Here is a 55,130-nt window from a genome sequence, read left to right as displayed (position 1 = left end):
CGGGCACGGCGCCCGGGCCGGGACGGCGCAGGCCGCCCTCGCCGCCGGGGCCTCGCATGTCGTGGTGGGCCGGTCGGTGACGCGGGCCGCCGACCCGGTGGCCGCGCTGCGGCGGGTACGGGACGGCCGGTAGCCGCCCCGGCACTCACTCCCCCGCGACCCGGAGCAGCAGCTTGCCAGTGGTGGTGCGGGCGGTCATCAGCCGGTGCGCCTCGGCGGCCCGGTCGAGGGGGAACTCGGCACTGACCGGCACCTCGACCTTGCCGCTCGCGGCGAGCCGGAAGGAGTCGGCGGCGAGGGTGCGCAGCGCCCCGGGGTCGTCCTTGGCGAGGGTGAGGACGGAGAAGCCCGCGACGGAGAGTCCGCGCGGGTTGAGCTCGGACTGGCCGATCTGCCAGGGCGCGGCTCCGCCGGCGTTGCCGAAGGCGACGAGGCGGCCGAAACGGGCAAGGGAGTCCAGGCTGCGGCGGAAGGTGTCGCCGCCGACGGGGTCGAGGGCGAGGTCGACTCCCCGGCCGCCCGTGGCGCGGCGCACGCCCTCGGTGAACCCGTCGCCGACGAACACCTCGTCGTAGCCGTACTTGAGGGCTTCCTCCGCCTTCTCGGGGCGGGACACGACGCCGTAGACGGCGCTCGCTCCGGCGAGCCGGGCGACCTGGCCTGCGACGGTTCCGACGCCGCCCGCCGCGCTCTGGACGAGTACGGTCTCCCCGGCGCGCAGCCGGCCGACCTCGTGCAGGAGCCCCTGTACTGTCGGCAGGACGGTCGGCAGGGTGGCGGCGGTGCGCAGGGAGATGCCCTCGGGGAGCGCGAAGACGGTCGCGGCGGGGGCCACGGCGACCTCGGCGTAGCCGCTGTGCGAGGTGAGGGCGGTGACCTCCTGGCCCGGGCGCAGGCCCTGGACCCCGGGACCGACGGCCCGGATCCGGCCGGAGATCTCCAGGCCGGGGCGGAAGGGCAGGGCCGGGACCCGGTATCCGTCGGCCCGGGCCAGGACATCGGCGAAGTTGACTCCGGCGTAGGCGACGTCGACGCTCACCTCGCCCCGGCCGGGCTGCGGTACGGGGACCTCGGCGATGTGGAGGACCTCGGGTCCGCCGAATTCCCGGAACTCGATTGCGCGCACGACTGTTACCCCCGGCTAGACTGTTCAACGAAAAGCGAACACTTCGGTGGCGCGACTGTACGGTCCTCATCGAACAATGCGCAAGGGGCGCAGGCCGCAGGGCCGCACCGGGATCCAGGGAGGAACCGCAATGGGACACCGGGCCGAACCCGAGCACACCCACCCCGACGACGTGCCCGTCCAGGCCGCGCTCGCCGCGCTCGCCGACCCGGTGCGGCTTCGCCTCGTACGGGAACTCGCAGGCGCGGCCGACTGGGAGCGCAGCTGCGGGACGTTCGACGTGCCGGTGGGCAAGGCCGCCCTCAGCCACCACTTCGCCGTGCTGCGCGCATCGGGGCTGCTCGAACAGCGCGACCAGGGCCGGGGGCGCGTCAACCGGCTGCGTCGCACGGAGTTCGACGCGCGCTTCCCCGGGCTGCTGACCCTGGTCCTGCGCGAGGGCGACGCCGGAGCCTGACGGGCCCTCACTCCTGTGGGTGACGAGATTATCCACAGGCTGGGGATCGTCCACAGGTGCGAGCGGGATTTCGCGGGGCGGCGGATCGTGAGGGGTGTCCGGGCACTGGCCCGGGCACCGGAACCCGACCCGATGGTGGTGGCCGCCATGTCCAAGCCCATGTCCACGTCGATGTCCGTGTCCACGTCCATCACCTCGTGCGCCTCTCTCCCCTCCGCCCCTTCCACATGTCCCCCCGCGCGCCCGGTACCGGCCTTCCCCCCGCTGCGCGTCGGCCGGGGCGGGGACCGGCTGCGCCGTGCCGTTCGGCGTCGGCGGCGGGCCGCGTCGGCCGGGCTGGCGGTGCTGGCGGCCGCGCTGGCGGTGGTGGGCGGGACGGAGGCTCAGGCTTCCCGGGGAGCCGCCGCACCGCCGGAGGTGAAACCGCCGCCTGCGGCCGTGCGGTGGGTGTCGGCGCCGGTGCGCATCGCGGACGCGGCGACGGTGCGGCTGCTGCGGCCCGGAAACCGGGTGGACGTGGTCGCGGCGGAGCGCGCCGGCCCGCCGCGCGTGGTGGCCGCGGGGGCCCGGGTGGTCGAAGTGCCCGATCCGGGGAAGGGTGTCGGGGACGGCGGGGCGCTGGTGGTCCTGTCGGTGCCCCGGGACACCGCGCGGGATCTCGTGGGGGCGGGCGCTGTGGCACGGCTGGCGGTGACGTTGTGCTGAATCGGACCGGGGCACAGTCAAGTCACCACAAGTCGGCGCCCGGTTGGACACGCCGCGACCGGACTGCCGTAGCTTTCGGAACCGTTGGCTCCATGTCTGGCGGATTCGAAGAGAGGCACAGTGGTGAGCGAGAAGAAGAAGGAGAGCGTGCTGGCGGGCTTCAAGGCCTTCCTGATGCGCGGAAACGTGGTCGACCTGGCGGTGGCGGTCGTCATCGGTGCCGCGTTCACGAACATCGTGAACTCGGTGGTGAAGGGGATCATCAGCCCGCTCGTGGGCGCCGTCGGCACGAAGAGCCTGGACGGCTACACGTCCTGCCTGAAGGGCCCGTGCGGCGTCGACGCGAAGGGGGAGGCCATCGGCGTCAACATCCTCTGGGGGTCGGTGCTGAATGCCGCACTGACCTTCCTGATCACGGCCGCGGTCGTCTACTTCCTGATGGTGCTTCCGATGTCCAAGTACCTCGCCAGGATGGAGCAGCGCCGCCGGGCCAAGGAGGGCGTCCAGGAGACCATGGAGATCACCGAGCTGGTGGTCCTCAAGGAGATCCGGGACGAGCTGGTCGCCCAGCGTGCCCAGAACGGTCAGGGCGGTCAGGGTGGTGCGGGCGGGTACGGCGGCCAAGGCGGTTACGGCGGCCAGGGCGGCTACCCCGGGCGACCGGGTTCGGGGTACTAGCAGGTCAGAGGTGGTGCGGCGGCTTCTCGTCGAGGAAGCGGGCCAAGTCGGCGGCGCTCCCGCCGGCGGGCGGCCGCTCGCCCCACCCGCGGTCGGTGTCGTCCGAGGACTGCTGGTCCAGCGGGTCGTCGAAGACGAGGCGGGGCTTGGGCCTCGCCGCGGGAGCGGCCTCGGGCAGGGACCCGGACTGCGAGGGCTGCGAAGGCTGCGGGCCGGAGGCGGGGGTGGTGCTCATGCCTCCAGGGTACGGCCGCTCCCGGCCCGGACTGCGGCCGGCGGTGCGAGCGCAGCGGGGACCGGGTGGGCGTGGGTGTGGACACGGTCACCGGTCCTTCGGGTCGAGGGACCACAGTCCCAGCACGACGAGGAAGGACATGATCAGGAATCCCGCCCCCCACCAGGCCGTGCCGGTGTCGCCCTGCATCCACTCGTTGACGGTCACCGTGAGCGCCCAGAGCTGTCCGACCACGACGGTGAGGGCCAGGGCCAGACGGGCACCCAGCTTCGAGGACCGCTCCGGCTCCTGTTCGGTGCCGGCGCCGGGACCGGGGCCCGTGTGCCGGATCCGCGGGTCTCCGTAGCCGCTGGTGGGGCGGATCTGCGGATACCGCTCCCGCACCGGCCGGTTCAGGCGCGGCCGGTCGCCGCCCGGTCCGCGGTCCGGGAGCGGAGGCGGCTGCGCGTCGCTCATGTGCGCCTGCTCTCGGTGGCGCGGTCCGCACCGGGGCAGCCGAGTCTGCCGGCCGTCTCGGGGAGGGACGTGCCGATCTGCCGGCACAGCGCTTCCCTCGTCGGCTCTCCCGGCCTGGCGGTCGCGACGGCCCAGACACTGCCGTCGGTGTCCTCGGTCAGGATGACCCTGGGGAGCGGGCGCGGCGGCGGGCCCGCGGTCACCTCACCGGTGCGCGCGTCGAAGACGCCCTCGTGGCAGGGGCAGTACAGCTCCCCGTCGGCGCCCCGGTCCTCGCGCCACAGCACGGCGCAGGCCAGGTGGGTGCAGACGGCGGAGTAGCCGACGAGGGAGCGGTCCGGCAGCCGCACCGCCAGGGCCCGGTCCTCGTCCCCGGGGAAGCGGAAGGCCACGGACTCGCCGGGCGCCAGCCGGTCGGCGACCTTCTTGGGCTCGGGCAGCGTGTCGCTGTCGCCGTGCCGGTGCAGGATGCCGGAGGCGACGCCCACACCGCCGACGGCGAGGCCTCCGGAGACGGTGGCCACGATCCGGAGGTAGTCGCGGCGCGTGGTGAGGGAGTCGGCGCTGATCCGGTCACGCAGATACCGGGCGGCCTCGTCGGGTGCGGAGTCCGGATCCGGCCCGGGAGCCGCAGCGGGCGGTTCGGTGAGGCTCACCGGACATCAACTCCGTTGATCTCGACGACGGGGAGGCCGCCGGGGACGGGCCACTGGACCTTGTCGGCCGGCACGACCATCGCCACGCCGGTGCTGACCACCACGTCGCCGAAGGCGAAGGAGTCGGCGACCTCGACACCGGGCCGCTCGGCCCGGAGCTCTTCGAGCGTTCCGTAGAAGAGGGCGCCGGTCGGACAGACGGTGGCGCACATCGGGGCCAGGCCGTGGGCGGTGCGGTCGTAGCAGAGGTTGCACTTCATCTGGAGCTTCGCCTGGAGGTCGATCTTCGGGACTCCGAAGGGGCAGGCGTTGACGCAGTTGGCGCAGCCGATGCAGCGGGTGGTGTCGGCCTGCTGCACCACGCCGTCGGCGGTCACCAGGATCGCGTCGGCGGGGCAGACCTCGGCGCAGGGCGCGAGCGGGTCCTCACAGTGCATGCAGACGGTCGGAAGGGAGGCGACGGACGTCCCGGGCTCGGTGTAGTCCAGGTGGATCATCGATTTGCCGCGGTGCGAGTCGCATTCGCGGCAGGCGGAGACACAGGCCTGGCAGCCGATGCAGCGCCCCGGGTCGATGAAGATGGTTCGGCCCATCATGGCTCCGGTCAGCTCCTCTCCGCCGTGCCACGGCCCTGGGGGGACGTGGGCGGCAGGCGGTCGGTGCGGGAGACCTGGGTCTGCGGGTAGGCCACACGGCCCGGGGGCATGGGCGGCGCGGGCACCTCGTCGACCCGTTCGGCGGCCTCGATCCGGGCGGCGCAGACCTTGTACTCCGGGATCTTCGAGCGGGGGTCGAGGGCGTCGAGGGTGAGGGCGTTCGCGGCCGTCGGTACGGGCCAGTGGTACGGGACGAAGACGGTGTCGGGGCGGATGGCCTCGGTGACCAGGGCCGGGAAGACCTCGCTGCCGCGGCGGGTCACCACCCGGACCGGATCGCCGTTCCTGAAGCCGTGCACGGGGTGGACCTCCACCCAGGGGCGCGGGGTCTGCTCGACGAGGCCGCCGAGGCGGCGGGTCTGGTTGCCGGAGAGGTAGTGCGCGACGGTGCGGCCGGTGGTGAGGGAGAGGGGGAACTCGTCGGTGTAGGCCTCCGTGGGCGGATGCCACTCCACGACCTGCAGGTGGATCTTTCCGTCGGGGTGGTAGGTCCGGCCGTCCTCGAACAGCCGGGGTGTGCCCGGGTGCTCGGTGGAGGGGCAGGGCCAGGCGATGCCGCCGGTCTGCTCCAGCCGGTCGTAGGTGATGCCGTAGTAGTCGTTGACCGTGCCGGCGGAGGCGACCCGCAGCTCCTCGAACACCTCGCGGGAGCCGGGGAACTCGAAGTGCCGGCCGGCGCCGAGGCGCCGGGCGAGCTCGCAGATGACCCAGGTGTCGGTGCGCACTCCGGCCGGGGGCTCCTGGGCCTTGTTGTGCTTGACCACGCGCGCCTCGGCGTTGGCCATCACGCCCTCGTCCTCGGCCCAGGTGGTGACGGGGAAGACCACGTGGGCATTGGCCGCGGTCTCGGAGAGGAAGAAGTCGAACTGGGCGTGGAACTCGGCGGTGTCGTAGCCGTCCTTGACCACCGCGTAGTGGGGGAGGGAGACGAAGGGGTTGTTGCAGATGCCGATGAGGCCGCGGATCTCCCGCCGCTGCATCTGCCAGACCATCTCCATCATGGAGGTTCCGGCGGCGGGGAGTTCGGATTCCTCGATGCCCCAGATCCGGCAGATCTGCGCCCGGTGCTCGGGATTGGTGATGGAGCGGCCGCCGGGGAGGAGGTCGGACTTCTGGCCGTGTTCGCGGCCGCCCTGGCCGTTGCCCTGGCCGGTGATGGTGCCGTAGCCGGCGCCGGGCTTGCCGATGTTGCCGGTGGCGACGCACAGGTTGATGACGGAAAGGCAGTTCTCGACGCCCTGGGAATGGTGTTCGATGCCGCGGGCGTGCCAGGCCATGGCCTTGTCCGCGCCGGCGAAGGCCCGGGCGACCTGGACGATCTGCTCGGCGGGGACTCCGCAGATCCCGGCCGAGCGGGCAGGCGGGTACTCCCGGACGGCCGCTTCGACCTCCTTCCAGCCCGTGGTGTGGGCGGCGAGGTAGGCCTCGTCGGCCAGGCCCTCGGCGACGACCACGTGCAGGACGGCGTTGAAGAAGGCGGAGTCGGTGCCGGGCCGCAGCGCTACGTGGATGTCGGCGGTGCGGGCGACGGCCGTCTCGCGCGGGTCGACCACGATCAGCACGGCGCCCCGGTCCCGTGCGCCCCACAGGTACTGGGTCATCACGGGGAAGCACTCCCCCACGTTCGACCCGGCGATGAGCAGGCAGTCGGTGAGGAGGATGTCGGAGAAGGGGTTGCCGGCCCGGTCGATGCCGAAGGCGAGCTTGTTGGCCCCGGCGGCGCTGACCATGCACAGGCGGCCGTTGTAGTCGACGTGCCTGGTCTTCAGGGCGACCCGGGCGAACTTGCCGACCAGGTAGGTCTTCTCGGAGAACAGGCTGGCGCCGCCGAGCAGCCCGAAGGCGTCGTTGCCGTACTGCCCCTGGATGCGGCGGATCTCGGAGACGGTGAAGTCCAGGGCCTCGTCCCAGGAGCACTCCCGCAGCTCCTCGTCCCGGGAGCGGCGCATCAGCGGCGCGGTGAGCCGGTCGGGATGGTTGACCTGCTGGTAGGCGTTGATGCCCTTGGGGCACAGCCTCATCCGGTTGATGTCGTGGTTGCGGGGCTCCACGCCGAAGACCTTGCCGCCGCGGTCCACCCGCAGGTACATGCCGCACTGCACCCCGCAGAAGCAGCAGTGGGTGGGGACGAGGGTCTCGCCCTCCTGGTCGGCGTGCCACCGGTCGGCCGGGATGCCGCCCGCGTCGCGGAAGTTGCGGGTGCCGGGCGGGGCGATGGACGGGTCGAGGGGCAGCGGGTCCGGCTTGGCGGGGTCCGTCGCGGTCACTTGAAGCCCTTCTTGACGTGCGCGAGGTAGGCGTTGCCGCGCAGCATCCGCTTGCAGCGCGGGCAGTACTCGACGAAGGCGTTGAAGTCGAGGTCGAGGTCCTGCATCGTGCCGCGCAGGTTCTCCACGTACGGGGCGGTGTCGACGGGTTCGCCGCAGCGCCTGCACGCGAAGACCTGCTCGTCCTGGCGGGCCGTGTACTTGAACAGCTGCATGCCGACGGCGGCGGGCCGCTGGACGATGTGGAAGAACTTCCCGAACGGGATGTAGACGAGGGTGAACACGACCGCCACCATGTGCGCGAGCGCCAGGAACCCGTAGCCGCCGCCGTGCAGGAAGACCGACGAGAAGCTCAGCAGCAGCCCCGTCACCGAGATCACGATGAGGCAGATCAGCGGCAGCAGGTCGTAGGCGAAGCGCTGGCCGGTGATGGCCCCGCGGTCCTTCATCCGCCGCCACAGGAAGTACGAGGCCCCGGGGATGACGAGCAGGGCGGCGATGTCCAGGCCGTGGAACATCAGCCGGCCCAGGGGACCGAGCGCGTCGAAACCGAGGACCTCGAAGCCCCAGATCCGCATCTCGTAGCCGGGGCCCGAGCCGGTGGCCGAGGTGAAGGTGAACCAGCCCCAGGTCAGCGGGAAGGTGATGGCGGCGGCCAGCAGGCAGCCCCAGAAGACGAGCTGGTGGGCCGCCCAGCGGGAGCGCGAGCGGGCGCCCAGGAACTTCTGCAGGCCGAGATAAGTGGCGATCATCCGGGGGACGGCGGTGGGGGCCTTGCGGAAGTTGGCGGCGGAGAAGAAGCTGGCGAACCCCTTCTTGAACAGTCTCCGGGCCCCGGGCGCGGAGACCCAGACCGTGTACCGGTAGGCCACGCCGAAGGCGAGGAAGACGGTGGCCACGGCGTACGGCAGCAGCGCGGAGTCGAAGTCCCTCAGGAGCCGGCTTCCGAGCACGATCGCGGCGACCAGCAGGAGCGAGACGGCCGTGCCGGCCAGAGTGGCCCGTGCGGTGACGGACCGCCCGGCCGGCAGGAGGGTCCCCGCCGTGGGCGGCCGGGCCGGACGCGCAGGCACGGGCGGGGGCGGCGGCTCTGCGGCGAGGACTTCCGGGGGCTCGGACACAGCACCACGCTAGGCGGTCTGCACCCATCAGGCCCGTTATGACCTGACTGCGGGTAGGCCGTGCGGGTGAGGGCTCGGACGGCCGCCGGCCCCGCCGCCCCGAAGTTCCCTGCCGCGTGGCCCGCCGGCCGCGCGCCTCGTCCGCCGGCCGGCGTACGGCTGCTGTCCTGGGCGGTATGACGTACGTATCGATGACCTCCCGCAGCCGGGAAGAGGGCCACCGGGCCTCGACCCCGCTGGAGCTGTTCTTCGACCTCTGCTTCGTCGTCGCGGTGGCGCAGGCCGGCAGGCAGCTGGTCCACGCGCTCGCCGAGGGCCGTGTCGCCGCCGGCATCTCCGGATACCTCTTCGTGTTCTTCGGCGTGTGGTGGGCCTGGATGAACTTCACCTGGTTCGCCTCCGCCTACGACGTCGACGACGTGCCCTACCGGATCGCGACGCTGGTGCAGATCTCGGGCGTGCTCATCTACTCGGCCGGGATCCCGCGCGCGTTCAACGACAACGACTGGACCATCGCCGTCACCGGTTACGTGGTGATGCGGCTCGCGCTCACCGTGCAGTGGCTGCGCGCCGCCGCCGGCGTGCAAGGGCCGGCCCGGCGCTGCGCGCTCACGTACGCGGCGGGGCTGGTGATCTGCCAGGCGGGCTGGGTGGCGCTGCTCGCGGCCCCCGAGCACTCCCGCAGATGGCTGTTCCTCGTGCTGGTGATCGCGGAGCTGCTGGTTCCGCTCATCGCCGAGCGCAGCTACCAGACCCAGTGGCATCCGCACCACATCGCCGAGCGGTACGGACTGTTCACCATCATCGTGCTCGGCGAGAGCGTCGCCGCCAGCACGGTCGCGGTCCAGTCGGCGATCGACGAGCACGAGGCGCTGGGCGAGCTGCTGCCGATCGCGGCCGGCGGGCTGCTGCTGGTCTTCGCGGCCTGGTGGATCTACTTCGCCGTCCCCGTGCACGACCGGCTCACGAGCAATCGCGAGGCCATTCCGTGGGGGTACGGGCACTTCGTGATCTTCGCGTCGGCCGCGGCCATCGGGGCCGGCATCGAAGTGGCGATCGAACACGCGGTCGGCCAGGCCCACATCCCGGTGCTCTCCGCCAACCTCGCGGTGACCGTGCCGGCGGCGCTGTTCCTGGCCTTCGTCTGGCTGCTGCACTCCCGCCACTTCAAGCACGGTACGGCCCAGCAACTGGTGCTTCCGCTCTCGGCGGCGGCGATCCTCGCGTGCGCATGGACCGGCGCGCAGGCGGTGCTGTGGGCCGGGCTTGTCGCCGCGGCGACCGTCGCGGTGGGCGTGACCTTGGCCGACCGGGAGCGTTCTGGTGCGTGAGGACGGCGGGCGGCGACGGCCGCGGCGGCCACGGCGAGCGCGCCGGCGACAGGAAGAAGAAACGATGAAGTTCCCGGTTCAGCGGTACGCAGACACGGGCTCGGCGGTGGCGGAGTACGGGGAACTCGCCGACCCGGCGTTCTGGCAGCAGCCCCCTGCCGCGCGGCTCGCCGCGTTCGCCCGGCTGCGGGCACTGGACTCCCCGGTCTACGTGCCCGAGGGAAAGGGCCGCGGGCACTGGGCCCTGGTCCGGCACGCGGACGTGCAGGAGGCGAGCCGGCTCCCCAAGGTGTTCGCCAGCGCGCCCGGCGTGACCACACCCGAGCCGGCCCGCTGGGTGCGGGCGCTGTTCGGGGACTCGATGGTCAACCTGGACGGCGCGGACCACGCCCAGCTGCGCAAGATCGTGCAGCGGGCCTTCACCCCGCGGCTGCTGGCGGCGGCCGAGGAGGACATCCACGCGGTGGCCGCGCGGATCGTGGACGACGTACTGGCGGACGGGCCCGACGAGTTCGTCTCCGCCGTGGCCTCACGGCTGCCGCTCGAAGTCATCTGCAACATGATGGGCATCCCGGAGCGCTACCGTGCCGAGATCGCCGACCGGGTCAACCACGCCTCGGAGAACATCGGCGTCGAGCGGCGCCTGACCTCGCGGCTGCGGATGCCCGGGCGCGGGCTGCGGGCCCTGGCCCGGATGCAGCGGATGGTCGCGGGCATCGGCCGGGAGCGGCGCAAGAACCCCACCGACGACCTGATCTCGGCGCTGGTCTGCGCGAACGTCAACGGGGCGGCGGGCGAACAGGCACTGGGAGCCCGTCAGCTCGGCGCGTTCTTCTCGCTGCTGATGGTGGCCGGGGTGGAGACCACCCGCAACGCGATCACCCACGGGCTGACCCTGCTGACCGACCACCCCGCACAACGCGACCTGCTTCTCGGCGACTTCGAGACGTACGCGGACGGTGCGGTGGACGAGATGATCCGCCACTCGACGCCGATCATCCAGTTCCGCCGGACGGTGGCCGCCGAACACACCCTGGGCGGGCATCCGTTCCGGCCCGGCGACAAGGTGGTGCTCTACTACGCGTCCGCCAACCGCGACGAGGCGGTCTTCCCCGACCCCGACGCCTTCGACATCACCCGCTCGCCCAACCCGCACCTGGGCTTCGGCGGCGGCGGCCCGCACTTCTGCCTGGGCGCGCACCTGGCCCGGGTCGAGATGAAGGCCCTGTTCCGCGAGCTGCTGACCCGGCCGGTCGGGCTGCGGGCGGTGGGGCTGCCGGACCTGGCGGGGTCGAACTTCGACAACCGGGTCCGCTCGCTGCGCTTCGCCTTCGAGCGGCGTTGAGGCCCAGCGCTCCGCACTCCGCACGGCCCCGGCACGCGGAACCGGCCACCGGGCAGGCTGGGGGCCCGGCGGCCGGAGCGGGGGGAGCCGGCGGATCGGGGCGGCAGCGGCACGCCCCGGTCGCGGCGGCTACTGGATGCGCCGCACCGCGAGCACGCAGTGGGCGCTGCCCGTGAGCACGGCCTCGTCCCCCGCGAACTCCTGGAGGGTCTCCGGGGCGACCGGCATGCCCGGGACGGCCTCCGGCCAGGCGCGGGTGGCGAACAGGAAGTAGGCCTGGCCGCTCTCGTTCGCCGCGGCGACCCACTCCTCGGGGGCCGTGCAGGTCGCGTTCAGACCCGGCAGGGTCAGCGCGAGCTGGTCGCCCGCGAGCACGATCTGCACCGGGAAGGCGGCCGGGTTGCGGGTGCCGTCCATGACCACGTCGCCGATGGGCAGGCCGATCTCCTCCAGCAGCCCGCGGGCGGCCGCCTCGCCGGCCGCCCGCCCCTGCGGTCCGTCGCCGACGCTGTAGGCGAGCAGGTACGGGATGTCGTGGCCCTCGGAGGGGTCGCCGATCCAGGCGAGCACCGAAAGGGTGCCGAGCAGGGACCGGTCGATCTCGGCTTGAGTTGAAGTCATGCGCCGCACCTTAGTGGTCTCCCGCCCGAGCCTTTCACGGCCTTTCACCCGGGCGGGCTACACCGTCCAGAATCCCTCTCCGGAATTCGCCTGCATGTTCGCGTCCTCGTATCGGAGACGCACAATGCGCACCTTTTCCGGGACTTCGAACACCACCCATCCGTCTGCCTGCTTACCGACTGCAAGGGAATCGAAGACGAGTGGTTTGCCGGTGGTCAGTTCACCGCTCGGCACCACCGGGTGGCGCCCGCCCGCGGTGTCGTACGCCCACATGCGCCCGAGGGGCCCGTACGAGTCCCCGCCGATGTTGACGAACGACATCGAGGCGGCCACCCAGCGCTTGCCCGCGGGCGGGACGTAGTCCTCCTCGACGCTGACCGCGGGGTCGACGTACGCGTTCAGCACGGCCTGGAGGTGCCGGCCCACCTGGCGGCCGTGCACCCGTACGGAGTCGCCCACATGGGCATCCTTCGAGGCTGCCCGGACAACCCCCGGGGCCGCGGCCGCCGGACCCCCGACGGCCCCCGGCGCGCCGTCGTCCACCGGGACGGCGGGCGCCGCGGCAGGGGCGAGCGCAGCCCCTTCCGGGGTGCCGGAGCAGGCCGTGGCACCGAACAGCAGGAAGGGCAGGAGAGCGGCGGCGAGGACGGAAGCGGACTGACGCATGCGCGATCCCTTCGGGGACCTTCGGGGACGTATTCCGGTCAGTTTCACGCGCCCGAGCGGGCAATTGCACACACCGACACGAGCGTGCGGCACGAGTTGCCCGCCATCTGCCAGCACAATGCGTTTCGGAGTTTTTGCGCCGACCCACCCCCCACTGGAGGATTCATGCGAGTTTCCACCCGCCGACTGGCCGTGCCGGTGCTTTCCGCACTGGCCGCTGCCGCCGTATTCGCCACGCCGGCCGGCGCCCGTGCCCACGGCAACGAGATTTCCGTACAGAAATTCGGTCACATCTCCGACGACGGCCACGTCACCCTTTCCGGGACCTACGCGTGCGCACCCTCGTCACCCCGCGGGGTGCAGATCCAGGTCACCCTCGCGCAGGACGGGACCCGTCTGGGCTTCGGCGGCGAGGAGGCCGTCTGCGACGGGGCGGAGCACGACTGGTCCCTGACCGGCTCGCTGCGCCAGGCCCCCGGCGTGCACCCGGGCCCGGCCGGGGTCGAGGCCCGGCTCCAGTCGGCGAGCCTGCACTCCGGGATGACGCTGCGCGTGTCCTACCTGGCACAGGCGGAGCGGGACGTCGTGCTGGAGCAGACGAAGCGCTGACCCGGCCCGTGGCCGGTGGCCGCCGCTACCGGCAGGCGGGCGCCACGCCGGTCATCGACATGAACGCGACGGTCCGGCAACCGGGATCCGCATGCGGGCGCCCCGTCGCCCGGTTCACGGCCGCCGGAACCCCGACGGCCAGCAGGAGCGCGAGAAGAGCGGTCGTGGCGCCCTTGCCCGGCCGCTTGTTCAGCCGGTGCACGGCGGGACCGTTTCGCATGGAGTCGTCCGTTCCATGGACCGCATCATCACTCCGCCCCCGACATCCCGCAACTCGGCGTGACCATGCGGTCACCCCATGCTGCGCATGCTGCCCGCGACGTCGAACTCGCACCACACGGCCTTGCCGTCGCCGCGGGACTCCACTCCCCAGTGCGTGGCCAGCGCGTCCACCAGCAGCAGCCCGCGCCCGGTGGTGGCGGCCTCGCCCGGGGTGCGCCGGCGCGGCCAGACGCTGGAGCGGTCCTTCACCCACAGCCGGATCCGCCGCACCGGCTCCGGCAGCACCTCCATGGTCAGCACCGCCCCGCCGTCCGTGTGCAGCAGGGCGTTGACCAGCAGTTCCCCGGCCGCCAGCTCCACGTCGTCGGCGAGCTCGGGCACGCCCCAGTCACGCAGGGCCTGGCGCAGGGCGTAGCGGGCCTCCGAGAGGCCCTCCGGGTCCGCTTGGTGGATGTACTGGTGGATCCGCGGGGCCCGGTGGGTGCCCGGGTCGGGGGCCCGCCGCAGCACCAGCAGGGCCACGTCGTCCCCGGAGCCCCAGCGCTCCCAGAGCCGGTCCGAGAGGTGGTCGGCGAGCGCCCCCGCCTCCTGCGGCCCGCTGCGCACGGCGTGGGCGAGGGCCTCCATGCCCTGGGTGATGGCCGTACCGGGCTCCTCGACCAGACCGTCGGTGCACAGCACCAGCGTCTCCCCGGGGACCAGGTCGAGCCGGGTCTCGGGGAAGTCCTCCTGTTCGAAGACCGAGGCCAGCCCGAGCGGCAGGCCGCCGCGCACGTTGGGCCATCCCGTACGCCCGTCCGTGTGCCGGATCAGCGGCCCGAGATGGCCCGCGCGGACCGCCCGTACTCCGCCGGTCTCCAGGTCCACCTGGGCGTACATGCAGGTCGCGAAGCGTTCGGTGTCCAGCTCGGCCAGGAAGCGCGAGGCCCGGGCCAGGACGGTGGACGGCGGATGGCCCTCCCCCGCGTACGCCCGCAGCGCGATCCGCAGCTGGCCCATGATCGCCGCCGCGTGCGTGTCGTGGCCCTGGACGTCGCCCACCACGATGCCGACCCGGTCACGGGGCAGCGCGATCACGTCGTACCAGTCCCCGCCGACCTCCCGGCCGCTCCACGCGGAGTGGTAGCGCACCGCGATCTCCCCGCCGCTGATCTCCGGGATCCGGCGCGGCAGCATCGAGGCCTGCAGGCCCGTGGCGAACTCCCGCTCCTGGTCGAACAGGAGCGCCCGCTGGAGGGACTGCGCGACGATGCCGGCCAGGCCCAGGCACAGGTTGCGTTCCTCCGGGCTGAACTCGGTGCGCCGCCGGTAGAACAGCACGAGCCCGCCGATGGCCTTGGCCTGCGCGATCAGCGGCAGATAGGCGGCGGCGTCGAACCGGATCCGGCGCAGGTAGTCCGCGAGCAGCGGGAACTCGCCCGCCAGCTCGGTGAGGGAGGTGACGAACCGCGGCTTGCGGCTGAGCACCGCCTGCGACAGCGGCAGAGAGCCGTCCAGCCGGGTGAACCGCCGCTCGCTGAGGATCTCCAGGGACTCCCCGCTCAACGCGATGATCTTGATGGCTTCGTTCTCGACCAGCCCGAGGGCCAGCCCGTCCGCGCCCAGCCGCTCCAGCGCCCCCGCGCCGGTCAGTGTGGCCGTGACGTCGTCGACCGTCACCGCCCGCGACAGGGCTTCCGTCGTCCGCTGCACGATCGTGGCCTGCTGGGCCCGCGCCGACTCCAGCTTCCGCAGCACGGTGGCGTGCGCGAGCTCGGCCGTCGCGTCCCGCACGATCCCGACGATCCGCATCGCCTGCCCGTCGGCATCGCGCAGGATCCGGCCCTGCATGTGCGTCCACTGGTCGACACTGTCGCGCCGCTGCACCGTGAAGTACGACCCGTACGTCTCCCCGCCGCCCTCCAGCGCGGCCTGCATGGCATCCGACAGCCGCGCGTTGTCGTCGGCCGGGATCCGCAGCCCCAGCCCGTCCGGCGTGTCGTCGAACTCCGCACGCTCCAGGTCGAAGACCACGAGCCCGGACTCGTCCAGTGTCAGCGTCCCGGCAGCCAGGTCCCATTCGAAGCTGCCCATGCCGTTCAGCGCGAGCCGCTCCCCGGGCCCGGTCGCAGGGTCCCGGCGGCCCTGCTCGGATCTGTCGCGCTCCGCCGCTGCCAACAGACACACCACCTAACGGCCGGGCCAGCACGGCTGGGAGATCAACCGCTCCCACTCCTCGTCAGGATGCCCCGGGAGGGTGCGCCCGGCCTCCTGCCAGCTCTTGACGAGGGAGAGATAGATCGTCGACTGGTCCGGTGCCGCATACGCGGGAGGCGCGTACGCGGGAGGGGCGTACGCGGGAGGGGCGTACGCGTCAGGCGCGTACGGCGAGGCGGTCCTGGCCGCGGCGGGCTGCTCCTTCCGGCTGGCGGGAATGCGCACCCAGCCACGGCCCTGTGCTCGCTGCTCCGCACTCATCGCGGACCCCTCTCCACCTCACCGCAGAGACGTCTTCGGATGCCCGGCACCGGCCCGGTCGGGCCGCACGGTCCCGGTGGGGCCCGCCGGCCTGCCCCGGGTGCCGAGGCGCTTGCGGACTCCTCTGACCAGTCTCCCCGCCGTGAAGCCCGCACCGTGCACGAATCGCATGGAAGGGCCGAATGAGGGAGCGGTCACCAGCCCTGCGAAGAACAGCCCGGGCCACGAGGACTCGAACCCGGCGCTCAGCTCCGGCGTGCCGCCGTCCCCGACGGTGTCGAGGGCGGCCCGCAGCCGGGCGTCCAGCAGGTCCAGCCGCGCCAGGTGCGGGGTGAACCCGGTGGCCGCGACGACGTGCGCGACGTCCAGTACGACGGACTCCCCGGCCGCGGTGGTCAGCCCCAGCCGGGTCCGCCCGCCCGCCGCCACCGCCCGGTGCAGCCGGTGCCCCAGCAGCACCGGGACGCTCCGCTCGAAGCGGTCCCTCAGCCACCAGGCCCCGGCCGGGCCGAGCGCGGTCGCCACGATCCGCTCCCGGGTCGGCGCGGGCAGCCGGCGCACCGCCCAGGGCAGCTCCGACCACACCCAGCTGCGCCAGCCGGTGCCGAGGCCGCTGTGCGGATCACGCAGGGCGCGCAGGGCCGGGCGCTCCAGCGGCTGGGGCACGGTGTTCCAGTTCAGCCGGGACCGGCGGGCGACGAGGCAGGGCCGTGCCCCGTTCTCGGCCAGCAGGGCGGCGGTCTCCAGGGCGGCCTGCCCGGCTCCGATCACGGCGACCTCCCGGCCCGCGAACCGGGTCAGGTCGCAGTGGCCGGTGCTGTGCGAGCAGTGCCCGGGGGGCAGGTCCCGCAGCGCCTCGGGGATATGGACGAACGGCATCACCCCGACGGCCAGCGCGACCGTGCGGGCGAGCAGGGGCGGCCCCTCGGCCGTGCGGACCAGGAAGCCGTCGCCCTGCGGGCTGACCTCGGTGACCGTCACCTCCTCCGCCTCGGGCACCGCGTTCCGGGCGAACCACAGCCCGTACGAGCTGAACGTGCCGATCGGGAGCGGGCTGCCGTGCTCGGCCGCCAGTCCGCGGGTCGCGCAGTACGCGGCGAGGGTGTGCCGGCCGCCGGGCGCGGACAGGTTGGAGGACCAGGGCTCCGACTTCAGGTACATGCCCTCGGGCATGTGGTCCCGCCACGAGGCCATGGGCCGCCCGAGCACCCGTACGCCGAGCCCGGCCGCCGCTGCGTGCGCGGCGATCGACAGCCCGTACGGCCCGGCGCCGACCACGACGAGATCGTCCATCCGCGTCACCGCTGTCTCTCCAGTCTTACGGGCCCCGCATTCCTGCCGCTGCCTCCGGTGGTACGCACCACGGACCCCCGCAGCCGGGGCTGCCGGGCCGCGGGCGGGGACCCGGACGGGGGCGGGGGGCGGGGCGTCATCGGGTCACCAGTTCGTCCGGTTCGGCAGGCGCCGACGGGGTCAGGTCACGGGCACGCTGGCGCGGAGCGCGGACCACGGCGCGGGCCGTGCGGCGGCCGTGCGCCGGGAAACCGCGCAGGGCGCGCGCGCCCTTCCCCGCGCCCCTGCCCAGGAACGCGGCGAGCATCGCGAGGAACGGCATCGGGTCGTCGGCGGCGAACCAGGCCGCCTCCACCCGGCCCCGGTCCCCCCGCGGCGCCACCCGGACCGGCCCCGGCCCGCCGTCCCCGGCCCGGTTCCGCGAGGGCAGGGCGGTCTCGGCCCGCGCCGGGGCGGGTACGCGGTCCAGGCGGCGGCCGTCCGCGCTCCCCGCCCCGGGGGCGGAGTCGCCGTGGCCGGGTGCCGAGGGGGACGGGAGCGGCGTGCGGGCCGCCGACCACTCGGGGAGCCTGCGCTCGCGGACCGCCGCCAGCAGGGCGTAGTTCTCCGCGACGAACACCCGGCCCGGCCCGCCCGAGGGCTCCGGGACCCGCTGCCCCGTCAGATCCAGGTACATCGCCTGGACCACGTCCAGCCCGCCCGCGTCCGTGAACAGCCGGAACTGCGCGCCGGGCCGGGGGTTGAAGTCCACCAGCCGGAAACAGCCGCTCTCGTCCCGGCGGAAGTCCAGGTCCAGGATCCCCTGGTAGCCCAGTCGTTCGGCGATCCGCAGCCCCGCCTCCTCCACCGCCGGATCCGGCAGCCAGCGCCCCACCGCCGTCAGCCCCGTCCGCACCGGCCACGACAGCTCCTTGCGGCCCGACCCCGCGAGCAGCGGATGCCCGCCCCGGGTGAAGGCGCCGTGGAAGAACCAGTCGGTGTCCGTCCCGGCCGGCAGGAACCGCTGGAGCAGCAGCCGGCTCCCGGCCTCGTCCGTGCGCTCGTACAGCCGGCGCGCCTCGGCGGCGGTGTGCACGAGGGTGGTGCTGCGCAGTCCGCCGCCCGCGGGCAGCAGCCACGGCCGGCTCCACTTGGCCACCACGGGCAGGCCCAGGCGCCACGCGGCCTCGGCCGCCTCGGTCCCGCTCGCCGCGATCACGGTCTCCGGGTGCGGGATGTTCCAGCGCGCGCACAGCCGCGACAGCTCCGCCTTGTCCGCCACCCGGGCCGGCAGCCCGTCGGGCTGATGGGGGATCCGGAACCGCCCGTGGAGCATCGGCGCGATCCGTGCGACGGCGATGGCGCTCAGGTCGTCCATCGCGACGAGCACGGCCGGGCCGCCGATCCGCTCGGACACCCCGACGAGGCACTCCAGCAGCGTCTCCGGAGCCTCGGGGTCGAGCCCTCCGGCCGGCCCCGGATGCACGGCGCGCAGGTAGCGCGAGCGCCCCATGGGACCTCCCCCGGCCTCGACGACGGCATGGACCTCCACGCCCCTGCGCCCAAGGGATCTGACGGCGCCGAGGGTTCCGTGGTGGAACGGATTCCGATCGAGTCTGAGCACTACAGCGGGCACATGGCTGTCGAACGCGTGCATGGGAACGGTGTCTTTCACCTAGTCGGACCAAGCTGGGAGGATACGCAGTTGCGAATGGCCTAGGCAGCGGTCACCGGACAGGCCGTTCGTCAGATGTGACGCCTAACGTCTTTGACAAGCACACCGATTCAGGAGAGTTCGGGAGACGCCATGCCCAGACCACACCGCCGACTGGCGAGCACCTGCATCGGTACGGTCACGGTCGGACTGCTCGCCACCGGGGCCGCGCTCGCGGCTCCGGAGAAGGAGCAGCCCAGGGGCTCCGACATCGCCGTGGGAGCCTTCCTCGACTCCGGTCCGAGCGGAGTCGCCCGGATCCCGAACCTGTCGCGCTGGCTGGGCGGCAAGGAGATCCGGGTCGGCCACACCTATCTGCCCGGGGAGCGCTGGGCCCCCATCGAAGACCCCGGCTTCCTGGAGGACTGGGCCAGGTGGCGCCGGGCCGGGGCGGACCGGCTCTTCGTCCTGAACGTGCCCATGCAGGAGCGCAACGAGGACCGGGTCCCCGACGACCAGGTGGCCCGGCTGATCCGTGCGGGCGCGAAGGGCGAGTTCGACCGGCACTTCGGGAAGCTCGCCGAACGACTGGTGGAACTGGGCGTTCCGGACACGGTGATCGTGCTCGGCTGGGAGATGAACGGCGCCACGTACACCCACCGGTGTGCGCCGGACCCGGAGAACTGGAAGGCGTACTGGAGGCGCATCGTCAACACGATGCGTTCCGTTCCCGGCCAGGAGTTCAAGTTCGATTTCGCCCCCAATCGCGGAACGGACGCGATCGGCTGGACCAAGTGCTACCCGGGTGACGACGTGGTCGACATCATCGGCATGGATTCGTACGACCAGGCTCCCGGCCGGACCTTCGACGAGATGGTCAGCCAGCCGTACGGGCTCAAGCAGCACGTCGATTTCGCGGAAGCGCACGGCAAACCAATCTCGTACCCGGAGTGGGGGCTGTTCCGGTACGGGGACAACCCGGAGTACGTCCAGCGCATGCTGAAGTGGATCGAGCAGCACAGGCCGCTCTACCACACCATCACCGACTACTGCCCGCACGGCGTGTGGCAGTGCAAGCAGAACCCCCGGGCCGCGAAGGCCTTCCGCGCGGCACTCGCGCCCGAGCGGACCGGTCCCGTGATCCCGACGCCGGTGGTCCCGACCCCGGTCGCGCCGAGGCCTCAGGTTCCGGCGCCCGAGAGCCGCGCCCCCGAGCCGGCGCCCGAGCCCGTGCGCTCGCCGGCGGCCCCGTCGCCCGAGACCCCGGTGGGCCCGGGCACGGGTCCGGACCCCGTGCCGGTCCCGGGGCCCGTCCCGGCCCCGGCCCCGAGTCCGGTCGTGCCGAAGCCCGAACCGGTCGAGCCGCCCGTCAACAGCACGCAGTGGTGCGTGCCGGTCAACTTCGGCGAGTGGCTCTCCGAGCTGGTCGGCAAGCAGTCGGCCTGCATCAAGATCGACTGGGGCAAGGACTCCGGCTTCTGGCCCCGGTAGACCCGTCATCGGACCCGCAGCTCGTTGAGCCGCGCCCGCCAGTCCCTCGCGGCCGGCAGGGCCTCGCGCAGCGCGTCCACCGCCCGCTCGCGCCCCGCCACCTGCGATTCGTGCAGGTGGAGCAGGGGCGCGAGCGCCGTCCTGGCCAGCAGGAAGCGCTGGTTGACGACCGTCTCGGGCCGCCAGTGGTTCTTGTACGGCTCGTTGCCGCGCAGGAAGCTCACCACCGGGCGGCCCTCCGCCAGGGCGCGGCCCGCCTCGTAGCGCAGCAGCAGCGTGGCCACGTCCACCTTCCGGGTCCGCAGGTCCGGGTCGGCCCCGTAGAGGTAGCCGCCGCTCAACGCCCCCGACAGCAGCGTGACGTTGGCGGCCACCACCTTCCCGTCCAGCCGGAACTCCGTCAGCCGGCCCTCGCCGACCCGCACCATCCGCCGGGTGGCACGGGTCAGGTGCTCGGCGAAGCGGGGCCTCAGGTGCTCCGGGGTCACCCCGCGGCCGCGCCACTGCTTCTCGTGGAGCCGCAGCAGCGTCCGTACGGCGCGCGGCACTTCCTGCTCGGTGACCTCCCGCTCCTCGATCCCGGCCGCGTCGGTCTTGCGCAGCTTCGCCCGGACCCGCTGGGCCCCGGAGGCCGGCATCCGCTTGACCAGCTCGTCGAACGGCAGCGCGGGCAGCTCCATGCAGGTGGAGTCGGTGAGCGTGCTGGTGACCCCCGGCCACTGTCCGTACAGTGCCTCGACGGAGGCCCCGGGCCGTACCTCGCGCAGGTCGACGACCGCGCCGCGGGCAGCCCGGTGCAGGCCGTGGGCCAGAGCCGGGACGACCTGGTCGGCGTGCTCGGCGGCCACCAGGACGTCGAAGTAGTCGGTGATGCCGCCGCCGAGCGGCACCAGGAGCGGCAGCGGCCGGTGGACGAGCATCAGCGCGCACGCGCCGACGAGCTCCTCGCCGCGCCGCACCAGCACGATCCGCAGCCGCCCGTCCCGGCCGTACGAGAGCCACCAGGAGTGCAGCCAGGCGTGGCTCTGGAAGGGGGTTGCGGTGGGGCAGGCCCGGAAGAGCCGGTTCCACGGCTCTTCCAGCGCGGCGAACTGCCGGGGGTCGCGGCACAGCGTCACCGACAGGGCCCCGGTGGAGCCCGTGGTCATCGCATCGACTCCTTCTCCATGGTCTCGACGTGGTCGCCCTGGGCGGGCAGCGAGGCGTATTCCTCGACGACGGGCTGTTCCTCGGGGCGCCGGGTACGGCCGGGCCGGGCCAGCATCCACAGCCCGCCCAGCAGCCCGCCGGCGCACAGCCCGACGGCCCCGCTGATGGGGGCGGACGGCGATGCCGGGTCGCTCGGCGCGACGGCCTGGTTGAACATCAGCAAATGGACGCCGGTGCTCTTGGCGGCCTGATTGCTGCTCAGCGAGAGGGCGTCGGCAACGGCGTTGGCGATCTCGGCGGCTGCGGTCGGGCTCTTCGACGTCCCCGTGATGGCGATCATCGGCGACTCGGGGGAGGCCTCGGCGCGCACCTGCGTACGGAGCCGGCGGACGCTGAGGCCCGCGCGGGGCTGGGCGTACGCGAGGGTGGAGCTGCTGGTGGCGATGCGCGCGTACGCCTGGGCGAAGCCGAGGGCGGTGGCGGGCTCGGTGGTGTCGTCCGGGACGGCGACGATGTAGCTGGTGGCGGCGTACTCGGGTGCCTTGAGCACCCCGTAGGCCCCGCCGGCGGCCAGCCCCAGCACGGCGGCGACGGGCAGCGGCCACCACGCGGGCGGCGGCAGCAGCCGTACCTTGCGGCGGCGGCGGTCGGTCTTGTGATCGGCGGTGTCGGCCATGTGCGTGCCTTCCTGGAGGGATGGGAGTTCTTCCGGGCCCCCGCTTCGGGGAGCCGTCGAGGTGCGTGGATCAGCCGGCCCCGGCCGGCCGGCCCGGCTGCGCGGGACCCGCGTCGTGCGCGGAGCCGGGGGGCAATCCGGGCCCCGCGGGCGTATGAGGTGCGGAGCCGGCCGGCAGCGCGTGCCCCGCCCCCGGATCCGCCTGCTCCACGCCCGCGGCACCCCCCACCCCGAGCCGCCCCGCAGCCGGGGCGAGGCCGTCCCCGGCCGGAACCTGAACCGGGCCCGACGCCGGGACCGGACCCGAAGCCGAGGTCAGGGCCGGAGGCGAAACCGGGGCCTGGGACGCCCCCCGGGCGAGGCCGTTCGCGGCCGGGGCCGGGGGTCGGCTCGGAGTCGGGGGGCGGCTCGGAGTCGGGGGGCGGCTCGGAGTCGGGGTGAGGGCCAGGGCGTAGACGGAGAGGAGGCGTTCCGCGCTGCGGGCGATGTCGTAGCGGCGAACCACCGGTGGCGGCGGCAGCCGGCGCGCTCCCGCCTCCATGTGCCCGCGCAGGGCGGCCACCAGCTCCTCCGTCCCGGTCCCGATCCGCCGCGCCCCCGGCGCCTCGGCGGCCGGCAGGTCGTCGATCGCCGGACAGGTGACGTGCAGGACGGGCAGCCCCGCGGCCAGGGCCTCCACGACGGCGAGGCCGAACGCCTCCTCCCGCGACGGGGACACGAAGACGTCCGTAGCGGCCAGCAGCGCGGCAATCCCCGGCGTCCGCCCGTCCGCGCCGTCGCCCACCGGGTCCCGCTCCCCCAGCAGGTGGATCCGGTTCTGCGCGCCCAGCTCCGCGGCCAGCCTCCGCAGCGCCGCCCGCTCCGGCCCGTCCCCGGCCAGCAGCAGATGCGCACCCGGCAGCGCCGCCACCGCCCGGACCAGCGAGTCGAACCGCTTGCCCGGCACCAGCCGCCCGACCCCGCCGACCACGAACGCCCGCTCGGGCAGCCCGGTCCGGGCCCGCGTGGCCCGGCGCACGCCCTCGTCGAAGCGGAAGCGCACGGCCTCGATGCCGTTCGGGACGACGTGCACCCGCGCGGCCGGCACCCCCCACCCCTCCAGCCGCGCCGCCACGGTGTCCGACACCGCCACGGTCGCCGCGCCCAGCCGTTCACTGGCCAGGTACAGGGCCCGTACCCCGCCCGTCAGCGGCCGGCCCTCGATCTCGCCCTCGCCGAGGGAGTGCTCGGTGGCGACGGTCGCCCCGACCCCCGCGAGCCGGGCCGCGAACCGCCCGTACACACAGGCCCGGTACAGGTGGGTGTGCACGAGGTCGTACCGGCCGCGCCGGATGAACCGCACCAGCCTCGGCAGCACCCCCAGGTCCCGGTTGCCCCGCATCCCCAGGTGCACCACCCGGACCCCGTCGGTCCGCAGCCCCTCGGCCACCGGACCGGGGTTGGTCAGCGTCAGCACGTCGCAGTGCATCGGCATGTGTCGCAGCAGCAGCCGCAGCTGCTGCTCGGCGCCGCCGACCCCGAGCCCCGTGATGATGTGCAGCGCCCGTACGGACTTCACCGGCCCACCGCCCGCCGCAGCTCCCGCACCCGGTGCCGCAGCTGCTTGATCCGCAGCCGCCCGGCCCCGTCCGCCTGGCTGACGTGGGTGCGCGGCAGGGCGTGCGGGCCCGCCAGCCGGCCGGGGTCGATGGCGCACGCGTACCCGTACCCGGCGGCCCGCGTCGCCGCGACGACCCGCTCGTCGAGGTGCCCGTACGGGTAGCAGAACCCCTCCGGCAGGGTCCCGGTCAGCTCGCGGATCAGCTCGCGGCTGCCCCGCAGCTCCTGCTGGAGGATGTCGTCGGCGGCCACGGTGAGGTCCTGGTGGAGCAGCCCGTGCGAGCCGATCTCCTGCCCGGCGGCGGCGACTTCGCGGATGCCCTCGGCGGTCAGCAGGGACTTGCGCGGGCCCAGCGGGTCCCAGACGTTGTCCACCCCGAGCCGTCCGGGCAGGACGAACAGCGTGGAGGTGCAGTCGTGGCGGCGCAGCAGCGGCAGCGCCCGGGTCAGGTAGTCGGTGTAGCCGTCGTCGAAGGTCAGGCCGACCAGCCCGGCGCCGCGCCCGGCCGCGCAGGCCCTCAGCAGCTCGCCGACGGACACCCCGCGCAGGCCGCGCGAGCGCAGCCACACCAGCTGCTCCTCCAGCGCGCCCGGGGTGACGGTGATGCCGTACGGGTCCTCGGCGGGGTCGGTGAACTCGGCGACCGAGTGGTACATCAGGACCCACGGCGAGGCGGTCCGGCGGGCGGGGGCCGTCGTGGCGGCCGGTGCCGTGCGGGTGTCAGCGGGCATTGCGGAACCTCTGGGTCATCTGGGTGATCTGGGCGGGCAGGGCGGTGATCTCCAGCACCCGTATGGCCATGCCGCAGGCGCCGAACATGGCGGGGACGAGCAGGCAGCCGAGTGCGGCGCTGAGCAGCGGGTTCGGGATCATCGGCCCGGCGATCCAGCCGGTGCCGCCGGCGCCGACGGCGGCGACGGCGAGCCGGCCGATGCTGAACGCGACCCGGCGGACCTGGATGGCGACGATCCGTGAGCCGAGCCCGGTGAGCAGCAGGGCGGCGGTGGTGGAGATGCCGGCCGCGTTGGCGGCGGCGATGCCGTACGTGCCCCACCAGCGGACGGCGAGGGCTCCGGCGACGATGTTGACGAGGAGTCCGGCGCCCATCGCGAGCGCCGGGAACCACGTGGGCCGGGCGGTCGAGAAGAAGGGCCGGGACAGCGCGCCGACGAGGCAGTGGCCGAGGAGTCCGAGGCCGTAGACCCGCATGACGGAGGCGGTGGCCAGGGTGTCGCGGTGGGTGAACGCGCCGCGTTCGAAGAGGACTTGGATGATCTGGGGCGCGTACCCGATGACGAGGGCGCTGCCCATGAGGACGGCGAGGGAGGCCAGTGCGAGGTCCTGTTCGATGCGCCGCCGTGCCTTCTCGCGCTCTCCTCCGGCCATGGCCTGGGCGACGACGGGGAAGGTGACGGTGCAGATCATCAGGGACAGCACCATCGGCATCTGCGCGACCTTCTGCGCGTAGTTCAGGTGCGAGATGGCCCCGGGCGGCAGCGAGGCGGCCAGGAACCGCTCGACCAGGACCTGCGACTGCCGGAACACCGCGAAGAAGATCACCGGGGCGATCAGCCCGAACGCCATCAGGGTGGGCCGGTCCCGGTCGCGCTGGCTGCGCGGTGCGCCCTTGGCCCGGGACGGCCCGAAACCCACGTCCCGCATGAACGCCGGCAGTTGGACGAGCACCATCAGCAGCCCGCCGGCGGCGACGCCGGCCGCGGCGGCCCGAACGCCCCACACCGCGTGCAGGGCGGCCATCGTCCCGATGATCCCGACGTTGTACGAGACGTAGATCGCGGCCGGCGGGACGAAGGAGCGGTGCGCCCTGAGCGCGGCGCTGAAGTAACCCGCGATCCCGAAGGACAGCACGGTCAGCGCGGTCATCCGGGTGCACTCCACGGCCAGGGCCGGGTCGGGCAGTCCGGGTGCGAGCACGGCGACGACGAGCGGTGCGGCGACGACGAGCAGGGAGGCGACGGCGGCGAGGAACACCGCCAGCCGCGGCAGGGTCGCCCCCACGAGCAGCCGTACGGGGTCCTGCGCGCGGGCGTCCTTGCGGGTGAGCCCGGCCCGGACGGCCGCCCGCCGGGCCAGGGCATGGCTGAACGCGGGCACCATCAGCAGGGCCATCGCGTCCTCGATCAGGAGGGTCGAGGCCATCTCGGGCACGGTCCAGGCGATCAGGAAGGCGTCGCTGTCGTGCCCGGCCCCGAAGAGGTGGGCGATGGCCTGGTCCCGGAACAGCCCGAACACCGCACCGGCGGCGGTCAGTCCGGCGGTGACGGCGGCGGCCTTGGCCAGGAAGCGCCCCAGCGGAGCCGGTGCGCTGCCGCCCGGGGCGCGGGACCCCCGGGACGCGGCGGCCGGGTTGTCCCTTCGTGGCCCCGGGCCGTCGGGCAGCTCGCGGCGGGCGGACCGGGCCGCCACCCGGACACCGCGCTCCGCGGAGGCTCCGGCGCCGCGGGCGGCGGGCGTCACCGAGGCGCCCGCACCCGGTACCGCCTGGGGGACTCCGGAGCCGGACGGGAGCGAGGCGCCCGTACGGGACGGGGACCGGGGTCCCGCGGGCCCGTGCGGGGCGGCGGGGGACGCCGGGGCCGGCGTGCCCGGAACGCGGGCGGGGCCCGCCCCGGCCGGGGGGCCGGGGGCGGGCCGCCAGGGCGTCGTGTCGGTCACCGGCCGTCCGCACCCGGAACGGCGCGCAGGCCGGCCACGCCGCCGGTGCGCCCTCCCGCGGCAGCAGCCGCCCCCGGACCGGATCCCGCACCGGGGGCCGTACGCGCCCATGGCCGGCCGGGTCCGCCGGGAACCGCGTCGTCCCCGGAGGGCGACGGCAGGGCCCACCAGGCCGCCAGGCCGATGATCACCCCGGTCAGTACGGTCGACGGCCCGCCGATGTCCGCGTACAGGAAGTCGGTGAGCTGCCAGGCGAACAGCCCGATCGCGATCAGCCCGCAGTCCCGGGGCCCCCTGCCGGACATGCACCGGCGGATCCCGGCGACCAGCAGCGCCGCCCAGCCACCGGCCAGCGCGATCAGCCCGAGGAGGCCCTGCTCGCTCAGCACCAGCAGGTACATGTTGTGCGGGGAGAGCAACGGCTGACGGATGTACGCCTGCCCCGCGCCGGCGGTGTCGCTGCCGGAGGACAGGCCCAGCGAGGAGTGCCCGTCCCGGTTGGCCGGGAAGCCCTTGAGGCCCACTCCGACCGCCGGCCGCTCGCGCCACATCGACTCGGCGGCGGCCCACATCGTGTAGCGGTCGATCACCGACTGGTCGGGGGCGCTGGAGACCTGGGTGATCGAGGTCAGCCGCTCCGTCACCATCTCGGAGCCGACCCCGAACCCGCCCACCAGGACCACCCCGGCCGCGGCCAGGGCGAGCAGCACCTTCAGGGCCCGCCGGATCCCGGCCAGCACCATCACCAGCACCGCCGCGCCGGCCGTGGCGATCCACGAGCCGCGGCTGAACGACAGCACCAGCGGCACCACCAGCACCAGTGCCGCGCCGCCCGCCATCCGCCGTACCCGGGGCGGCAGTCCCGGAGCCAGGGCCGCCGCGGTCGCCACGACCAGCCCGTACGCCACCACCGTGGCCATGCCCATCACGTCGCCGGGGCCGAAGGTGCCCACGGCCCGGACGTCCTGGCCCTGGTACGAGGCCCCGGTGTGGGTCGCGTACTGCACGACCCCCACCGCGCCCTGCACCAGCGCCAGCACCACGAAGCACCCGGCGGCGAGCCGGAACTCCCCGGCGTCGCGCACCAGCAGCACGATCGCCGCCGGGACCAGCACGAACACCTGGAGGTAGCGCACGAAGCCCGGCAGCGCCACGTACGGGTCCCCGGCCGTTGCGGTCGCGACGGCCAGCCCCAGGGCGGGCGCGCCGAGCACCAGTACGCCCAGCGGGCCCAGTTCCCGCACCCGGCCGCGCAGCGCCTGCACCGCGCACACGAGCACCAGCAGCAGTGAGGCGGCGTCGGCCGGGCCGACCTTGCCGGAGGTGGTCGCGTCGCCCGCCGCGATCGGGGCGAGGAGCAGCAGAACGGTCGCGGCGAGCGGCAGCAGCGGCCAGTGCCGCCTCAGCAGCTCCGGCACGGCGGGCCGGGTGCCGCCCGGCGGCACGGCGAGGCTCATCAGCTGCCCCCCAGCCGGAAGCGGAAGAAGGAGGCCACGGTGCGGGCGAGGATCCACAGGTCCTGCCACAGTGACCAGGTGTCGATGTAGTGGTTGTCGAAGCGGGCCCGGTCCTCGATGGAGGTGTCCCCGCGCAGGCCGTTGATCTGGGCGAGCCCGGTGATGCCGACGGGCATCCGGTGCCGGGCCTCGTAGCCGGGGTGCACGGCGGCGAACTTCGCCACGAAGAAGGGCCGTTCCGGCCGTGGTCCGACCAGGCTCATGTCGCCCCGTACGACGTTCCACAGCTGCGGCAGCTCGTCCAGCGAGGACTTGCGCAGGAAGGAGCCGACGGGGCTCATGCGGTTGTCGCCCGCGACCGTCCACCGGGTGGCGGACTCGTGCTCGTCGGCGCGCAGGGTGCGGAACTTCAGCAGCGTGAAGGAGCGCCCGTACAGGCCGACCCGCTCCTGCCGGAAGATCACCCCGGGCCCGTCGGAGATCCGTACGGCCAGCGCGCACACGCCCATCACGGGCGCGGCGGCGAGCAGCGCGATCGCGGCCAGCAGCCCGTCGATGGCCCGCTTCACCCAGCGCTCCGCCGGCCGGGACGAGCGCGGCAGCAGCGGCTGTACCGCGTACCCCCACAGCTGGTCGGCGGGCTGGGCCACGCGCATGCCGGTCACCTTGGCGGTGCCGGCCGGGTCGGCGAGCCAGAGCCGGCAGCCGTGGTCGTGGAAGAGGCGGACGAGGGAGGCGGTGTGCTCGTCGGCCTCCGGCGGGCGGGTGAACACCGCGTGCCGGACCGAGTTCTGGATGACTGCGCGCCGGATGTCCTCGTGGGTGGCGAGCACCGGCACCGCGCCGCCGCCCTCTTCGGCGGCGGTGTCGGCGAGCCCGATGGGCCGCAGCCCGTACTCGGGACGCCCGTGCAGCGCGGCGGCCACCGCGCTCGCCCCGGCGACGGGGCCGACGACGAGGATCGAGGAGGGCCGGCGGAGGGCGGAGCGGCGGCGGATCCAGTTGACGAACCCGCGCCCCGCACAGGTCAGCACGATCTGCAGGCAGACGGCGCTCAGCAGGGCGGACCAGCCCAGGGCCTGCCCCGGCACCGCGGCGGCCACGACGGCGGCGGCCCCGCACCACAGGGCGGCGGCGCGCCCGGCCAGCGCGGGCAGTTCGAGCAGGGCCGAGGGTGCGAGCCGCGGCCGGTACAGCCCGGCCTGCGCGTGCAGTACGGCGAGCAGCACCGCGATCGGGGCGGCGGCCTCGGGCGGCAGCGCCGCGCCGGGCCGGGCCACGGCCGTCGTGGTGAGTACGGCGGCCAGCGCGTCGGCGGCCAGCAGCGGGACGACCCCGCCGCGGCGCCGGATCCGCTGCGGCCGCACCAGCGGCCGGGCCTGGTCGGCCCTGGACCGGCGTGGGGGGTGGATGGCGGTCACGGACCGTCGGACGGCTGCGGTGCCGGCGGGCCCCGTGCCGCCCTGCCCGGTGTGCCGAGCGGGTGCGCTGTCCATCGTCATCGGCTGATGCGCTCCTGGTTCAAGGGCCGGGGCCTGCCCAGCAGTTCGTGGTACAGACCGGTGACCGCGTCCGTGGTCCGCTGCACGTCGAAGTCGGTCCGGGCGTGCTGCCCGGCCTGCTCCCCGAGTTCGGCGAGCAGCCGCGGTTCGGCGAGCAGCCGTCCCAGGGCCTTGGCGAGGGCCGTCGGGTCCTCCGGCGGTACCAGGCAGAGCCGTCCCTGGCCGGGCGGCAGGCTCTCCCGGGCACCGCTGACGTCGGAGACCAGGACCGGTCGGCCGCAGGCCATGGCTTCGAGCGGGGCGAGCGCCATGCCTTCCCATCGCGACGGCAGTACAACGAGATCGGCGGCCCGAAGCCACGGTCGGATGTCGCGGGCGGCTCCCGCGAAGAGCACCCCGGGCGGGGCGCTGCGGCGCAGCCGCTCGTGGTCGGGGCCGTCGCCGACGAGCGCGAGACGGGCTTCGGGGATGGTGCCGAGCACCTCCCGCCAGGCCCGGAGCAGGATGTCCTGGCCCTTCTGCCGGCAGAGCCGGCCCGCGCAGACGGCGAGCGGCCCGTCGCCCAGGAAGGCGGAGGGCAAAGGGAGTTCGGTACGCGCCCGGGCCCGGTCCGCGTCCCGGTCGGGGCCGCCGGGGCGGAAGTGGTCCAGGTCCACGCCGTTGCGGATCACCGACCAGTGGGCGGCGATCCCCTCGGCCTCGCCGGCCCGGCGTTCGGCCTCGCTGACGCAGAGCACCCGGTCGGCCCAACGGGTCCCGAACCGCTCCCAGCGCAGGGCGAGCGCGGCGGTGGCCCCGCCGACGGCGTCGAAGGACCAGGCGTGCGGCTGGAAGACGGTGGGCACGGCCCCGCGTACGGCGAGCCGGCCGGCCAGTCCGGCCTTCGCGCTGTGGGCGTGCAGGACGTCGGGGCGGACCAGGCCGATCACCCGCCGGGCGGCGAGCACTTCGGCGGGCAGCTCGGGCCCGGGGGCGCGCCCGGCGCGCCAGGTCAGCACTTCGGCGCCGGCGGCACGGGCGGCCTCGGCGAGATGTCCGCCGCGCGGGCAGGCGACGGCGGTCCGCAGGCCGGAGGCCGTCTGGCCGCGTACGAGGTCGGCGACGACCCGGGCGACACCACCGTCGACGGGCTGGACGAGATGCAGGACGGACAGGGGGCGGGGAATCGGAGCCCGCGCAGGGGAGGGCTGCGCAGGGGGATGCTGTGTCGGCACGCGGAGCGGTCTCCTACGTTCAGCGGCGCGCGTCTGTCTGAACGAAGAGCACGCCGAGGAATTGACCCTGGCTTTCGCCCGTGAACCTGAAACTCAGGCTGTGGGCACCACCGGACAGGGCGGGACTCAGGTCGAACACGTCCGCGTCATATCCGAGATTATTCACATGTTCGGGCTGCCGCACGAACGAGGCGCGTCCGAATTCCGCGATCGTAGAATTCATAACATCATTAAAAGGATTTTCGGAATCGCCGAGACTGACCTGGCGGCCGCTGTCCGCTGTCACCGTGAGCGAGTCCCCGAGCGTCCCGCGGTCCCCGTCGTACGCGACCACCCCGGCCTTCCCGGCCGCCCCGGCGGCGGCGTCCAGGCCCGCGATCTCGACCGTCTCGCCCGACGCCTCGCCCGCACGCGCGGCGAGCCCCTCGAAGCCGTCCCACAGCGAGATCCGGCGCACCGGCTCCTGCGGGTCCTCGTAGGCCACGACCAGCGTCCAGCCGCCCCAGGCACCCACCTCGGAGTGGCCCATCGCGATGTTCAGCTGGGCCACCGTCCACATCCCGGCGCCGCCCTTGCGGACCAGCGGGGTCACATCGGCCGAGGCCTGGTAGGCGTCGCTGCCCGCGTCCGTGCGGTGGCCGATCACCGTGTCCGCGAGGACCTCCTTGTACGCCCCACCCGGCTCGGCGACCAGCACCCGGCCGTTGTCCTCCGGCGGCTTCTGCTCGCCCACCCGCAGGTTCCCGCCCCAGTACAGGCGGGCGTACGAGACCTTCGCGCCCTGCGGGACCCTGAGCTCGGCCCGGGTGGAGTTGTAGGTGTCCGGGTCCTCGTCGACCTCGCTGTAGAACATGTCGAAATCGCTGTTGACCCCGGCCGCGCCCCGCTTCACCTCGGCGCACGGACCGGCGTCCGGCTCGGCGTCCGGTTCGTCCGGCCCGGCGTCCGGCGCCTCCTCCCGGCGGCACGCGATGGAGGAGTTGGAGGCGTGGACCAGCCCGCCCCGCTGGACGGCCTGATAGCGCTGCGTGAACGGAACCCTGGGCATCTCCCTCGTGGCAGGTGCTGCGGGGCCCGGCGGTGCGGTGGCACCGGCAGCCGGGACGTTCGCCGAAAGTACGAGGCAGGACAGCAGACCGAGCGTGCCGAGGATTCTGCGGGACGAACCCATGACCCTGTCTCCATTTTTGATCAACGGGACAAAACAGGAGTGAACCTTGGCAGAAATCAGGCCGGAAATCACGCCGGACTCGCTCGTACGGCCTTTTGGGTGATAACACGCACCCTCACCGACGGCGGGTCGTTATGCGTTTGCACCATTGTTCGAACCGAAAGGGAAACTCGGAGATGAAGAAGAGGCTGATGCGCGCCACCACCGTGGCGGTCGCGGGCGCTGCCGCGCTGATGGGCGGCGCGGGCCTCGCCTCCGCGCACGGCGGGGCGACGGCGGACGGGGTCGCCACGGAGTCCCCCGGCGTGCTGAGCGGCAACCTGCTCCAGGTGCCGGTCCACGTCCCGGTCAACGTCTGCGGCAACACCGCCAACGTGATCGCCGCGCTGAACCCGGCGTTCGGCAACACCTGCGTCAACGACTGACCGCCGGTCCGGCCACGGTCCGACCGTCAACTGCGCCGTCCGAAACGACGGCATCCGGGTGAAGCCACGCAACCCGGACCAGGACCCGGCCGTTGATCCGGGTGCTCCAGCACTGGGCAATTCCGCAAAAAAGGGACGATGATGATCAAGAAGATGATGGCCACGGCAGCGATCGCGACCTCGGTCGTGGGCGTTGGTGCCGCCCTGGCCCCGCAGGCGATGGCCATCGGGAACGACAACGGCGTCAACACCGTGAACGGCAACGGCGCTTCGCAGATCTACGGCAACCAGGCCACGTACGGCAACATGAGCCCGCAGATGGCTCTCATCCAGGGCTCCTTCAACAAGCCCTGCATCGCCCTGCCCGCGAAGGCCAACCTCCAGTCGCTGGTCGGCGTCGTCCCGATCGGCGTCCAGGACGTCAACGTCCTCGCCAACCCGCAGAACCAGCAGTGCACCGAGAACTCCACCCAGGCCAAGGGCGACGAGGCCCTCTCCCACATCCTGGACAACATCCCGGTCCTCTCCGGCAACGGCTCCGCCGGCAGCTGATCGCACCCCGCGCCAGCGAGGCCGCCGCACCTTCGGGTCGTGGCGGCCTCGCCGCTTGTCAGCCTTTTCGAATGGCTCCGTAAATCCGTGGCGAATTCCGGCCGCCCGACGCCCGGGTGAATATCGGAGACGCCGCCGGAAAATCTGCGGTTTCTTTTCCCCGACCCACTCGTTGTTATTTCTGCAGTGGAAACGCCCCTGCAGGAAGGATCGAAATCAAATGATGTACAAGAAGGCAGTGGTGCTGGCCGCCGGCATTCTGATGGCCGCCGGTGCCGCCTCACCCGCCCTGGCCGACGCGACCGCCGATGGCCAGGCCACCGGCTCCCCCGGCGTCCTGTCCGGCAACCTCGTCCAGGTTCCGGTGCACGTCCCGGTCAACCTCTGCGGCAACACGGCCAACGTGATCGCCGCGCTGAACCCGGCGTTCGGCAACACCTGCGTCAACGCCTGACGAAGCGCCTGCGCCCGCCAGGGCAGACCTCCTCGGGGTGGCCCCGGAGTGCACGGCGGTGCACTCCGGGGCCACCTTCGATTCAACACCGGCGGGAGTGCCGGTAGACAGGGAAGGACCCATGCGACAGGTACTGAGCCGACAGGTACTGGGCAAGGGGATGCTCACGGCGGCGGCCGCCTCAAGCCTGCTGTCGATCGCGACCGGCGCGGCCTACGCGCACACGGCGACGGCCGAGGCCTCGCATTCGCCGGGTGTGCTGTCCGGCAACAGCGTCTCGGTACCGATCACCCTCTCGCCGAACGTGTGCGGCAACAGTGTGAACGGCGGAGCGGCGCTCAACCCCGCGATGGGGAACAACTGCGCGACCACGACCGGTTCGGACGCACACGGGGCCGACCGGGGCTACGGGCGCTACCTCAGCCCCGAGCACGCCGAGGCCTTCGAGCGCTACCTCGAAGAGCACCGGCGCGGCCGGCACGCGCTGCCGGAGCAGCGCCGTGAGGAGCCCCGCCACGAGGAGTCCCGCCGCCCGGCGCCGCGCCACGCGGCACCCCGGTACGAGGAGTCCCGCAGCGAGGGCGGCTACGGAGGATCGGGTACGCAGGGCAACCGGGCCCAAGGCGGACAGGGCGCCCACGGAGGCCCGGACGAGGAGTGCGACGACCGTCCGCACACCCTCCCGGCGCCGGCACCGGCGGCCTACCACGCTCCCCCGGCCCCCGAGCGGCTGCGGCCCCGCCCCGAGCCGCAGCCGAAGCCGCAGGCGGAGCACCCGGCTCCGAAGCCCGCCCCGGTCCCCGCCGCCCCCGTGGTGCAGACACCCGCGCCGCCGCAGCCCGCGCCGGCCCCGGTTCCCGCCCCGGTGACCCTTCCGGCGCCGGTCCACGAGGGCACCGTAACGCTCCCCGCGCCTGCTCCGGAGGTCGTCCGTCCCGTCGGCGACACCCCGGTCCGCCCGGCGCCGGCGCCCGCGCCGATGCCCGTCCCCGCGGCACCGGCCGTCCCCGCCCCTGCTCCCGTCCCCGCACGGGTTTCGGCTCCGGCGCTCGCCGAGACCGGCGCGGGTCAGCCCGGCGCCGCGGCGGCCCTCGCCTCGGCGCTGGTCCTGGGCGGCGCCATTCTGTACCGGAGGTCCCGTAGCGCCTGACCGGCAACACCGGTAATCAGAAGAAATATCGGCCGGAGAATCCGTTGTCGGATTCTCCGGCCGTTGCCGTACGCGTTTCCGGAGCGACCAGGAATCGTTACCCAGGGCGAAAGCGGCGCGACGGTCGCCGTGACGCCTCTGTTCACGAAAGAAGAGGATTTCGATAATGAAGCTCACGAAGGTCGCCGCGGTCATCGCCGGCTCCGTTGCCGCGCTCGGCGCCTCCGCTCCCGCCTTCGCCGCCGCGACCCCGGCCGCGATGCCCCCCATGAGCCTGACGAGCGGGGCGACCGAGGCCGTCAACTCGCTGGCCCCGGTCACGGAGTCGCTCCCGCAGACCGTCGGCAACGGGCTGGCCGAGCAGGGGCAGGCCGTCAACAAGGCCGTGGGCACCGCCCAGCAGGTCAACAAGATCCGCAACAACGCGCCGGGCGAGGTGCTCGGCGTGGCGAACGGGGCCACGCAGGCGTCCCCGCTCCTCGGTGGCGTCAAGCTCAACGGCGGGGCCCACTGAGCCGTTCGGACCACCCGGCAAGAACTGTGGGCGCCACCGGCGAGGCCGGTGGCGCCCACAGTCGCGCGTACCGACTGGCGTCAGGCGTTGCTGCAGGTGTTGCCGAACGCCGGGTTCAGCAGGCCGACCACGTTGACGCTGTTGCCGCAGACGTTGACCGGAACGTGAACCGGGACCTGGGCCAGGTTGCCCGAGAGGACACCGGGGGAGCCCACGGCCGCGCCCGTGGCCGACGAGTCGGCCATGGCGGAGCCGGCGGCACCGGCCGCAGCGAGACCAGCAGTGGCCAGGACCAGGGCGGCCTTCTTGGCAGAGTTCATGGGAAGTGCACCTTCTGTTCGATGTTCTGCCCCGACGCGGGGCTCACAACGAGGCAAACGGTCCAGCCTCCCAGACGACACGGCCCCGGTGGCAATCAGACCTGTTCAGCTCAATAGTCGTAACCGCGCGCGATTTCCGGCCGTCCCTGCGAACCCGTCCCCCGCTGCGGGAGCGGGCGGCCCGGCCGCCGCCACGCGCCGGCCGGTCTGCCTCTGCGCGGCCGCGACTCGTTTCCTGGCGGCGGCTGCCGCGTCACCGTCCGCGGCGCCCGCGGCCGCCCCTGCGGGCTGCGTACGGGCTTCGCGCACGCGTCCGCAGAAGGCTCACCCCCGGCGGGGAAAGCCTTTGCCCGGAGCGGGCCGTTTGAGTGAAGCAGCGGAACCAACCCCCTGACGGGGCAGTTGACCATGACGCTCCACTAGCAGGCACTCGTGCGACAAAAGGACCAATGATGTTCAAGAAGATCATGACTGCTGCCGCCGTCACCGCCGCCGCCGTCGGCGCGGGCGCCGCTGTTGCAGCCCCGGCCATGGCCATCGGCAACGACAACGGGATCAACACCGTGAACGGCAACGGCGCTTCGCAGATCTACGGCAACCAGAACACCGAAGGCGACATGAGCCCGCAGATGGGGCTCGTCCAGGGCTCCCTCAACAAGCCCTGCATCGGCCTGCCGGTGAAGGGGAACGCGCAGTCGCTGGTCGGCGTCGTCCCGATCGGCGTCCAGGACGTCAACGTCCTCGCCAACCCGCAGAACCAGCAGTGCACCGAGAACTCCACCCAGGCCAAGGGCGACGAGGCCCTCTCCCACATCCTGGACAACATCCCGGTCCTCTCCGGCAACGGCTCCGTCGGCAGCTGATCTCCGCTCCTCCTTCTCCTGTGGACCGGGCCCGTTGCGCCCGTGGAGCGATGTGACGAGGGCCCCGGCAGCCTCCAGCTGCCGGGGCCCTCGCGCGCACCGGGCCGTCACCCGGTCCAGAACTCCCACCAGCGGGTGAGGATCAGCATCCCGATCACGCCGGTGTGCAGGACGGGCGGGGCCCAGCCGAACTCGGTGAAGAAGCCCCGCACCGGCCCCGGTGCGGGCAGCGCACCCGTCCGGACGTTGTACGCGGTGACGGCCCAGAACATCACCAGGGTGGCCACCCAGGTCAGACAGCACCACAGGCAGAGCGCGTTGATCTCGTACAGCGACTGGACCATCAGCCAGCTGCAGAAGCCGACTCCGAAGACGGTGCCGGCGTTCAGTCCCAGCCAGAACCAGCCCCGGTAGCGGGCGCCGGCCAGCAGACCCGCACCGACGCACACGACGGCCCCGTACGCGACCAGCCCCAGCAGGGGGTTGGGGAATCCGAAGGCCGCGGCCTGGTCGCTCTTCATGACGCTGCCGCAGGAGACCACGGGGTTGAGGCTGCAGGCGGGTTTGAAGTCCGGGTCCTCCAGCAGGAGGAACTTGTCGAGGGTGATCACCCAGGAGGCCAGCGCCCCGGCGGCCCCGGCGAGCACCAGCAGCCAGGCCAACGCCCGCGGGGTGCCGGCCTGTTCGCCCTCGTCTCGGCTGCGGGGCTGCCCCTGCTGGCGGGGAAGGTCCGCTGTTTTCGTTGCCATACGGCCCATGTTCCCGCGCTTCGGCACAGACCAGGGCGAAACATGAACATCCGTGTGCAAGTTGACCTGAAAAGGTGGCGGGAACCCGTGATGCTTCCCGGACGTTTTACCGAACCCCGGACGCGATGTCAGAGCAAGGGGCTACGTTGAGCTTCCGCAAAGTCACTAGCTGCGACGGCCTGGAGACCCCCCTTGAGCGATCCGTACGAGACAACCGAGGCGCACCTCGGCCGACTCCTGGGCCGCGTCCTCAACTCCTTCGACCTGCCCGACCGGCTGGTCGAGCGCCTCGGCACGGCGCTCGCCCACAGCTCTTCCCTCCACACCACCCACCACAGCCCGGCGGCGGGACTGTGGCGGGAGACCCACCGGCACACGTACCTGCTGTCCGACGGCGGTTCGGCGTCACTGTGGGAGCTGGTGTACCGGCTGGAGGGCGACCGGACGATCCGGCACGAGGTCTTCGTGAGCAAGGCGGACACCTGTCTGGCCGTGGCCCGGCTGTTCGGCGACGCCCCGGCGGAGGTGGCGTTCGACCCGGTGCTCGACCCGGTGCTCGCCGCTGCCGAGGAGGAGGCGGACAACGACGCGGCGGTGCTGAGCGCGCTGTTCGCGGCGACCACGCCGGCGCAGCGGCACCGGGAGTACGCGGTGGAGGAGTCCGCGGACCATGCCCGCCGGGTGCTGCGGCGCGCGGAGAACCCCGACCGGCCCGGCGAGCGGACGGCGCTGCTGCTGAGATCGGCGTACGCGCACCGGATCACCCAGGCGTTCGGTACCCGGCAGTGCACGGCGGACGGCCGGGGCCCCGGTATCAGCCTGTACGAGCACGCGTTCGTGCTGCTGGACGGGAGTGAGTTCAGCCTGTGGGAGGTCGAGCACACGGCGACGCCGGACGGGCGGCACATGTGCGAGGTGTACGAGAGCGAGGCGACCGCCCGCGGGGCGATGGAGCTCCGCGCACGGGTGAGATGACGCCCCTCTAGAAGGTGGCGGGGGCGGACAGGGGCAGGTCCGGAGGCGGGTTCTCGGTGATGCGGACCGCCTCGGGGCGCAGGTCCGCGGGGACCGGCATGGCGCTGCCGGGGAGCTGGACCGCGGCCGCGCCGTGCGCCAGGGCCGAGGCGAGGGCCTCGGGACCGGCCCCACCCGCGATCAGGAAGCCGGCCAGGGAGGCGTCGCCCGCCCCGACGTCGCTGCGGACGGCTGCGACGGGGGCCGTGCCGTGGAAGGTGCCCTCGGCGCTCGCCAGGAGCTGGCCGTCGGCGCCGAGCGAGGCCAGCACGGCGCCCACGCCCCGGGAGCGGAGCTCCTGGGCCGCCCGGGCGACCTCGCCCAGGGTGGCCAGCGGGCGGCCGACCGCCTGGGCGAGCTCCGAGGCGTTCGGCTTGATCAGGTCCGGGCGGGCCCGCAGTGCGGCGGTCAGTGCCGGGCCCGAGGTGTCGACTGCGACCCGGGCGCCGGCCTCGCGGGCGCGGGCGACCAGGTCGGCGTACCACTCGGGCGGCAGGCCGCGCGGGAGGCTGCCGCAGACCGCGATCCAGGCCGGGGCGCCGGCGGCGGTGCGGACGGTCTCCAGCAGGAGGGCGGATTCCTCTTCGGTGAGTTCGGGGCCGGGAGCGTTGATCTTGGTGAGGGTGCCGTCCTGTTCGACGAGCGAGATGTTGGAGCGGGTCTGCCCGGCGACCGTCACCGCGGTGACGTCCACGCCCTGTGCGACCAGCAGTTCGGCGATCAGTGCGCCCGAGGCGCCGCCGAGCGGGAGCACCGCCGTCGTGAGGACTCCGGCGGCGGCCACGGCGCGGGAGACGTTGACCCCTTTGCCTCCGGGGTCGACGCGGTCGCCGGTGGCGCGCAGCACGGCGCCGCGGTCCAGCGAGGGGACCTCGTACGTCCGGTCGAGGGAGGGGTTCGGGGTGACGGTGAGGATCATACGAGCACGACTTCCGTACCTGCGGCCTCGATGGCCGCCAGTTGGGCAGGGGCGAGACCCTGGTCGGTGATCAGGAGGTCCACGTCCGCGAAGGAGCCGAAGCACGCGAAGTGCTCCTGGCCCGCTTTCGAGGAGTCTGCGAGCAGCACCACCCGGCGGGCGGCTCCCATCACGGCCCGCTTGACGGCGGCTTCCGCGAGGTCGGGGGTGGTCAGGCCGTGCGCCGAGAAGCCGTTCGCGGCGAGGAAGGCGACATCGGCACGGATCTCGGCGTAGGCGCGCAGGGCCCATGCGTCGACGGCGGCCCGGGTGCGGTGGCGGACGCGGCCGCCGACGAGGTGGAGGTCGATGCCGGCGTGGTCGGCGAGCCGGGCGGCGACGGGCAGCGCGTGGGTGACGACGGTGAGCGCGATGTCGACGGGGACGGCGGCGGCGAGGCGGGCGACGGTGCTGCCGGCGTCGAGGACGATGCTGCCGCCTTCGGGGAGTTCGGCGACGGCGGCCGCCGCGATGCGGTCCTTTTCGTCGGCGCGGGTGGCTTCGCGCTCGGTGAGGTCGGGTTCGAAGTCCAGGCGGCCGGCCGGGATGGCCCCGCCGTGCACCCGGCGGACCAGGCCGGCCCGGTCCAGGGCCTTGAGGTCTCGGCGTACGGTCTCGGCGGTGACCTGGAAGCGGCCGGCGAGGGAGAGGACGTCGATGCGGCCCGCCTCGCGGGCGAGGCGGAGGATCTCCTGCCGGCGCTCCGGTGCGTACATGGGGGTTCGCGTCCGTTCGGTGTCCGGCTCTGCTCGATGTCCGACTCTGCGCATTACGGCCCACTGTACGCCGATTCACCCCCAAACCAAGACAAACGGGCATGTCCGCCAACAGAAGCGGACATGCCCGTCAGGGGTGGGGCGGGGCGCGATTACCCGGCGGGGACCGCCTCGGGGGCCGTCGGGGTGCCGGCCTGCGTGCCGCCCTCGCGCTGCTCCACCGGGACCGACTTGCGCGGCAGCATGAACATCACCGCGAAGATCACGACCAGCACGGCCACGATCCACCACAGCGCGCTGTGGAAGGCGTCGACGTACGGAGCGCCGAGGATCCTGTCGTCGTCGATCGTCCCGAAGAAGACGACGGAGGTGAGGCCGAGGCCCAGCGCGTTGCCCATCTGCCCGGTGGTGTTGATCAGCCCGGACGCGGATCCGGCATGCTCGGGCGGCACCTGGGACAGCACCGTGTCGGTGAGCGGGGCGACGATCAGCCCCATGCCGATGCCCATGACGACCAGCGGCGCGGCCATCTGCCAGGAGGCGATCTCCATGCCGTAGTGCTGCGCCTCCCAGATGTAGATCAGGATGCCCGCGGCCATGGTGAGCGCACCTGCCTGGAGCACCTTGCGGCCGAAGCGCGGTACGAGCTTCTGGACGGAGAGGCCCGCGGCGGCCGAGACGGCCAGCGAGAAGGGGATGCCGGTGGTGCCGGCCCGCAGGGCGCTCCAGCCGAGGCCCATCTGCATGTACAGCGTCCAGATCAGGAAGAAGATGCCGGTGGCGATGCCGAAGGTCAGCTGGACGGCGATACCGCCCGCGAAGCTCTTGACCTTGAAGAGGGAGAGCTCGACCAGCGGGGAGCCGTCCTTGCGGATCTTGTACTTCTCGTACGCGATGAAGGCGGCGAAGACGAACGGCGCGGCGGCCATGCAGACGAAGCCCCACAGCGGCCAGTCGTTCTCCCGGCCGTGCGTGAGCGGGAAGATCAGCATGACCAGGGCGAGGGTGGCCAGCACCACGCCGACCAGGTCGAGGCGCAGGGCCTTGGGGGCCTTGGACTCGGTGATGAACTTCCGGCCGAGGATCACGCCGGCGATGCCGACGGGCAGGTTGATCAGGAAGATCGGGCGCCATTCGAGGCCGAGGATGTCCGACTCGGTGAGCAGGGCGCCGAGCATCGGGCCGGAGACGGCGCCGAGGCCGACGATCGCGCCGAACATGCCGAAGACCTTGCCGCGCTCGTGCGGCGGGAAGGTGACGTGGATGATCGCCAGCACCTGCGGGACCATCATGGCCGCCATGCCGCCCTGGAGGATGCGGGAGGCGACGAGCATGTCGGGGTTGGCGGCGATGCCGCAGAGCAGCGAGGCGGCGGTGAAGCCGGCGATGCCGATGAGGAAGAGGCGCTTGCGCCCGTAGATGTCACCGAGACGGCCGCCGGTGATCAGGCCGGCGGCGAAGGCGAGCGCATAGCCAGCGGTGATCCACTGGATCGCGCTGGTGGAGGCGCCGAAGTCCGCCCGCATGCCGGGTATCGCGATGTTGACGATCGTGACGTCGACCAGGTCCATGAAGGCCGCGGTCATCACGATGACGAGCGCCAGCCAGCGGCGGCGGTCGGCGGGCGAGCTGGATGCTGCTTCGTCGGGGACGGTGTCGTTCCGCTCTTCTTGTACGGGCCCGTTCTCTCTTTCGGGCGATGTCTTGGACGTCTCGGTGGTCATGGAGAGAAACCTAGACCGGATCTAGGTCAGGTGATGTCCTATTTCACTGGCAATCTGGATTGCATGACGGACACCCCGGCGCGGCTGCTCACCCTGCTCTCCCTGCTCCAGACCCCGCGCGAATGGCCCGGAAGCGAGTTGGCGGAGCGGCTGTCGGTGAGCGCGAGGACGATCCGGCGCGACATCGAGCGGCTGCGGGAGCTGGGGTACCCGGTGGAGGCCACGCTGGGCGCGGTGGGCGGGTACCGGCTGGTGGCGGGGGCCGCGATGCCGCCGCTGCTGCTCGACGACGAGGAGGCCGTGGCGATCGCGGTGGGGCTGCGGGCGGGTGCCGGGCACGCGATCGAGGGGGTGGAGGAGGCCTCCGTACGGGCCCTCGCGAAGCTGGAACAGGTCCTGCCGGGGCGGCTGCGGCACCGGGTGGGGGCGCTGCAGTCGGCCACCATCGCGGTGACCCGCGGCGACGGGCCCAGCATCGACCCGCGGACGCTGACGACCATGGCGGCGGCGGTCGCGGGGCCGGAGCGGCTGCGGTTCGCGTACCGGGCGCGGGACGGCGCCGGGTCGCGGCGGCTGGTGGAGCCGTACCGGCTGGTGAGCACGGGGAGCCGGTGGTACCTGGTGGCGTACGACCTGGACCGGGAGGACTGGCGGACGTTCCGGGTGGACCGGGTGGCGGAGCCGTTCGCGACGGGCGCGCGGTTCGCTCCGCGGGAGCTGCCGATGGACGCGGCGGAGTTCGTACGGCGCGGGCTGCGGGGCGGGGAGACGTACCCGGTGGACATCTCGTTCGCCGCCCCGGCCGATGCCCTGCCGGCCTGGCTCCGCGCCCATGCCGAGCCTTCGGGCGGGGGCTGCCGGGTGCGGTTCTCCAGCGGGGACGCCCCGGAGTGGGTGGCGGCCCGCATGGCCCTGACCGGGGTCCCCTTCACGGTCCACAGCCCGGAATTCCTGGCCGGCGCGGCCCGCGCGCTGGCCGCGCGCCTGACCTCGGCGGCGGCGCCGTAGCGCGGCTCCGCCCGGCCGCGGGGCGGAAGGGAGCCCCCGGCGTCTGGGGGGGGAGAGACGCCGGGGGCTCGTTCAGGGGGGTTTCGCCGCGGGCCGCGTCAGGCCACTGCGTCGAAGCCCGTGTCGCGGGCCATGCGCTTCAGTTCCAGGAGGGCGTGCTTCTCGATCTGGCGGATCCGCTCCCGCGTCAGGCCGTGCTGCTTGCCGACCTCCGTCAGGGTCCGCTCGCGGCCGTCGTCGATGCCGTACCGCATCTTGATGATCGACGCCGTGCGCTGGTCCAGCTTGCCCAGCAGGTCCTCCAGCTCCTCGCTGCGCAGGAGGGACAGGACGGACTGCTCCGGGGAGATCGCGGAGGTGTCCTCAAGGAGGTCGCCGAACTGGGTCTCTCCCTCGTCGTCCACGGACATGTTCAGGCTGACCGGGTCGCGCGCCCAGTCCAGTACGTCGCCCACGCGCTTCTCCGTCGAGTCCAGCTCGGCGGCGATCTCCGCGTGGTCCGGCTCCCGGCCGTTCTCCCGGTTGAACTCCCGCTGGATCCGCCGGATCCGGCCGAGCTCCTCGACCAGGTGGACGGGGAGGCGGATGGTGCGGGACTGGTCGGCGATGGAGCGGGTGATGGCCTGGCGGATCCACCACGTGGCGTACGTGGAGAACTTGAAGCCCTTGGCGTAGTCGAACTTCTCGACGGCGCGCACCAAGCCCGCGTTGCCCTCCTGGATCAGGTCGAGCAGGGGCAGGCCGCTGCGCGGGTAGCGGCGGGCGACGGCCACGACGAGGCGGAGGTTGGAGCGGATGAAGATCTCCTTGGCGCGCTCCCCCTCCGCGGCCAGGGCCTCCAGCTCCTCGCGCGCCGGCATCTCGCCCTCGCGCTCGGTCTCGCCGTCGAGGATCTGCCGGGCGTACACGCCCGCCTCGATGATCTGCGAGAGCTCCACTTCCTTGGCCGCGTCGAGCAGCGGGGTACGCGCGATCTCGTCCAGGTACATGCCGACCAGGTCGCGGTCGGCGATCTCCCCGCCCACAGCACGGGCGCTGCCCCTGGACTGATGACGGGCGACGGCGCGGGTTGCCATGCGTGCTCCCTTGCAATGAGTTAGGTCGCGGTGCGGCTGCTGGGACGCGGCTCTGCGTCCCTGGACACTCTCCCGAGTGCCCGCTTCCGAAGGAAACAACGACTGGAATCGGGACAGAATTCCCACGCCGGTCCCTCTTTTTCGAGATCTTGCAGTATCCTGCCCCGCCACCCCTCGCCCCGGACGGGACGGGATGCCGTAAGAGCTCGAAGAGATGCAGGTCAGGCCCGCATTCGAGGCCGGCTTGGAAGTCTTCGCCGACCTGTCCGGCCACCGCGTCCGTGAGACCGCCGTCACACTCCGCGACACGCGCCGTGGTTGCACCCCTGCCCCTGAAGACGACCCGCGCACGCTTCTGGTTGCCCGGACGGGCGATCGAATGGCGAGATACCCGACAACCAGCCCGATCCGATCCAAACAGGCACCTGCCCGCCCCTCGCAGAGGACGTCACCGGCCCCGTCCGGAAACGCCTGGCCGACGCCTAGCCGAACTGGATCGAGCGCTTCGAGAGACCCATCCAGAAGCCCGTCACCGGTTCGCGGCGGGCGGTGAGGTCGCCCGTGGCGTCCGCGGCGCCCAGGGTGACGAAGAGCGGGGCGAAGTGCTCCGTACGGGGGTGGGCGAGGCGGCCGGACGGTGACTTCGCCTCGAAGTCGAGCAGGGCGTCCACATCGCCGGAGGCGAGTGCCTCATGGCCCCAGGCGTCGAATTCGGCGGACCAGGCGGGGACGCCCCGGTGGCGCAGCGCGGCCAGGTTGTGGGTGAAGAAGCCGCTGCCGACGATCAGTACGCCCTCGTCGCGCAGGGGCGCCAGCTTGCGGCCGATGTCCATCAGGCGACGCGGGTCCAGCGTCGGCATGGAGATCTGGAGGACCGGTACGTCGGCCTCGGGGAACATCTCCACGAGCGGGACGTAGGCGCCGTGGTCGAGGCCGCGGTCCGGGATGTCCTGGACGGGGGTTCCGGGGGCCTGGAGGAGCGCCCGTACGGAGGCGGCGAGCGCGGGGGCGCCCGGGGCGTCGTAGCGGACCCGGTAGTAGTGCTCCGGGAAGCCCCAGAAGTCGTGGACCAGGGGGACCTGCCCCGTGGCGCCGAGGGCGAGCGGGGCCTCCTCCCAGTGCGCGGAGACCATCAGGATCGCCCGGGGACGGGGCAGCGCGGCGGACCAGGCGGCCAGTTCCCCGGGCCAGACGGGGTCGTCGGCGAGCGGCGGGGCGCCGTGGCTCAGGTAGAGCGCCGGCATGCGGGCCGGGTCCCGGGCAGGGGTCGGGGTGGTGGTCACGGCGGGCTCCTCGTTCGTCGGTACGGGGCCGGACACACGACGGACCCCGCGTCGTTCAAATTTGAACGATGCGGGGTCGTCAGTCATTCCCGGGGTTTCCCGAGCCGCGTCAGTGGGCCATCACCGGGACCTTCACCTCGGCGTGCGCGTCCGCGCCGCCACCGGAGGCCACCGGGCCGCCGGAGCCCGGGCGGCCCGTGGTGATCAGCGTCAGGGCGATGGTCGCGCTGGCGGCGAGGATGCCGACCGCCCACCAGATGGCGGTGGAGTAGCCCTCCACCATGGCCTGGGCCTGGACCAGCTTCGCCGCCGGGCCGCCCGCCGCGGCCGCGGCCGCGTGGTCGGTCAGGTACGCGGTGGTCGCCGAAGCGGCGATCGTGTTCAGCAGGGCGGTGCCGATCGCACCGCCCACCTGCTGCGAGGTGTTGACCATGGCGGACGCGACACCCGCGTCGGCCGGGTTCACCCCGTGCGTGGCCAGCGACATGGCCGGCATGAACGCCGTGCCCATGCCCAGGCCGAGCAGCAGCTGCGCCGGCAGGATCAGCGCCGGGTACGAGGACCCGACCTCAAGCCGGGTCAGCATCAGCATGCCGGTGGCGGCGAGCAGGAAACCCGGACCCATCAGCAGCCGGGGCGCGACCCGGGTCATCAGGCGGGCGCCGATCTGCGTGGAGCCTGTGATCATGCCCGCGATCATCGGCAGGAAGGCGAAGCCGGTCTTGACCGGCGAGAAGCCCTTCACGACCTGGAGGTAGTACGTCAGGAAGAGGAACAGGCCGAACATCGCGATGACGGCCAGGCCCAGGGAGAGGTACACACCGCCGCGGTTGCGCTCCAGCAGGACGCGCAGCGGCAGCAGCGGGGACTTCACCCGGGACTCGACGAACACGAAGGCCGCGAGCAGCGCCGCGGAGGCGATGAACATGGCCACGGTCACGGCGTCCGACCAGCCCGCGGACTCGGCCCGGGTGAAGCCGTAGACCAGCGCGACGAGACCGAGCGTGGACAGGACCACGCCGGGGATGTCGAGCGGGGCGCGGTTGCGGCCGCCGGCCGGCTCGCGGACGACCACCCAGGCACCCACGGCCGCGACGATCGCGAACGGGATGTTGACGAAGAAGGTCCAGCGCCAGTTGAGGTACTCGGTGAGGAAGCCGCCGAGGATCAGGCCGACGGCGCCACCGCCACCGGCGATCGCACCGTAGATGCCGAAGGCCTTGGCGCGCTCCTTGGCGTCGGTGAACATGACGGCCAGCAGGGACAGGGCAGCCGGCGCGAGCAGTGCGCCGAAGGCGCCCTGGAGCGCGCGGGCACCCAGCATCATCGTCTGGCCGGTGGCGGAGCCGCCGAGCGCGGAGGCCAGGGCGAAGCCGATCAGGCCGGTGATGAAGGCGTTCCTGCGGCCCCACTTGTCGGCGATGCGGCCGCCGAAGAGGAGCAGACCGCCGAAGGCCAGCGCGTACGCGGTGATGACCCACTGGCGGTTGCCGTCGGAGATCCCGAGGTCGGTCTGGGCGGACGGGAGGGCGATGTTCACGATCGTCGCGTCAAGGACGACCATCAGCTGCGCCAGGGCTATGAAGACGAGTGCCTTCCAGCGGCTGGCGTCGGCAGCCGGCGCGGGATTCGCGGCTGTTTTCGGCATGGGGGTATCCACTTCACTGTGCGGAATGACTGAAAAAGGGTGCTTAAGGGGGGTTTGTGACGCTAACGGGCGCAACTCGGGGCGTCACACGGTTTTCTGCCTCAGGTCCTCAAGGGTGGCCGCCGAGCCCGGCAGCTCGGAGCGGGCCGGCGCCCGCAACCCGTCCAGGAACAGCTGGAGATGGCGGTGGACGAACCCGTCCACGGCCTGACAGGTGATGCCCGGCAGGGGCCTGCTGAGCTGGGAAAGCGCGATCATCAGGTCGCCCGCGCCGACGTCCGAGCGGATCAGCCCGGCCTCCTGGCCGGCCACCACCAAGGTCTCGACGGCCTTCGCCAAGGCCTCCCGGGCGGCGATGAGTTCGGGGTGCTCGTGGTCGAAGTCCCCGGCGAGCATGGGGCACAGGGCGCCGATCCGCTCGTCCGCCGCGGCGTGCGTGAAGCGGCACAGCGCGACGAAGGCGTCGGGCTCTTCGGCGAGGGAGTCCTCGGCCTGGGCCGTGACCCGGTCCATGACGAAGAGCACGACGTGGTGGACCAGCGCGCCCCGGTCGGGGAAGTGCCGGTAGAGCGTGGCATTGCCGACGCCCGCCCGGCGGGCCACCTCGTCGAACGGTGCGCCCGATCCCTGCTCCACGAGGACCTCGCGCGCCGCCACCAGGATCCGCTCGCGGTTGCGCACGGCGTCCGCGCGCGCCCGCGGGACCCGTACGGGCTCCGCCGGCGACGGGTCCACGGCAGCCTCCGGGGCGGACGCGGCCGCCGCGAGGGTGGTGGAGCGCTTCATTCGAGGCCTCCCTGGGCCTGGGACTCGTACCCGCGCCCCTCAAACGGGGAGCCGGTCCCCGCTTTGCGGGACTCCCGTACAAACGGGGATTGCATCCCCGGTTATTTCACTCCCCCGTGTGACCCGGCTCACACCGCGGTTCCCGTTCGGACGCACCCGGCGCGCGGGCGCGCCGCAGCCGACGGAGGGTGATCGCACAGAGTGCAGTCCGGGCCCGGCCGGCTGCCGCGGACCCGAAGGCGATCTCCATGCCGCAGACCCGCCACCGGATACGCACACGCCGCGCCGGCGCCTACATCGGCCTCACCGTGCTGGCCCTCGGCATCACGGCCACCGCGAGCACCGGGATCTCCGGCCGCAGCCACTCCGCGTCCGGGCCCGTGGCCACGAGCGCCGAGTCCGCGCTGGCACCCTGCCGGATCAGCGGCGCGATGGGCGTACAGATGTCCGAGGGCCTGCCGACCCCGCCCGGGTACTCCCGCTCGACCGGCGAGGTCCGGGCTCTGAACCTGATGATCGACTTCCCGGACGCCAAGGGCGAGGGCAACGCGCTGGACCGGCTCGCGGAGTTCTTCCCCCAGACCTCCGACTGGTTCCGCACCAGCTCCTACGGCCGGCTCAGCTATCGGGCCGAGGCGCCGATAAGGAGCTGGCTGCGGATGCCGATGCCGTTCGCCGCGTACGGGATCGAGCGCGGATCGGCGTACGAGCCGGGCTACCGGCAGCTCGTCGAGCACATCGCGAAGGCCGCCGACGCCGAGGTGGACTTCAGCCGCTACGACCTCGTCAACATCCTGGTCACACCGAACGCCGGACCGTCCGCCCTGGACACCGTGCTCTCGGTGACCTTCTCCGGCAACGCCGAGGCCCCGATGGCCGACGGCGTGCCCCTCGCCAACACGTCCTTCGTCTACAGCCGCCAGGACGACGGTTCGGGCTCCTACCGGGAGACCGGCTACCGGGTGCTCCCCCACGAGAACGGGCACGTCTTCGGACTGCCCGACCTGTACACCTCCGACGGCGGGGGCGCGGTCGGGCACTGGGACATCATGAGCGAGGACTGGGGAGCCAACAACGACCTGCTGGGCTGGCACAAGTGGAAGCTGGGCTGGCTCGACAGCTCGCAGATCAGCTGCGCATCGAAATCCGGCGTCAGCGACCACACCCTGACCCCGCTGGCGGTGGAGGGCGGCACGAAGCTGGCCTTCGTACCGCTGTCGGAGGCCGCCGGATACGCCGTGGAGGTGCGCACCCGGGCCGGGAACGACGAGTCCGTCTGCAAACCCGGCGTACTGATCTACAAGGTGGACTCCCAGGTGGACACCGGGCTCGGGCCCGTCACCGTCTCCGACAGCGCGAGCGGCAGCGGCGGCTGCACCCGGCGGCCCAACGTCCACGGGGAGCTGTCGGACGCGCCGTTCCGGACGGGCGAGACATTCACCGACGAGAAGGCCGGCATCAGCATCTCGGTGGTGGGCGAGCTGCGCAACGGCAGCTTCCAGATCCGGGTCACCCGCCCCTGAGTCACGCACGGCACCGATCGACCTCACACCTCACACCCGACACCCGACACCCGACACCAAGGAGATCCGCGATGACCGGCACCCCCGAGGAGCGCCTGGCCGCGGTCGGGCTCACGCTGCCGCCGACCCCCGCTCCGCTGGCCGCGTACGTACCCGCCGTGGTCAACGGGCACCACGTGTACACCTCCGGTCAGCTGCCGCTGGTCGACGGCGCGCTCCCGCTGACCGGCAAGGTCGGCGCCGAGGTCACCGAGGAGCAGGCGAAGGGGCTGGCCCGGCAGTGCGCGCTGAACGCGCTCGCCGCGATCGCGTCGGTCGCCGGGGACCTGTCCGCCGTCAAACGCGTGGTCAAGGTGGTCGGCTTCGTGGCCAGCGATCCGCGGTTCACCGGCCAGCCGGCCGTGGTCAACGGGGCCAGCGAGCTGTTCGGCACCGCCTTCGGCGACGCGGGCATCCACGTCCGCAGCGCGGTGGGCGTGGCGGCGCTGCCGCTGGACGCGCCCGTCGAGTTGGAGGTCCTCGTGGAGCTGCACACCCCGATGGGTGTCTGAGGTGCCGTAGGCCGCTCGGCAGCTAGGCAGCTCAGCCGCGCAGCGGGCCGCCGCCGCCCCGGTACTCGTCCCAGGTCCAGAGGAGCTGGCGGCGGGCGAGGACGCCGACGGCGTGCCGGCGGTACCGGGCCGTGCCGCGGACGTCGTCGATCGGGTTGCAGGCCGCGGCCGCGAGATCCCCGAACTGCTTCGCGATCGACGGGGTGAGGGCCTTGCGGGACTCCCAGAACCCGCCCTCGTCGAGGACCGCGGCCAGGAACTCCTCGGCCGTCTTCGCCCGGATCGGCGTGGGCGCCGCCGAGCCGATGCCCGTACGGACGGTCCGGGTCGCCGGGTGCAGGGCCAGACCGAACGCGCAGACGGCGATGACCATGGCGTTGCGGGTGCCGACTTTGGAGAACTGCTGGGGCCCGTCCGCCCTGGCGATGTGGACGGCCTTGATCAGCTCGTCGGGGGCGAGGGCGTTGCGCTTGACCCCGGTGTAGAACGCGTCGATCGGGATCAGCCGGGAGCCCCGCACGGACTCCACCTCGACCTGCGCGCCGGCGGCGAGCAGCGCCGGGTGCGCATCACCCGCCGGGGACGCCGTGCCGAGGTTGCCGCCGACGCTGCCGCGGTTGCGGATCTGAGGGGAGGCGACGGTGTGCGAGGCGAGGGCCAGGCCCGGGAGCTCCGTCCGCAGATGCTCGATGATCTGCGTGTACGGCACGGACGCGCCGAGCAGGACGATGTCCTCGCCGGTCTCCCATTCCCGCAGCAGCCCGATGCGGTTCAGGTCCATGAGGTACTCCGGCCGGCGGTGGTCGAAGTTGATCTCGACCATCAGGTCGGTACCGCCGGCGATGGGCACGGCGGTGGGGTGCTCGGCCTTGGCCGCGAGCGCCTCCTCCCAGCCTGCGGGGCGAAGGAAGTCCATGGGTGTCCCATCGACCGGGGTGTTCGACCTCAAACCGAATCAGCCGAAATTCCCCCGGTCCTCGCGATCGATCCTTCGGCGGTGGCCGGCGCCTCTCGTGCAGGTGCAGGTGCACGTCACGGCCGGCCACGGTCTCCGCGTCCGGCACCCGGTCGCCAGCCTTCGCATCGCCGCAGGTCAGTGAGGCAATGTCAGTTCCGAAGAGCCGCAATGCCTTATGGGGGCGCATCCGTGCAACACGATCCGCTAGGCTGTCGGTGGCCAGTTGGCTACTGGGCGCATGCCGGGGACATGTCTGTCAGGACATCCCACCCGGCACACGTACTTGCCGGCTGACCAGGGCGTTTGACATGCCGAGGGTGGCGGACCCCACTGGGGTTTTCTCCACGGCTACCGTCAAGACCCGCCCCGCCTTCGTAGCTCAGGGGATAGAGCACCGCTCTCCTAAAGCGGGTGTCGCAGGTTCGAATCCTGCCGGGGGCACTGTGCGTCGGCCCCGGACCTCTCGGTCCGGGGCCGTTCGCGTGTGCGGTGCCGTGTTGTCGTGGGACGCGGTGGCTGAAACTGCCGGCCGGGGTCCGGGGCGGTGCCACAGACGTACGAAAGCCCTCCCGGCCGGAACCGGAAGGGCTGCTTCGAACCGTGGGGTGCGGATCGCGGGATCAGCTCAGGCCTCTGCTGCGTTCACCGATGCGGTCACCCTGCGGAGTGCCGGCCCGCTTGAGGGCCGCCTTCGTGTGCAGTCCGCCCTTGACCTTGCTCCGCACCGGTCCACTGAAGCCGTGGCCTGCCGAGCGCGGCGGCCGATCCGGCTCCTGCATCTGGAAGGCCTCTCGGAAGTCCTGCTTCTGCTGCTCTTTGCTCATCCCGTCGTCAACTCCCTCGGGAAGCACCCAATCGGACTATTGGGATCCTATGCAGATATACGGAGCAACGCACCCGGACCGCACGTAAAAAAACTCCCGATCAAGGACGCGGCGGAGCCGGACGCTCCGGCGGCCCCACCACCGAGCGGATCAGCTCCTCCGGGCACGGCGTCCCCCGCGGCAGCTGGTACTTCGCCGCCACGCGGTACACCCCCGGGCGCGGTGCCAGCAGCTCCGTCCACACATCGCCCGCACGGTCCGGGACCGCCTTGAACAGGCACCCGGCCGTGTTCGCGTACTCCTTCGGCAGCCCGCCCGAGCCCGAGCCCCTGCCCCCGCCGCGCGCCTTCGACGCGAACGTCTCCTGCGGCGGCAGGACCGCCTTGCCCGACCCGTCCACGAGCCCCAGCCACGGCGAGTGCGGGATCCGCACGAGGACCCGCCCGGCCGCCTTCACGTCGACGACCAGCTGGTCCGCGCCCGCCCGCACCACCGTGGCCTGCCCGGACACCAGGTCCATCGGCCCGTCGACCTTGAACAGCCTCCAGTTCGCGTCGCCCCACACCTGCTGGAGGTACGGGAGCCCCTCGCGCACGAGCTTCGCCTCGTCCTCCCCACCCGAATCGGGTTTGTCGGCCGGCAGCACCACGTAGTGCACGGCCCAGCGGTCCAGCCACTCCCGGTAGCTGTCGGCCGTGAGGGTGTCGTCGTAGAAAAGGGGGTTCCGCTCCAGGTCCGCCTGCCGGTTCCAGCCGCGCGCGAGGTTCACGTACGCGGGGAAGGCCGAGGACTCGCGGTGGCTGCTGGCCGGGACCACCTCGACCCGGCCGCGCTCGGCGCCCGCCTTCTGCAGCTGGTCGACCAGCGGGGCCAGCTCCCGGTTCCAGGCGGCCACCGGGGTGGTGCGGACGATGTCCGTGATGCTGTTGACGGTGATCCAGATGTTGATCCCGACGAACGCGAACAGCACCGCGTACCAGTGCCGGGTGCGCGGGACCGCGTACGGGAGGGCCGCGAGCAGCACGGCCCCGCCGAACAGCATGACCAGCCGGGTCACGTTCGAGCCGACCTGTGAGTCGATCGCCCAGGTCAGGAACACCCCGAGGACGTACACCGCCGAGGCGATCCGGACCGTCTTCCACCGCTTCGGTACGAGGAACAGCACCGCCAGTCCGAAGACGAACGGCAGCCACGCCGAGCCCAGCTTCATCGGCTGCGTCCCGGAGAACGGGAACAGCCAGGCCGACAGCCCGACCACCGCCACCGGGGCCAGACCGAGCGCGAACGCACCCGGGCGCCGCCCGCTGAGGAACAGCGCGGCCGCGATCACCCCGAGGAACAGTCCGGCGACCGGGCTGGAGGCGGTCGCGAGCGCGGCGAGCGGCGCCGCGACCACGGCCTTGGCCCAGCGCCGCTCCGCCCACTTGCGTGGCCAGCAGAAGACGGCGGCGACCGCGCCGAGCGCGAACATCGCGCCGAGCCCGAAGGTGACCCGGCCGGACAGGGCGTTGCAGAGCAGCCCGTACACCCCGGCCAGGGCCGGCCACAGCGGCTCGCGGACGGCGGCGCGGCTGCGGGTCAGGATCAGCGCGAGCAGCCCGGCCGAGACCGTTCCGGCGGCCATCATCGTGGTCCGCACGCCGATCATGTACATCACGTACGGGGACACCACGCTGTACGAGACGGGGTGCATGCCGCCGTACCAGGCGAGGTTGTACGCGGAGTCCGGATGGCGGCCCACGAACTCGGCCCAGGCGTCCTGCGCGGCCAGGTCGCCGCCGCTGTTGGCGAAGCTGAAGAACCAGACCACGTGCAGCACCGCGGCCAGGGCGGTGGCAACGGCCACCGGGTGCCGGCGGGCCCGGCCGAGGACGCGGGCCCCTATGCCACCGGGCCCGGCAGCGGGCACGTCGGGCGCATCGGACGCACCGGATCCGCCGGTGGCTGCCGATGCACTCCGGCCCTGGCTCTGCTGCTCAGCGGTGGTCACTGCCGTACTCCCCGGACTCCCCGGCACATGGGTCGAACATCTGTGTCCGTCTGTGTCCCGTTCCCGGGTCCCTAGACGCGCGACGGCGCCCCGGGGTTGCCCGGGGCGCCGGAATCACACGGTCACCTCACCGTCACCGGTGATCAGCCGACACGGGTCAGTTTGCTGCCGATGCCCGGCGCCACGAGATCACTCTGCAGCGCCACCGGCACCTTCACCTGGCTGGCCCCTTCGCCGACGGTCAGCACGCCGACCTCGGTGCCCGCCTTGGCGGACTGCGGGAGCTTGCCGTCCCCGCTGCGCAGCTTGACGCTGACGGTGAGCGACGGCCAGCCGACCGCCTCGACGTCGGCGGTGGCGATGACCGGGGTGTGGCCGTCGAGGCCGTCGTCCACGTACCCGACGACCTCGCCCTTCTTCACCACGACCGCGTTCGTCAGCATCTTCTGCGTGGCCAGCATGATGTTCTTGCTGTGCCCGATCGCGGTGTCGAGGATCGGCACACCGTGCTGGCTGAGAACCGCGCCGACCATCAGCTGGTTGGTCTTGCCGACCTTCTTCTCCGCGGCGAAGAGCAGGTTGCCGCCCGCCTTCGTGGTGGAGCCGGTCTTGATGCCGAGGGCGCCGTTGCCGGGGATCAGGTGGTTCCAGTTCGGCCAGGCCTTGCCGTAGGGGTCGACCCAGGACGGCAGCTTCGTGATCGCGATCAGCTCGGGCATCTCCACGACCTTCAGGCCGAGCTTGACCTGGTCCTCGGCGGTGCTGACCGTCGTCGCGTCCAGACCCGAGGGGTCCGTGTACGTCGTGTTGGTCATGCCGAGTTCCTTGGCGGTGTCGTTCATCTTCTTGACGAACGCGTCCTGGTCGCCACCGGTGTCCCAGCGGGCCAGCAGTCGCGCGACGTTGTTGGCCGACGGGATCATTATCGCGGCGAGGGCGTCGTACTCGGAGAGCTTGTCGCCCTCCTTCAGCGTGTTGACGGTCGACTCGTTCTCGACGTCCTTCTTGCCGTCGTCGACCGCGGCCCTGTCGATGTCGATCATCTGACCCTTTTCACCCTTCTTCATCGGGTGGTTCTTCAGGATCACGTACGCCGTCATCGTCTTGGCGACGCTGCCGATGGGCACCGACTTCTGCTCGCCGAACGTGCCGACGGTGCCGAGGCCGGCCGCCGCCATGGCCGCCTGGCCCTCCTTCGGCCAGGGCAGGGTCGGGTTGCCGCCGTCGAAGGCGTACGAGGCCTTCGCGGTCATCTTCAGCTTCGGCTCGGGCAGCGGGCGCACGAGCTGGATGACGGCGAGGATGATCGCGAGCAGGACGACGAGCGGCGCGTAGATCTTGAACCGCCGCATGGCCGTGCGCAGGGGGCTCGGCGGCGGGGGCGGGTTGTTGGTGAGGTCCGCGAGCATGTCGAGCGGCGGCTTGGGCGGCAGCGGCTGCTGCGTGGTCCGCTCGGTCCGCTCGGGGACGGGCGTCGCCGGCGCCTGCGCGGCCCGAGCCGGGGCGGGGGCCGCGGTGGTGGCCGGGGCCGCGGTGGTGGCCGGGGCCGCGGTGGTGGCCGAGGCCGCGGTGGTGGCCGGGGCCGCGGTGGTGGCCGAGGCCGCGGTGGTGGCCGAGGCCGCGGTGGTGGCCGAGGCCGCGGGCTTCGCCGCGGGCTGGTCGCCCTTGCGCAGCGGCACGAACGTGCTGCCCCGCTCCCCGCCGACCGCCTTCGGCGGCACGGGCCGCGAGGCCGCGGGCCTCTCCGGAGCCGGGGCGGGGGCGGGGGCCTTCGCCTTCTCCGGAGTCTTCGCGTCCGGCTTCGCGTCCGGCTTGGCATCCGGCTTCACCGCGGGCTTCACGGCCCGGAAGACGGCGGTGCGCTCGCTGTCGCCCGCCTCCTCGGCGGGCTTCCCGGCAGCAGTCGGGGCGGCCTTCGGGCCACCCGAAGCGGAATCCGGCTTGGCGGAGCCCGGCTTCACCGCACGGAACACGGCGGTGCGTTCGCCGTCCGCCTGCTCGTCGGAAGCCTTGCCCGCGGCGGGAGCCTTCGCGTCGCCCGGCGCGGCATCCAGCTTCGGAGCCCGGAAGACGGCGGTGCGCTCGCTGTCCGCGGCATCCGCCGCGGCCGTGTCCTTGGCTGCACCCGAACCGGAACCACCGGCAGCGCTCAGGCCTGCGCTCGGGGCGCTGTCGGCCGGCTTCGCGGCGGCGGAGGCCGCACCCGGCTTCACCGCACGGAACACCGCGGTGCGCTCGCCGTACGCCGGCTTCTCGGCCGCACCATCGGCAGCGGACGACGCGGTACCGGCACCGCCCTTGGCGGGACCGGACCCGCCCGAGTCCGACTTCGGCGCCCGGAAGACCGCCGTACGCTCGCTGTCCTCCGACGCACCGCCCCGCACGGAAGCGGAACCCGAACCCGGCTTCGCGGCCGACGGCTCGGCAGCGTCCGGCTTCACAGCGTCCGACGACGCGGCGCCCGCACCGCCCTTGGCCGGACCGGACCCGCCCGAGTCCGACTTCGGCGCCCGGAAGACCGCCGTACGCTCGCTGTCCTCCGACGCACCGCCCCGCACGGAAGCGGAACCCGAA

The 55,130-nt window shown here is 72.9% G+C and carries 53 protein-coding genes, 1 tRNA gene and 1 pseudogene (1 of these 55 only partly in view); 19 read left to right on the top strand and 36 right to left on the bottom strand.

What is annotated here, in order from left to right; genetic code table 11:
* Nucleotides 1–133, top strand: partial view of an orotidine-5'-phosphate decarboxylase gene (gene pyrF, locus ABTY04_RS08520; protein ID WP_352212571.1) — the 3' end only. The gene continues 560 nt to the left of window position 1, outside the view; only the last 133 of its 693 coding nucleotides appear in the window; the start codon falls outside the window, past its left edge; it ends in the stop codon at nt 131–133.
* 12 nt (nt 134–145) lie between these two features.
* On the opposite strand, the gene ABTY04_RS08515 is transcribed toward pyrF, so the two are convergent.
* A complete protein-coding gene (locus ABTY04_RS08515) occupies nt 146–1,126 on the bottom strand; it encodes a quinone oxidoreductase family protein (protein ID WP_352212570.1) in 981 nt (326 codons plus the stop codon).
* Nucleotides 1,127–1,256: 130 nt separating this feature from the next.
* Between ABTY04_RS08515 and ABTY04_RS08510 the strand changes: the two genes are divergently transcribed.
* The 3 genes from ABTY04_RS08510 to mscL all read left to right on the top strand — a co-directional run bounded on the left by ABTY04_RS08510 (nt 1,257) and on the right by mscL (nt 2,966).
* The gene (locus ABTY04_RS08510; RefSeq protein WP_352212569.1) at nt 1,257–1,583 is read left to right on the top strand and encodes an ArsR/SmtB family transcription factor; all 327 of its coding nucleotides are present in this window, start codon (nt 1,257–1,259) and stop codon (nt 1,581–1,583) included.
* A gap of 147 nt (nt 1,584–1,730) precedes the next feature.
* On the top strand, nt 1,731–2,288 hold the full coding sequence (locus tag ABTY04_RS08505) for a hypothetical protein (protein WP_502996583.1): 558 nt from the start codon (nt 1,731–1,733) through the stop codon (nt 2,286–2,288).
* A gap of 123 nt (nt 2,289–2,411) precedes the next feature.
* A complete protein-coding gene (gene mscL, locus ABTY04_RS08500; protein ID WP_352212568.1) occupies nt 2,412–2,966 on the top strand; it encodes a large conductance mechanosensitive channel protein MscL in 555 nt (184 codons plus the stop codon).
* 4 nt (nt 2,967–2,970) lie between these two features.
* Here mscL and ABTY04_RS08495 read toward each other — a convergent pair whose 3' ends face one another.
* The 6 genes from ABTY04_RS08495 to ABTY04_RS08470 form a co-directional block, all read right to left on the bottom strand.
* Nucleotides 2,971–3,201 carry a hypothetical protein gene (locus tag ABTY04_RS08495; protein WP_352212567.1) on the bottom strand — a complete coding sequence of 77 codons (231 nt, stop codon included), beginning with the start codon at nt 3,199–3,201 and terminating at the stop codon, nt 2,971–2,973.
* A gap of 87 nt (nt 3,202–3,288) precedes the next feature.
* Nucleotides 3,289–3,657 carry a DUF6755 family protein gene (locus ABTY04_RS08490; protein WP_352212566.1) on the bottom strand — a complete coding sequence of 123 codons (369 nt, stop codon included), beginning with the start codon at nt 3,655–3,657 and terminating at the stop codon, nt 3,289–3,291.
* Entirely contained in the window at nt 3,654–4,313 is a 660-nt protein-coding gene (locus ABTY04_RS08485) for a QcrA and Rieske domain-containing protein (RefSeq protein WP_352212565.1), read from the bottom strand. The genes ABTY04_RS08490 and ABTY04_RS08485 overlap by 4 nt, the downstream gene beginning before the upstream one ends.
* Nucleotides 4,310–4,909 carry a 4Fe-4S dicluster domain-containing protein gene (locus ABTY04_RS08480; RefSeq protein ID WP_352212564.1) on the bottom strand — a complete coding sequence of 200 codons (600 nt, stop codon included), beginning with the start codon at nt 4,907–4,909 and terminating at the stop codon, nt 4,310–4,312. The genes ABTY04_RS08485 and ABTY04_RS08480 overlap by 4 nt, the downstream gene beginning before the upstream one ends.
* 8 nt (nt 4,910–4,917) lie before the next feature.
* The gene (locus tag ABTY04_RS08475) at nt 4,918–7,236 is read right to left on the bottom strand and encodes a molybdopterin oxidoreductase family protein (protein WP_352212563.1); all 2,319 of its coding nucleotides are present in this window, start codon (nt 7,234–7,236) and stop codon (nt 4,918–4,920) included.
* Entirely contained in the window at nt 7,233–8,357 is a 1,125-nt protein-coding gene (locus ABTY04_RS08470; RefSeq protein WP_502996582.1) for an MFS transporter, read from the bottom strand. Before ABTY04_RS08470 ends, ABTY04_RS08475 begins: the two co-directional genes overlap by 4 nt.
* A gap of 176 nt (nt 8,358–8,533) precedes the next feature.
* Here ABTY04_RS08470 and ABTY04_RS08465 point away from each other — a divergent pair, with 176 nt between their 5' ends.
* Both ABTY04_RS08465 and ABTY04_RS08460 read left to right on the top strand, forming a co-directional pair.
* A complete protein-coding gene (locus ABTY04_RS08465) occupies nt 8,534–9,688 on the top strand; it encodes a low temperature requirement protein A (protein WP_352212562.1) in 1,155 nt (384 codons plus the stop codon).
* Between the two features lie 64 nt (nt 9,689–9,752).
* Nucleotides 9,753–11,033 carry a cytochrome P450 gene (locus ABTY04_RS08460; RefSeq protein ID WP_352212561.1) on the top strand — a complete coding sequence of 427 codons (1,281 nt, stop codon included), beginning with the start codon at nt 9,753–9,755 and terminating at the stop codon, nt 11,031–11,033.
* Between the two features lie 129 nt (nt 11,034–11,162).
* Here the strand turns inward: ABTY04_RS08460 and ABTY04_RS08455 are convergent, their stop codons facing one another.
* Complete coding sequence (locus tag ABTY04_RS08455; protein ID WP_352212560.1) at nt 11,163–11,654, bottom strand: DUF5949 family protein; 492 nt, start codon at nt 11,652–11,654, stop codon at nt 11,163–11,165.
* 57 nt (nt 11,655–11,711) lie between these two features.
* The gene (locus tag ABTY04_RS08450) at nt 11,712–12,320 is read right to left on the bottom strand and encodes a DUF4352 domain-containing protein (RefSeq protein WP_352212559.1); all 609 of its coding nucleotides are present in this window, start codon (nt 12,318–12,320) and stop codon (nt 11,712–11,714) included.
* A 165-nt stretch (nt 12,321–12,485) separates the two neighbouring features.
* On the opposite strand from ABTY04_RS08450, the gene ABTY04_RS08445 reads away from it, so the two are divergent.
* Nucleotides 12,486–12,929, top strand: a complete 444-nt coding sequence (locus tag ABTY04_RS08445; RefSeq protein ID WP_352212558.1) for a DUF6299 family protein — start codon at nt 12,486–12,488, stop codon at nt 12,927–12,929.
* Nucleotides 12,930–12,954: 25 nt separating this feature from the next.
* Here ABTY04_RS08445 and ABTY04_RS08440 read toward each other — a convergent pair whose 3' ends face one another.
* The 5 genes from ABTY04_RS08440 to ABTY04_RS08420 form a co-directional block, all read right to left on the bottom strand.
* Nucleotides 12,955–13,149: a hypothetical protein gene (locus ABTY04_RS08440; RefSeq protein ID WP_352212557.1), complete on the bottom strand. Its 195-nt coding sequence runs from the start codon at nt 13,147–13,149 to the stop codon at nt 12,955–12,957.
* Between the two features lie 71 nt (nt 13,150–13,220).
* Nucleotides 13,221–15,308 (bottom strand): SpoIIE family protein phosphatase, encoded by a 2,088-nt coding sequence (locus ABTY04_RS08435; RefSeq protein ID WP_352212556.1) that lies wholly within the window; start codon nt 15,306–15,308, stop codon nt 13,221–13,223.
* A 12-nt stretch (nt 15,309–15,320) separates the two neighbouring features.
* Nucleotides 15,321–15,608 carry a hypothetical protein gene (locus ABTY04_RS08430; RefSeq protein WP_352212555.1) on the bottom strand — a complete coding sequence of 96 codons (288 nt, stop codon included), beginning with the start codon at nt 15,606–15,608 and terminating at the stop codon, nt 15,321–15,323.
* Between the two features lie 18 nt (nt 15,609–15,626).
* Nucleotides 15,627–16,901, bottom strand: coding sequence for an NAD(P)-binding domain-containing protein (locus tag ABTY04_RS08425; protein WP_352212554.1), 1,275 nt, complete (start codon nt 16,899–16,901; stop codon nt 15,627–15,629).
* Nucleotides 16,902–17,037: 136 nt separating this feature from the next.
* Nucleotides 17,038–18,393 (bottom strand): carboxylate--amine ligase, encoded by a 1,356-nt coding sequence (locus ABTY04_RS08420; protein ID WP_352212553.1) that lies wholly within the window; start codon nt 18,391–18,393, stop codon nt 17,038–17,040.
* Nucleotides 18,394–18,687: 294 nt separating this feature from the next.
* Here ABTY04_RS08420 and ABTY04_RS08415 point away from each other — a divergent pair, with 294 nt between their 5' ends.
* Nucleotides 18,688–20,025, top strand: coding sequence for a glycoside hydrolase family 26 protein (locus ABTY04_RS08415; protein ID WP_352212552.1), 1,338 nt, complete (start codon nt 18,688–18,690; stop codon nt 20,023–20,025).
* A 5-nt stretch (nt 20,026–20,030) separates the two neighbouring features.
* On the opposite strand, the gene ABTY04_RS08410 is transcribed toward ABTY04_RS08415, so the two are convergent.
* The 9 genes and pseudogenes from ABTY04_RS08410 to ABTY04_RS08370 all read right to left on the bottom strand — a co-directional run bounded on the left by ABTY04_RS08410 (nt 20,031) and on the right by ABTY04_RS08370 (nt 31,542).
* A complete protein-coding gene (locus tag ABTY04_RS08410) occupies nt 20,031–21,173 on the bottom strand; it encodes a GNAT family N-acetyltransferase (RefSeq protein ID WP_352212551.1) in 1,143 nt (380 codons plus the stop codon).
* A complete protein-coding gene (locus ABTY04_RS08405) occupies nt 21,170–21,850 on the bottom strand; it encodes a YveK family protein (RefSeq protein ID WP_352212550.1) in 681 nt (226 codons plus the stop codon). Before ABTY04_RS08405 ends, ABTY04_RS08410 begins: the two co-directional genes overlap by 4 nt.
* Nucleotides 21,851–22,277: 427 nt before the next feature.
* Nucleotides 22,278–23,408: pseudogene (locus ABTY04_RS08400) on the bottom strand (glycosyltransferase); the annotation flags it as partial.
* Nucleotides 23,405–24,181: a polysaccharide deacetylase family protein gene (locus tag ABTY04_RS08395; RefSeq protein ID WP_352212549.1), complete on the bottom strand. Its 777-nt coding sequence runs from the start codon at nt 24,179–24,181 to the stop codon at nt 23,405–23,407. The gene ABTY04_RS08395 and the pseudogene ABTY04_RS08400, both read right to left, overlap by 4 nt.
* Nucleotides 24,171–25,928, bottom strand: coding sequence for a lipid II flippase MurJ (locus ABTY04_RS08390; RefSeq protein ID WP_502996590.1), 1,758 nt, complete (start codon nt 25,926–25,928; stop codon nt 24,171–24,173). The genes ABTY04_RS08395 and ABTY04_RS08390 overlap by 11 nt, the downstream gene beginning before the upstream one ends.
* A gap of 194 nt (nt 25,929–26,122) precedes the next feature.
* On the bottom strand, nt 26,123–27,583 hold the full coding sequence (locus tag ABTY04_RS08385) for an O-antigen ligase family protein (protein WP_352212547.1): 1,461 nt from the start codon (nt 27,581–27,583) through the stop codon (nt 26,123–26,125).
* Nucleotides 27,583–29,085 (bottom strand): exopolysaccharide biosynthesis polyprenyl glycosylphosphotransferase, encoded by a 1,503-nt coding sequence (locus tag ABTY04_RS08380; protein ID WP_502996581.1) that lies wholly within the window; start codon nt 29,083–29,085, stop codon nt 27,583–27,585. Before ABTY04_RS08380 ends, ABTY04_RS08385 begins: the two co-directional genes overlap by 1 nt.
* Nucleotides 29,082–30,299, bottom strand: a complete 1,218-nt coding sequence (locus tag ABTY04_RS08375) for a glycosyltransferase (protein ID WP_502996580.1) — start codon at nt 30,297–30,299, stop codon at nt 29,082–29,084. Before ABTY04_RS08375 ends, ABTY04_RS08380 begins: the two co-directional genes overlap by 4 nt.
* A 19-nt stretch (nt 30,300–30,318) precedes the next feature.
* Nucleotides 30,319–31,542, bottom strand: a complete 1,224-nt coding sequence (locus ABTY04_RS08370; protein ID WP_352212546.1) for a DUF3344 domain-containing protein — start codon at nt 31,540–31,542, stop codon at nt 30,319–30,321.
* 104 nt (nt 31,543–31,646) lie between these two features.
* Between ABTY04_RS08370 and ABTY04_RS08365 the strand changes: the two genes are divergently transcribed.
* The 5 genes from ABTY04_RS08365 to ABTY04_RS08345 all read left to right on the top strand — a co-directional run bounded on the left by ABTY04_RS08365 (nt 31,647) and on the right by ABTY04_RS08345 (nt 34,565).
* The gene (locus ABTY04_RS08365) at nt 31,647–31,895 is read left to right on the top strand and encodes a chaplin (RefSeq protein ID WP_352212545.1); all 249 of its coding nucleotides are present in this window, start codon (nt 31,647–31,649) and stop codon (nt 31,893–31,895) included.
* Nucleotides 31,896–32,036: 141 nt separating this feature from the next.
* The gene (locus ABTY04_RS08360) at nt 32,037–32,447 is read left to right on the top strand and encodes a rodlin (RefSeq protein WP_352212644.1); all 411 of its coding nucleotides are present in this window, start codon (nt 32,037–32,039) and stop codon (nt 32,445–32,447) included.
* A gap of 220 nt (nt 32,448–32,667) precedes the next feature.
* A complete protein-coding gene (locus tag ABTY04_RS08355) occupies nt 32,668–32,901 on the top strand; it encodes a chaplin (protein ID WP_352212544.1) in 234 nt (77 codons plus the stop codon).
* A gap of 121 nt (nt 32,902–33,022) precedes the next feature.
* Nucleotides 33,023–34,051, top strand: coding sequence for a chaplin (locus ABTY04_RS08350; RefSeq protein WP_352212543.1), 1,029 nt, complete (start codon nt 33,023–33,025; stop codon nt 34,049–34,051).
* A gap of 166 nt (nt 34,052–34,217) precedes the next feature.
* Entirely contained in the window at nt 34,218–34,565 is a 348-nt protein-coding gene (locus ABTY04_RS08345) for a hypothetical protein (RefSeq protein ID WP_352212542.1), read from the top strand.
* Between the two features lie 80 nt (nt 34,566–34,645).
* Here ABTY04_RS08345 and ABTY04_RS08340 read toward each other — a convergent pair whose 3' ends face one another.
* A complete protein-coding gene (locus tag ABTY04_RS08340) occupies nt 34,646–34,885 on the bottom strand; it encodes a chaplin (RefSeq protein ID WP_352212541.1) in 240 nt (79 codons plus the stop codon).
* Between the two features lie 452 nt (nt 34,886–35,337).
* On the opposite strand from ABTY04_RS08340, the gene ABTY04_RS08335 reads away from it, so the two are divergent.
* The gene (locus ABTY04_RS08335) at nt 35,338–35,748 is read left to right on the top strand and encodes a rodlin (protein ID WP_352212540.1); all 411 of its coding nucleotides are present in this window, start codon (nt 35,338–35,340) and stop codon (nt 35,746–35,748) included.
* A gap of 107 nt (nt 35,749–35,855) precedes the next feature.
* Here the strand turns inward: ABTY04_RS08335 and ABTY04_RS08330 are convergent, their stop codons facing one another.
* A complete protein-coding gene (locus tag ABTY04_RS08330; protein ID WP_502996579.1) occupies nt 35,856–36,497 on the bottom strand; it encodes a vitamin K epoxide reductase family protein in 642 nt (213 codons plus the stop codon).
* Between the two features lie 192 nt (nt 36,498–36,689).
* On the opposite strand from ABTY04_RS08330, the gene ABTY04_RS08325 reads away from it, so the two are divergent.
* Nucleotides 36,690–37,472: a DUF6227 family protein gene (locus ABTY04_RS08325; protein ID WP_352212538.1), complete on the top strand. Its 783-nt coding sequence runs from the start codon at nt 36,690–36,692 to the stop codon at nt 37,470–37,472.
* Between the two features lie 7 nt (nt 37,473–37,479).
* Here the strand turns inward: ABTY04_RS08325 and pfkB are convergent, their stop codons facing one another.
* The 3 genes from pfkB to ABTY04_RS08310 form a co-directional block, all read right to left on the bottom strand.
* Complete coding sequence (gene pfkB / locus ABTY04_RS08320) at nt 37,480–38,430, bottom strand: 1-phosphofructokinase (protein ID WP_352212537.1); 951 nt, start codon at nt 38,428–38,430, stop codon at nt 37,480–37,482.
* Nucleotides 38,427–39,185 (bottom strand): DeoR/GlpR family DNA-binding transcription regulator, encoded by a 759-nt coding sequence (locus tag ABTY04_RS08315; RefSeq protein WP_352212536.1) that lies wholly within the window; start codon nt 39,183–39,185, stop codon nt 38,427–38,429. Before ABTY04_RS08315 ends, pfkB begins: the two co-directional genes overlap by 4 nt.
* A 152-nt stretch (nt 39,186–39,337) precedes the next feature.
* Entirely contained in the window at nt 39,338–40,909 is a 1,572-nt protein-coding gene (locus ABTY04_RS08310; protein WP_352212535.1) for an MFS transporter, read from the bottom strand.
* A 63-nt stretch (nt 40,910–40,972) separates the two neighbouring features.
* Between ABTY04_RS08310 and ABTY04_RS08305 the strand changes: the two genes are divergently transcribed.
* Nucleotides 40,973–41,917: a helix-turn-helix transcriptional regulator gene (locus ABTY04_RS08305; protein ID WP_352212534.1), complete on the top strand. Its 945-nt coding sequence runs from the start codon at nt 40,973–40,975 to the stop codon at nt 41,915–41,917.
* A 98-nt stretch (nt 41,918–42,015) separates the two neighbouring features.
* Here the strand turns inward: ABTY04_RS08305 and ABTY04_RS08300 are convergent, their stop codons facing one another.
* The 4 genes from ABTY04_RS08300 to ABTY04_RS08285 form a co-directional block, all read right to left on the bottom strand.
* Nucleotides 42,016–42,993, bottom strand: a complete 978-nt coding sequence (locus ABTY04_RS08300; protein WP_352212533.1) for a sigma-70 family RNA polymerase sigma factor — start codon at nt 42,991–42,993, stop codon at nt 42,016–42,018.
* A gap of 482 nt (nt 42,994–43,475) precedes the next feature.
* Nucleotides 43,476–44,237, bottom strand: coding sequence for a dioxygenase family protein (locus tag ABTY04_RS08295; RefSeq protein ID WP_352212643.1), 762 nt, complete (start codon nt 44,235–44,237; stop codon nt 43,476–43,478).
* Nucleotides 44,238–44,385: 148 nt separating this feature from the next.
* Entirely contained in the window at nt 44,386–45,924 is a 1,539-nt protein-coding gene (locus ABTY04_RS08290) for an MFS transporter (RefSeq protein ID WP_352212532.1), read from the bottom strand.
* A gap of 84 nt (nt 45,925–46,008) precedes the next feature.
* Nucleotides 46,009–46,710, bottom strand: coding sequence for a TetR/AcrR family transcriptional regulator (locus ABTY04_RS08285; RefSeq protein ID WP_352212531.1), 702 nt, complete (start codon nt 46,708–46,710; stop codon nt 46,009–46,011).
* Between the two features lie 248 nt (nt 46,711–46,958).
* Here ABTY04_RS08285 and ABTY04_RS08280 point away from each other — a divergent pair, with 248 nt between their 5' ends.
* Entirely contained in the window at nt 46,959–48,233 is a 1,275-nt protein-coding gene (locus ABTY04_RS08280) for a M6 family metalloprotease domain-containing protein (protein ID WP_352212530.1), read from the top strand.
* Nucleotides 48,234–48,304: 71 nt separating this feature from the next.
* On the top strand, nt 48,305–48,784 hold the full coding sequence (locus ABTY04_RS08275) for a RidA family protein (protein WP_352212529.1): 480 nt from the start codon (nt 48,305–48,307) through the stop codon (nt 48,782–48,784).
* 31 nt (nt 48,785–48,815) lie between these two features.
* Here ABTY04_RS08275 and ABTY04_RS08270 read toward each other — a convergent pair whose 3' ends face one another.
* The gene (locus ABTY04_RS08270; protein WP_352212528.1) at nt 48,816–49,700 is read right to left on the bottom strand and encodes an FAD binding domain-containing protein; all 885 of its coding nucleotides are present in this window, start codon (nt 49,698–49,700) and stop codon (nt 48,816–48,818) included.
* A 410-nt stretch (nt 49,701–50,110) separates the two neighbouring features.
* Between ABTY04_RS08270 and ABTY04_RS08265 the strand changes: the two genes are divergently transcribed.
* A tRNA-Arg gene (locus ABTY04_RS08265) sits at nt 50,111–50,183 on the top strand.
* A 179-nt stretch (nt 50,184–50,362) separates the two neighbouring features.
* Here ABTY04_RS08265 and ABTY04_RS08260 read toward each other — a convergent pair.
* The 3 genes from ABTY04_RS08260 to ABTY04_RS08250 all read right to left on the bottom strand — a co-directional run.
* Complete coding sequence (locus tag ABTY04_RS08260; protein ID WP_352212527.1) at nt 50,363–50,566, bottom strand: hypothetical protein; 204 nt, start codon at nt 50,564–50,566, stop codon at nt 50,363–50,365.
* 100 nt (nt 50,567–50,666) lie between these two features.
* The gene (locus tag ABTY04_RS08255; protein ID WP_502996578.1) at nt 50,667–52,556 is read right to left on the bottom strand and encodes a DUF8823 domain-containing protein; all 1,890 of its coding nucleotides are present in this window, start codon (nt 52,554–52,556) and stop codon (nt 50,667–50,669) included.
* 143 nt (nt 52,557–52,699) lie between these two features.
* Nucleotides 52,700–55,130: D-alanyl-D-alanine carboxypeptidase (locus ABTY04_RS08250; protein ID WP_352212526.1), on the bottom strand; the 2,431-nt coding region annotated here is incomplete at its 5' end.

It is taken from the genome of Streptomyces sp. NPDC097981 (genome assembly GCF_040302565.1).
GTDB lineage: Bacteria > Actinomycetota > Actinomycetes > Streptomycetales > Streptomycetaceae > Streptomyces.
The sequence above is the reverse complement of the archived record's forward strand: the minus strand, read 5'-3'. Positions and strand labels throughout refer to the sequence as shown.

Excerpts from the sequence above, each read along its gene's own strand:
- ABTY04_RS08510 (WP_352212569.1), top strand. The coding sequence starts at position 1,257 with ATGGGACACCGGGCCGAACCCGAGCACACCCACCCCGACGACGTGCCC.
- ABTY04_RS08505 (WP_502996583.1), top strand. The coding sequence starts at position 1,731 with ATGTCCAAGCCCATGTCCACGTCGATGTCCGTGTCCACGTCCATCACC.
- ABTY04_RS08495 (WP_352212567.1), bottom strand. The coding sequence starts at position 3,201 with ATGAGCACCACCCCCGCCTCCGGCCCGCAGCCTTCGCAGCCCTCGCAG.
- ABTY04_RS08490 (WP_352212566.1), bottom strand. The coding sequence starts at position 3,657 with ATGAGCGACGCGCAGCCGCCTCCGCTCCCGGACCGCGGACCGGGCGGC.
- ABTY04_RS08480 (WP_352212564.1), bottom strand. The coding sequence starts at position 4,909 with ATGATGGGCCGAACCATCTTCATCGACCCGGGGCGCTGCATCGGCTGC.
- ABTY04_RS08465 (WP_352212562.1), top strand. The coding sequence starts at position 8,534 with ATGACGTACGTATCGATGACCTCCCGCAGCCGGGAAGAGGGCCACCGG.
- ABTY04_RS08460 (WP_352212561.1), top strand. The coding sequence starts at position 9,753 with ATGAAGTTCCCGGTTCAGCGGTACGCAGACACGGGCTCGGCGGTGGCG.
- ABTY04_RS08455 (WP_352212560.1), bottom strand. The coding sequence starts at position 11,654 with ATGACTTCAACTCAAGCCGAGATCGACCGGTCCCTGCTCGGCACCCTT.
- ABTY04_RS08450 (WP_352212559.1), bottom strand. The coding sequence starts at position 12,320 with ATGCGTCAGTCCGCTTCCGTCCTCGCCGCCGCTCTCCTGCCCTTCCTG.
- ABTY04_RS08445 (WP_352212558.1), top strand. The coding sequence starts at position 12,486 with ATGCGAGTTTCCACCCGCCGACTGGCCGTGCCGGTGCTTTCCGCACTG.
- ABTY04_RS08440 (WP_352212557.1), bottom strand. The coding sequence starts at position 13,149 with ATGCGAAACGGTCCCGCCGTGCACCGGCTGAACAAGCGGCCGGGCAAG.
- ABTY04_RS08430 (WP_352212555.1), bottom strand. The coding sequence starts at position 15,608 with ATGAGTGCGGAGCAGCGAGCACAGGGCCGTGGCTGGGTGCGCATTCCC.
- ABTY04_RS08425 (WP_352212554.1), bottom strand. The coding sequence starts at position 16,901 with ATGGACGATCTCGTCGTGGTCGGCGCCGGGCCGTACGGGCTGTCGATC.
- ABTY04_RS08420 (WP_352212553.1), bottom strand. The coding sequence starts at position 18,393 with ATGGGGCGCTCGCGCTACCTGCGCGCCGTGCATCCGGGGCCGGCCGGA.
- ABTY04_RS08415 (WP_352212552.1), top strand. The coding sequence starts at position 18,688 with ATGCCCAGACCACACCGCCGACTGGCGAGCACCTGCATCGGTACGGTC.
- ABTY04_RS08410 (WP_352212551.1), bottom strand. The coding sequence starts at position 21,173 with ATGACCACGGGCTCCACCGGGGCCCTGTCGGTGACGCTGTGCCGCGAC.
- ABTY04_RS08405 (WP_352212550.1), bottom strand. The coding sequence starts at position 21,850 with ATGGCCGACACCGCCGATCACAAGACCGACCGCCGCCGCCGCAAGGTA.
- ABTY04_RS08395 (WP_352212549.1), bottom strand. The coding sequence starts at position 24,181 with ATGCCCGCTGACACCCGCACGGCACCGGCCGCCACGACGGCCCCCGCC.
- ABTY04_RS08385 (WP_352212547.1), bottom strand. The coding sequence starts at position 27,583 with ATGAGCCTCGCCGTGCCGCCGGGCGGCACCCGGCCCGCCGTGCCGGAG.
- ABTY04_RS08380 (WP_502996581.1), bottom strand. The coding sequence starts at position 29,085 with ATGACGATGGACAGCGCACCCGCTCGGCACACCGGGCAGGGCGGCACG.
- ABTY04_RS08365 (WP_352212545.1), top strand. The coding sequence starts at position 31,647 with ATGAAGAAGAGGCTGATGCGCGCCACCACCGTGGCGGTCGCGGGCGCT.
- ABTY04_RS08360 (WP_352212644.1), top strand. The coding sequence starts at position 32,037 with ATGATCAAGAAGATGATGGCCACGGCAGCGATCGCGACCTCGGTCGTG.
- ABTY04_RS08355 (WP_352212544.1), top strand. The coding sequence starts at position 32,668 with ATGATGTACAAGAAGGCAGTGGTGCTGGCCGCCGGCATTCTGATGGCC.
- ABTY04_RS08350 (WP_352212543.1), top strand. The coding sequence starts at position 33,023 with ATGCGACAGGTACTGAGCCGACAGGTACTGGGCAAGGGGATGCTCACG.
- ABTY04_RS08345 (WP_352212542.1), top strand. The coding sequence starts at position 34,218 with ATGAAGCTCACGAAGGTCGCCGCGGTCATCGCCGGCTCCGTTGCCGCG.
- ABTY04_RS08340 (WP_352212541.1), bottom strand. The coding sequence starts at position 34,885 with ATGAACTCTGCCAAGAAGGCCGCCCTGGTCCTGGCCACTGCTGGTCTC.
- ABTY04_RS08335 (WP_352212540.1), top strand. The coding sequence starts at position 35,338 with ATGTTCAAGAAGATCATGACTGCTGCCGCCGTCACCGCCGCCGCCGTC.
- ABTY04_RS08330 (WP_502996579.1), bottom strand. The coding sequence starts at position 36,497 with ATGGCAACGAAAACAGCGGACCTTCCCCGCCAGCAGGGGCAGCCCCGC.
- pfkB (WP_352212537.1), bottom strand. The coding sequence starts at position 38,430 with ATGATCCTCACCGTCACCCCGAACCCCTCCCTCGACCGGACGTACGAG.
- ABTY04_RS08315 (WP_352212536.1), bottom strand. The coding sequence starts at position 39,185 with ATGTACGCACCGGAGCGCCGGCAGGAGATCCTCCGCCTCGCCCGCGAG.
- ABTY04_RS08310 (WP_352212535.1), bottom strand. The coding sequence starts at position 40,909 with ATGACCACCGAGACGTCCAAGACATCGCCCGAAAGAGAGAACGGGCCC.
- ABTY04_RS08305 (WP_352212534.1), top strand. The coding sequence starts at position 40,973 with ATGACGGACACCCCGGCGCGGCTGCTCACCCTGCTCTCCCTGCTCCAG.
- ABTY04_RS08300 (WP_352212533.1), bottom strand. The coding sequence starts at position 42,993 with ATGGCAACCCGCGCCGTCGCCCGTCATCAGTCCAGGGGCAGCGCCCGT.
- ABTY04_RS08295 (WP_352212643.1), bottom strand. The coding sequence starts at position 44,237 with ATGCCGGCGCTCTACCTGAGCCACGGCGCCCCGCCGCTCGCCGACGAC.
- ABTY04_RS08290 (WP_352212532.1), bottom strand. The coding sequence starts at position 45,924 with ATGCCGAAAACAGCCGCGAATCCCGCGCCGGCTGCCGACGCCAGCCGC.
- ABTY04_RS08285 (WP_352212531.1), bottom strand. The coding sequence starts at position 46,710 with ATGAAGCGCTCCACCACCCTCGCGGCGGCCGCGTCCGCCCCGGAGGCT.
- ABTY04_RS08280 (WP_352212530.1), top strand. The coding sequence starts at position 46,959 with ATGCCGCAGACCCGCCACCGGATACGCACACGCCGCGCCGGCGCCTAC.
- ABTY04_RS08275 (WP_352212529.1), top strand. The coding sequence starts at position 48,305 with ATGACCGGCACCCCCGAGGAGCGCCTGGCCGCGGTCGGGCTCACGCTG.
- ABTY04_RS08270 (WP_352212528.1), bottom strand. The coding sequence starts at position 49,700 with ATGGACTTCCTTCGCCCCGCAGGCTGGGAGGAGGCGCTCGCGGCCAAG.
- ABTY04_RS08260 (WP_352212527.1), bottom strand. The coding sequence starts at position 50,566 with ATGAGCAAAGAGCAGCAGAAGCAGGACTTCCGAGAGGCCTTCCAGATG.